This is a genomic window from Lysinibacillus sp. NPDC048646, assembly GCF_050272295.1.
In the GTDB taxonomy this organism is placed as follows: Bacteria; Bacillota; Bacilli; order Bacillales_A; family Planococcaceae; genus Lysinibacillus.
In genome coordinates this window covers 1-57,671 of record NZ_JBNNLZ010000017.1, presented here as the reverse complement: position 1 = coordinate 57,671, position 57,671 = coordinate 1, and the positions used below count along the sequence as shown (strand labels likewise).

The following is a 57,671-nucleotide window of genomic DNA, read 5'->3' as shown; positions in this document are numbered from 1 at the left end:
AATGCTTATTTTGAAGCATATTATTATCGGACTTGTACAAGGTTTTACAGAGCCCATTCCAGTATCATCGAGTGGTCATGTCATGATTGCTAGTGAAATTTTAGGTCTAGGTGATCAGGGTTTTACCTTCGCCATTTTAACGAACACAGCTTCATTGTTAGCCATTGTGTATATTTATCGGGCAGATATAGTACGACTGATTACGAATTTTTCTCTTTATATCAAAACGCGTGAAAGACGATATAAAGCGGATTTTCGATTTGCTTTATACATTGTTATAGGTTCCATACCAGCAGGTGTATTAGGCGTTTTACTAAGTGATGTTATTGCAGATAATATCAGCATGACGACAATCGCTCTGATGTTATTTGTAACCGGAATTGCACTTTGGTTAATTCGTAATATGCGCGGTACAAAGAAAGATGTTGATTTAAGCGCGAAAGATGCAATAATAGTAGGGCTTGGTCAAGCGGTAGCGTTAACGCCTGGCATTAGTCGCTCAGGTGCAACCATTATTTCAGCTATTGCAGTTGGCATGAGGCAGGACACAGCATTACGCTTCTCGTTCATGCTTTATATTCCAGTAAGTCTCGGTGGTGTTGTACTTGGGATTACAGATTTTTTAGATGAGCCAAATAAAGGTGCTCTAGCAGTTCCATATGCTGCCACATTTATTGCGACATTATTTATGACATATTTTGCAATGCGTTGGTTTATGGGTATTATGAAAAGTGGCAAACTAAGCTACTTTACATATTATTGTTTTATTGTCGGTACGTTATTGTTGATTTTTTATTAAAACATTCGCCACATGACGATACTACTTTCGTTATGTGGTCTTTTGTTTCCGTACGCCAGTATATTTTTGTAAAATGCTTTATTATTTGCTTTTAAGACTGGCCTTTTTTCATACGAAACTGCATTTTTACAGGTCAGGCACAATAAAAAATGTTATGATAGGTGTAGTTTTGTGAAAAACTCGATTTTAGTAAAGGAGCCGAATAAAATGTCATCAGCTTCTTATTTAACTGTAAAAGCATTAACAAAATATATTAAGCGAAAATTTGATGCTGACCCGCATTTACGTGAGGTTTATGTCAAGGGAGAGCTATCAAATGTCAAGGTACATCAATCAGGGCATATTTACTTTACGTTAAAGGATGACGGTGCACGTATTGCGGCAACGATGTTTAAAACAGCAGCATCAAAACTAGCATTCGAGCCAAAGGATGGCATGCAGGTATTTGTCCGAGGAGATGTAAACGTTTACGAAGGTTATGGTACATATCAATTATATGTGCAGGAAATGCAACCGGATGGAATAGGCAGCTTGTTCGTTGCCTTTAACCAACTGAAGGAGCAGTTACAAAAGGAAGGACTTTTTAAAACTGAATGGAAGCAGTCGATACCGAAGTTCCCAGTAAAAATTGGTATCTTAACGTCAACAACTGGAGCGGCGATTCGCGATATTTGCACAACGTTAAAACGTCGATATCCGCTTGCTGAAATTTTGATTTATCCGACACTTGTGCAGGGAGCGCAAGCAGCACCAAGTATCGTACAAAGTATTGAACGTGCGAATCGTGATGCTAGCTGTGATGTATTGTTAGTTGGTCGTGGTGGCGGGTCGATAGAGGATTTATGGGCATTTAATGAGGAAGTGGTTGCACGTGCCATCTTTGAAAGCCGTATACCTATTATAAGTGCAGTTGGTCATGAAACTGATACGACTATAGCTGACTATGTTGCAGATTTGCGGGCACCCACACCAACTGCAGCAGCTGAAATGGCCGTGCCAGATCAGCAGGAATTATTCCAGCGTGTACTTGCACAAAAGTCGCAACTTCATCAAATTGTGAGAGCGCAACTTATGGCAGAACGACAACGTCTAAATAAGCTACAACAGTCGTATCCGCTATCGATGCCAGATAGATTATATCGTCCATTTACCGAAAAACTAGCGCAGTTAGAGTTGGGGTTGCAAAAGGCAATGCAGGTTGACTTAATGAAAAAAGCCGCACAGCTGCAAAAACTGCACAGTGCTGTGGAACAACAATCACCCAAAAAAGCATTAGCATTCCATCAAAAAGAACTGGAAACACGCGTCCATCAGCTAACACGGTCAGCAACGCATTTTGTAACGAAGCAAAAGCAACAATTCGAGGCATCTGTTCGAACACTTGAAGCATTAAATCCACTTGCTATTTTAACGAGGGGCTTTACTGTTGCGTATAAAGATGACAAAATGTTGAAATCGTCCGCTAACTTAAAGCACAAAGATCGGCTAACACTTTCTTTCCATGATGGAAAAGTGATTACCGACGTGACAAGTGTCTTGCCAAATAATGAGGGGGAATAGACGTGGTGAAGAAACAACAAACATTCGCGGAAGCAATGACGACACTTGAGGAAATTGTCCGTCAGTTAGAGCAAGGGGATGTACCATTAGAAAATGCGATTGATTTATATAAGCAAGGCATGGAGCTATCACAATTTTGCCATGGTAAGCTTCAGCATGCAGAAGAACAGTTAATTTCGATTGTCCAAGAGACAGGTGAAACGACAGCATTTGATCCGCTAAAGGGAGAGAACTAATCCATGAATGAGCAATTAAAACATTTTATTGAAAGCAATACACCACAAGTAGAAGCTGAAATGTTCGCACTTGTTGAAAAAATTGAGGCACCGGCCGATTTAAAGGAATCGATGCACTATTCATTAAAAGCAGGAGGCAAGCGCATTCGTCCACTTTTCGTATTAGCAGTATTAGAGCTGTTTGCAAAAGATAAAAAGAACGGACTCACTGTAGGTGCAGTTATTGAAATGATTCATACGTATTCATTGATTCACGATGACCTACCAAGTATGGATAATGACGATTTCCGTCGTGGTAAGCCGACGAATCATAAGGTATATGGTGAGGCACTTGCAACACTTGCAGGGGATGCATTAAATACATTAGCTTTCGGTATTTTAGCGCGCATGAATGTATCTGCGGAAAAACGAATTGAACTCGTGAATCTGTTAAGTGTAGCAGCTGGCGCAGAAGGCATGGTTGGTGGTCAGGTACTGGACATGGAAGGTGAGGAACGTCAGTTAAACCTAACAGAGTTAGAGCATGTCCATGTCAATAAAACAGGTGCATTATTACGATTTAGCATTGAATCAGGAGCAGTATTAGCTGATGTATCCCAAGAAGACCGTAATACTTTAAAGGAATATGCGCATCATATCGGCCTTGCTTTCCAAATCCAAGACGATATTTTAGATATTGTGGGAACAACAGAGGAACTAGGCAAAACAGCAGGTAAAGATATAGCAAGTGATAAAAGCACATATCCGGCATTGTTAACGTTAGATGGAGCAAAAGAGAAACTTGCTGAGCATTATCAACTTGCTATTACAGCACTAGAGAAATTACAAGTAAATGGTAGCTTATTACACGAGTTTGCAACGTATATTGTTCATCGTAAAAACTAAGAGAAAAACAAGACGTTAAAGGGAAAGAATATGCTAGAATAGGTGGGTACGTTTGCCAATGTGTAAACAATAAAGTGTTCGTACTTTTAGCATAATGATAACACTGTTATAATGGTGGAAACACGATTGCGGTGAATAATTTATTGAAAAGGTGTGTGAGAAAGGTGGATTTAAACAAGATCTCTAGTCCATCCTTTTTAAAAAACTTAAATAAGAAGGAACTTGAACAGCTTGCAAAAGAAATTCGTACCTTCTTAATCGAAAAATGTTCTGTCACAGGTGGTCATATCGGGCCAAATCTAGGCGTTGTGGAGCTTACAATCATGCTTCATAAAATGTTTGACAGTCCAAAAGATAAGTTTTTATGGGATGTTGGCCACCAAGCTTACGTGCATAAAATTTTGACAGGTCGCGCTAGTCAATTTGATACATTACGTCAGTTCAAAGGGCTTTGTGGATTTCCAAAGCTTGTGGAGAGTGAACATGATGAATGGGAAACAGGTCATAGCTCGACTTCATTGTCAGCAGCCATGGGTATGGCAGCAGCACGTGATATAAAAAACGAAAGAAACTTTGTTGTGCCTATTATTGGGGACGGTGCCTTAACAGGCGGTATGGCGCTTGAGGCCTTAAATCATATCGGCCACGCGAAAACAAACATGATTGTCATTTTAAATGATAATGAAATGTCAATTGCACCAAACGTTGGTGCCTTGCATAATGTACTTGGTCGTCTGCGTACGGCTAAAGAATATTCAAAAGCCAAAGAAGAATTAGAATCATTAATCAATAAAATCCCTGTTCTGGGTGGTAAGCTAGCTTCAACAGCGGAACGTTTAAAAGATAGCTTGAAATATTTAGTTGTATCAGGTGTATTCTTTGAAGAATTAGGCTTTAAATATTTAGGACCCATTGATGGACATGATTTTGAGTCACTTGAAACGACTTTATCGTATGCTAAAAAGGTAAAAGGCCCTGTCCTTGTACATGTTATTACGAAAAAGGGCAAAGGCTACAAACCAGCTGAGGATGATACGATTGGTAATTGGCATGGGACAGGTCCGTATAAAATGGAGACTGGCGCATTTGTCAAATCAGAGACAAAAGGCCCTGCCTGGAGTAGTTTAATCGCTGAGACAGTTCGTAAAGTATCACATGAAGATGAGCGTATTGTAACGATCACTCCTGCAATGCCAGTTGGTTCAAAATTACAAGGTATTCAGCAAGATTTCCCTAAACGCTTCTTTGATGTAGGGATAGCTGAGCAACATGCTGCAACGATGGCGGCAGGTCTTGCGACACAAAAAATGAAGCCTTTTTTAGCTATTTACTCAACGTTTTTACAACGTGCTTACGATCAGGTCCTCCATGATATTGCACGCCCAAATTTAAATGTCTTTATCGGTATTGATCGAGCTGGCCTAGTTGGTGCAGATGGTGAAACACATCAAGGTGTATTTGATATAGCGTTCCTACGCCATATGCCAAATATGACCATTATGATGCCAAAGGATGAAAATGAAGGGCAGCATATGGTGAAAACGGCTATCGATTACGATGGTGGACCGATTGCGCTTCGCTATCCACGTGGAAATGGCTTAGGTGTGCCGATGGATGATGAACTAATGAGTTTACCAATTGGCAGCTGGGAAGTACTACGAGAAGGAAAGCATGCGGCTATTTTAACATTTGGCACGACGATTCCAATGGCGATGGAAGCGGCAAATAGTTTAGCGCAACAAGGTATAGAGGTAGAAGTGGTTAATGCACGATTTATTAAACCAATGGATGAAGATATGCTTCATCGTATATTAACGAATCACATGCCAGTGCTTACGATTGAAGAGGCGGTATTACAAGGTGGTTTTGGTAGTGGTGTTCTCGAATTTGCGCATGACCATGGCTATTTAAATGCACTTATCGATCGTATGGGTATTCCAGACCAATTTATCGAGCATGGAAATGTAGACCAATTGCTCGCGGAAATTCATATGACAGCAGAAGATACAGTAGCACGTATGCATGTGTTACTACAACAAAAACAGCAAGTAGGTTTGAATAAATAATGACAAAACAACCGAAAGAACGTGTAGACATTTTACTTGTAGAGCGTGGACTATGTGAAACACGAGAAAAGGCGAAACGCTCTATTATGGCGGGACTTGTCTTTTCTAATGAAATTCGCATTGATAAGGCAGGCGAAAAAATTGCGATTGATGCACCGCTACAAGTAAAAGGCTCTGATTTAAAATATGTCAGCCGTGGTGGCTTGAAACTAGAAAAAGCGCTTCAAATTTTTGATATGTCTGTAGAAGGTAAGCTGATGCTCGACATCGGCTCTTCTACAGGTGGCTTTACAGATTGTGCCTTGCAAAATGGCGCAAGACATTGTTATGCACTTGATGTTGGCTCGAATCAGCTGGCATGGAAAATTCGATCTGATGAACGTGTAACTGTTATGGAAAAAACAAATTTCCGCTATACGACGGCAGCTGATTTAACACAAGGATTGCCGGAATTTGCCACAATAGATGTCAGCTTTATTTCATTATCGTTAATTTTACCGGTTTTAAAAACGGTATTGATACCAGGTGGGGATGTAATGGCTCTCGTGAAGCCCCAGTTTGAAGCGGGAAAAGAAAATGTAGGCAAAAAAGGTATTGTTCGTGATAAAAAGGTACACCTTGAAGTCTTAGAAAAGACTGCTAAAATGGCAACTCAGGTTGGTTTTGTTGTCAAGAATGCATCTTTCTCCCCAATTACAGGTGGCGAAGGTAATATTGAATTTTTATTCCATTTAGTGAATCCAGTTGACGCAGAAGAAATTTCTGCATATACAGCTTTTAATACACTCGTTGAAGAAGCGCATAGTGCACTAAAATAACACGTGCTCGTTAGTAGAGCCGTGTTTTTTCTTGTGCTTTTATGTTTTAGATGGTAGTGTAAATATACAAATACTTAATTATTTATAAGAGGTGAAGGATATGAATAAAGGCCAAAGACATATACGAATTCGGGATATTATCGCCAATCATGAGATTGAAACACAAGATGATTTAGTCGATTTTTTAAAGGATGCAGGCTATAATGTGACACAAGCAACAGTATCACGAGATATAAAAGAACTACACCTTGTAAAGGTACCATTGCAAGATGGACGTTATAAATATAGCTTACCCGCAGACCAACGATTCAATCCTGTACAAAAATTACACCGTGCATTAGCAGATGCTTTTATTAGTATTGATGGCGCTTCTCATTTTTTAGTCATGAAGGCACTTCCTGGTAATGCCAATGCCATTGCGTCGCTTCTTGACTACTTAGATTGGCCAGAAATTTTAGGAACTATTTCTGGTGACGATACGATTTTAATCATTTGTCGTGACGAAAATGAGCGTGAAAATACAAAAAATCGCTTGTTAGAAATGCTATAAAGTGCAACTTTAATCGCTGGTACCTTGATTATTAGTTGAACGAATCGGGACTAATCGGTACTTGATTTTCCATTTTCTTCGTTTTGAAATGGAAGACTTAGTACTTGCACCAGGTTGAAACGGTTAAAAACTAACAGGGTGAATTTGATACAGAGGTGACATTTTGTGTTAAGAGAGCTTAGTATTCGAAATTTTGCCATCATTGAGGATCTAACAGTCAGTTTTTCAGATGGTTTAACGGTGTTAACAGGGGAAACAGGAGCAGGGAAATCGATTATTATTGATGCAGTGCATTTACTTGCCGGAGGTAGGGGAAATTCAGAATTCATTCGCCATGGTGCTAAAAAAGCAGAGTTAGGTGGATTATTCCAAATTTCTAGTTCTGTACACCCTGTATACAAAAAATTAGAAGAAGCAGGTATTGAAATAGAAGAAGATACCATCATATTGCGCCGTGATTTAAATGATACTGGAAAAAGTATCTGTCGAGTGAATGGCAAGCTTGTTCCATTATCCGTATTACGTGATGTAGGTGCGAGTCTTATTGACATTCATGGACAGCATGAAAACCAAGAATTAATGGATGAAAAACAACATATTCATTTACTCGATCAATTTGCGGAGGAACAGCTTACACCGATTCAAAATATGTACAGTGAGCAATATGATGAATATCGTGCCTTGAAAAAAGAATTGGCATCAATTTCTATTGATGAGCAGTTAATGGCACAACGTATTGATTTATACCAGTTTCAAATGAAAGAGCTAGAGGATGCAAATTTAAAGTTGGGTGAGGAAGACGAGCTTCTAGATGAGCGTCGCCGTCTGATGAATTTCAATAAAATTTTCGAACGATCTAGTGCGGCCTATGAAGCGATCCAAGGTGAAACCAAAGGCCTGGATTGGATTGGCAATGCCATGGGCGCATTAGAGGACGCTGCAACAATTGATGAACAATTCAAAGAGGCTTCTGATGCTGTTACAACAGCATTTTATGCTTTGCAGGATGCAGCCTATCAGGTGAAAAATGTACTAGATGAGCTAGAATTTGATCCAGCCCGATTAAACGAGGTTGAACAACGGCTTGCACATATACAAAACATGAAGCGCAAATATGGGGCAACTGTTAAAGATATTTTAACCTATTATGAAAAAATTAAAACAGAGTTAAACGAGTTATTAAATCGTGACGAAATTTTACAGGTGAAAGAACGGAAAGTTCATGAAATGGAAGAAGTTTTAAATGATTTTGCAGCCGAACTTTCAAATGTACGTAAAGTAGCTGCACATGAATTAAGTGAAGCGATTATGGCTGAGCTGCGTGAATTACATATGGAAAAAGCAAAGTTTATCGTGAATTTTGATACACTACCTTATTTTGATGCACAAGGTAAAGATCAAGTCATATTTTATATTTCAACAAATGTAGGCGAGCCACCGAAATCTTTACCGAAAATTGCCTCTGGTGGAGAATTATCACGAATGATGCTAGCGTTAAAAACCATTTTCTCTTCATCTAATGGTGTAACGTCCATTATTTTTGATGAGGTTGATACAGGTGTGAGCGGTCGAGTGGCACAAGCAATTGCTGAAAAAATTGCTGCTATTTCCATTAATTCACAAGTTTTATGTATTTCACATTTACCACAAGTGGCTGCAATGGCAGATCATCATTATTTTATAAAAAAAGAAGTCGAGCATGATCGTACATTTACGTCATTGGCAGAAATAGATACCCATGCTCGCATTGAAGAAGTGAGTCGCATGATGTCAGGTGCGGAAATTACAGACTTAACTTTACAGCATGCAACAGAGCTTTTAAATATGGCTGATGAGCGAAAAAAACAAATGCGCTAATATGATTTTAAAAATATCCAGAAACAATTTCAATTTGTTTCTGGGTTTTTTTCAATTTGCGCAAATATTTACCGCTTATAAGAATGACACAAAAACACATAGTAACAAGACTAAAATGAAAAGGAGGTGTCGTATGAATTGTCGTTGGCGTCAATTTGTCATTTTGCCTATGCTCATCGTGTTCTTATGTTTGCCTATTCAAGCTTTTGCGGCCAAAAAGCTTATTCCGATGGGCGAAGCAATTGGGATTCAGCTTCAGTTATCGCATGTATTTGTTGCTCATGATGTGTTGTTAGCTTCCAATCAGTGGATGAAAGGCGGTGCTGTCATTGAAAAAATAAATGATACCACTGTAAAAACACTTGATGATGCCAAACAAGCTATTGCGCAACAGGGACAACAGACATGGACGATGAAAAGTGAAGGAAAACAAGTAACTGTTAAATTAAAGGAACAGGAAGCAGAACATGTCATTTCTTTTCTGAAAGATGAAACAGATGGAGTAGGGACATTGACATACATTGATCCAGAGACACAAAATTACGGTGCATTAGGTCATCAAATTGTTGATTCAACCTTACAAGAAGCCCCTGTCTTTCGAGCCGGCTCCATTTTTTTAGCTTCCATCCAACAAATCCGTAAAAGCACACCTGGGCAACCAGGCTATAAAATTTCTTCCATTGAAAAACACCAAGAGCGACTAGGTAGCATTGATAAAAATACAGTTTATGGTATCTTTGGTCGTTGGGAAGACGGTTATCAACAAAGATTGCCAAAAGCAATTGAAATTATGCATGAAAAAGATATAAAAACGGGGAAAGCTGAAATCTATACGGCAATTGAGGGCAGCAAGGTGGAAACATTTACAATTGAAATCACAAAGGTTGAAAATGGACGTCTTGAATTTTTAATATCTGACCAAAAGCTCATTGAAAAAACAGGTGGCATTCTACAGGGAATGAGCGGCAGCCCAATTATTCAAGACGGTCGTTTTGTCGGTGCAGTAACGCATATGTTTGTGGAAGAGCCTAAAAAAGGGGCAGCAATTACAGTAGCAGAAATGTTGAAAAAATCCTCATGATTAAATAACGGGGCTGCCATTGGTAGCTCCGTTCTCTATAGTTTATGCAATATATTATCTCGTTCACCAAGAATTTCATACCAAATGAAGAAGGATTTATCGATACTTAAAAAAAAGGGTAGTTTTATATGGTATTTTTCACTAAAATAGACATAACGAACGCTTATTTTTCCCTGGGAAATATCGTAAATTGTCGATATAAAAAGAAAGTATCGGACTACATACTCATTTTTGGAAATAGAAAAGGTTTTTAACACAAAAATGTCGAAAATTCCACAGTGTGTCAAAAAGGCATAAGGGGTAAAAGGTTAAACGCTTTGATGATTCAAGGCGAAGTCCAGAAGGAGGAATTGAAATGACAAAAGTAAAAGTGGCGATAGCAGATGATAATCGTGAGTTATTAAAAACAATGGAGCACTATTTTCAAGGACATCCGGAGATTGAAATAATTGCAACTGCTTCAAACGGGAAAATTTGTCTTCAAATGCTTGAAGAGTTTACACCAGATATTTTATTATTAGATATTATCATGCCTCATCTTGATGGGTTAGCGGTATTAGAGGCAATGTATCAAAATGAACGTATGTCATCTATTCAAGTAATTATGTTAACTGCATTTGGACAAGAGGATGTTATGAAACAAGCAGTAGATTTAGGGGCCTCTTATTTTATGCTAAAGCCATTTGAGTTCGATCAGTTGGTTCAGAAGATCTTGCATTGTGCAGGTCAAAAGGCGACATTACCGAAAAAGACAAGTGTTTTACAACAAGCAGCTCCTCAGAAATTAAATCAACATCAATTAGATAGTACGATTACAGCCATCATTAAAGAAATCGGTGTTCCTGCCCATATTAAAGGTTACTCTTATTTACGAGAAGCGATTCAAATGGTGTATGAAGATATCGAGTTATTAGGTTCTGTGACGAAAATTCTTTATCCAGAAATCGCGAAAAAGTTCAATACAACACCATCACGTGTAGAACGTGCCATTCGTCATGCCATTGAAGTTGCCTGGAATCGTGGTAATTATGAATCCATTTCGTCAATGTTCGGTTATACGGTCCATCATTTAAAGTCGAAACCGACAAATAGTGAATTCATCGCCATGATTGCGGACAAGATTCGCATCGATATGATGGCAAGCTAAGGGCTGTACACAGCGATTGGCCAACGGATGGCTAGCGGAGAATAGCAGTGAACTTATTTTATGTATTATTTATATAACGGAATATTTAACGCCTTATTAAGCAGTTTATGCCGACTGTTTAGGAGGCGTATTTTTTATGTTTTAAACCCGTTTTTAGTAGAATAGAGCGTTATGTGCTCGATTGTTCAGCGAAAGGTCTATCGAAAAAAACACAAAGTTCATATGAACAGACATTAAAACTCTTTGCACGTTACTTAGTAAATTGGTTCAACATTGACGTTTTTTTAAGACGTAGCGACGGAGCATGATCGCTCTTATATCTGTTCGATAAGATTCAGGCTTTATTCAATTTTTAAATCTGTAATTTTCATAATCAGTACATAACTTTTTATACTAAATTTTCACTCTATTTAACACCATACATTAATGCTAAAATATAACATGGAACCTGTATAAACAGGCGTATTTTTTGTCGTTTAGTAGACAAGACCTATTACCTGATAGAAGTAATGGGGAGTAGGACATTCCTATTGGTTAATTTGAAAGAAAAGAAATGTAGATAGCCTGTTCTTTTTGGGGGGGATTTTATACAATTATGATAGGTTCAACTTTTTAAAGAGTAAAGTGTGCTTTTTTATAGTATAAATCGGCTATTGCTGAAAACAAAAGTGCTTGGATGGTCAGAGAGGATTACTGATAAAGTATGGGTATTTTCTTTGTGAGTAGTGACAATTGTCTCTAAACAAATGTAAATAGATTGTATATACTTACAGATAGAGGGAAGGAGGAGGTAGCGTGATTCTAGTTCGAAATGATAACTTCGAAATATCGGAAGAAAACGGAAAGGTATTTATGCTTACATACAGTGCCGGTTTTCCATTAAAAGAATTTGATAGCATCTTACGTAGTCAACCAAGACTAAAGCTGTCTAATTTTTCTATATTGAAAACTGTATTAGCGACAGAAAGCACAAGTCCAGTTGAAATTGGACGCTGGCTTCCAAATGTAGAAGCTGAAATTGCACGAGATAAAATGTCTGCCTCTATATTTATATATGAAACAACGGACTACATTCATAAGAATAAAGACAAACTAAATCAACAAATTCTCGATACACTAGCGAATGAAGGAATTACACATGGAATTTTAGATTTTGATATTACTAAGGTTGAGCCGGGGAAAGCATTTTTAATTGCTCAAGGAATGCCACCCGTTGCAGGATCGGATGCACAAATTACATATTTACCAAAACCAGAGAGAAAACCCGTTATTCTTGACGATGGGAAAGCCGATTACTATGATATGAACTTTATATCAGAAATCTCCGAAGGTTCTTGGCTAGGCGAGAAAATTCCTGCAACCTTAGGTAAGGCAGGCCAAAATGTATGTGGTCAAATGCTGGCAGCACCACCAGGTCGTGATTTCCCCATTCGCTATGACAAAAAGTCCGCGTATGAAGTGGAGGAAGATGGGAAAACTGTCATTCGTTCGAAAATAGCTGGCGTTTTGGACGATGTCAAAGGCATGATAGGTGTCAATCGACATTTACCGATACATGGAGATGTTGGTATTGAAACAGGGAATCTGGAATTTAATGGTTCGTTAAGCATTAAAGGGACAGTTACAAGCGGATATACAGTTATTGCGACAGGTGATATATCGATTGAAGGAGCAGAAGGCGTAAGTGGCGCAAAACTCATCAAATCCATTGAGGGTGATGTGTTTATTCGGGGCGGCATTTTTGGACTTGGCTCAACGCTTGTGGAAGCGGGCGGCAACATTTTCGTAAAACATGTAAATGAAGCCAATTTAGAAGCTGCTGATAGTATTCATATAGGCTTTTATTCGCTGGGCTCTCAACTTACTGCACATTCTATTTTTGTAGATGAACGAAAGGGTAAAATCATAGGTGGTCGAGCTGTTGCGAAAAGTGCTATTGTAACCGCTATTTCTGGAAATCGATTAGAACGTCGAACAGATTTAATCATTGAAAGTGTCAATAAACAGGAGAGCTATTCATTGATGCAAGAGAAGGCAACTCTACTCAAACAACTGCAATCTGAAATTTCTAGTTATGAAGCGAAGATTAAAAGCTTATTACCAATCCTCAATCAAATGACTACGCAACAAATTGCGACTTTTGAGCAGACCAAGCAGAGCTTATCAAAACTGAAGGCTGATGCAGTGTCGGTAGACCGTGAAATTAAGTTAATGATGGATGAAATGCGCCATGCTGGAAAAGAAGAAATTATCGTGACAAAGGAAGCATATCCAGGTACGTATATTCAAATTGGCAAAAAATCGTCATTATTAACGAAAATGACAAATGGTAAGTTTATACTTGAATTTGGTGAATTAAATGTATAACGAATTATACGTCCCTGTTTTTGCACATCGGGGAGCTTCGGCGTATGCACTTGAGAATAGTTTCAAAGCTTTTGAAAAAGCGCTTGAGCTTGGAGCTGATGGTATTGAGATAGACATTCAACTGTCAAAAGAGGGGATTCCGGTCGTGTATCATGATCCACAATTATCAAGACTCGTTGGCATCAAAAAGCGTGTGAATGAATGTACGATAGACGAACTACAGCGTTTTAAACTTGGAAAGCCGTGGAGACGACTATTTTCATCGTATAAAATTCCAGTATTTGATGCAGTTTTAGCGTGGGCAAATACGCACCAATTCCCACTTAATATCGAATTAAAATCCACCATCCTTGACAATAGAGGTGCCCTTGTCCAAATGCTTCAAGGACTAATAATACCTAAAGGCAGCCATTTTTCATCGTTTCACTATGAGCTTTTAGAAATTGTGAAACAGCATATGCCACAATATGAGACAGCACTTATTACAACCAAAAAATTGAAATGGGATTTGTTAGATGCTTACCAAGCAATTGATAGCGTCCATATGCATAAAAAATATTATAAGCCCCGCTACTTAGAGGCATGTGTAGCAAGCGCTAAAGTATGTCGCTTTTATGCTATTGATGGAAATGAAAAATTTTTGACGAATCCGCATCCATCTGTAATCGGTTGGATTACAGATTTTCCTGATAAGGTAATCTCAATGCAGCAACGTCAATAAAAATAGCTATCCAATAAGTCAACATGACTTATTTGGATAGCTATTTTTATTTTTTTTGGAAGCGCGGAGCCACTTTTCCTTTTTTTCGATCGCGGTGAAGTAAAAAGCCTGCGAAAAAGCCAAAGCCGACAACAAAGAAAATGATGCCAACAACAAATTGTAGCCATAAAAATGGGAAAGGTGAGATGAGCTTACCGAATAATGTATCACGCATAAATTTAATGCCACCCGCAGCCATCAGACCTGGAATAAGCATTACAATGAATGCAGCAAAACGAGCCATGCATATCCCTCCTCATACCTAGTTTAATTGTACCTGTGGATGATGGAATGTCAAGAAAGCCTATGTACCAGTCATAGTTTGCGAGCACGGGAATGCATGTATAGAAAATTAGTAATAGGAACTGAATTTTTAGAAAATTCTTTCTTAATCGAGAAAGTGTAATAATAGTTGCGAAATTGTGAAATTGTCAGTATTGTAAAATTAAATGGAACAATATTATCCATTACAAAATAGTTTTATCACTATTTATAACTTGATTGGAATGGGCATTTGGGGATGCACTTTTCAAAGCAAAGGGGCGAGTATTCATGGAAATCTTCAAGTATATGGAAAAGTATGATTATGAACAATTGGTATTTTGCCAAGATGAAGCATCAGGGTTAAAAGCGATTATCGCTATCCATGACACAACACTTGGACCAGCACTAGGCGGAGCACGTATGTGGACTTACGCAACAGAAGAAAATGCGATTGAAGATGCATTGCGCTTGGCACGCGGAATGACATATAAAAACGCAGCTGCTGGTCTAAACCTTGGCGGTGGAAAAACGGTCATTATCGGTGATCCATTTACAGATAAAAATGAAGAAATGTTTCGTGCATTAGGACGATTCATTCAAGGACTTAACGGTCGCTATATTACGGCAGAAGATGTTGGTACTACAGTAACAGATATGGATTTAATTCATGAGGAGACAAATTATGTAACAGGGATTTCTCCAGCATTTGGATCATCAGGAAATCCATCGCCAGTAACTGCTTATGGTGTGTATCGTGGCATGAAGGCAGCTGCAAATGAAGCCTTTGGTTCGGAAATGCTAGATGGTCGTACAATTGCTGTACAGGGGCTAGGGAATGTAGCATACAAGCTTTGCGAGTATTTACATAATGAAGGAGCAAAACTTGTTGTAACAGATATTAACCAAGCAGCCATCGACCGTGTTGTGAATGACTTTGGTGCAACAGCAGTAGCGCCAGAGGAAATCTACGCACAAGACGTTGATATTTTCTCACCATGTGCACTTGGCGCAATTTTAAATGATGATACGATTCCACAGTTAAAAGCGAAGGTTATTGCTGGCTCTGCAAACAACCAGTTACAAGACTCTCGCCACGGAGATTACTTACATGAACTAGGTATTGTGTATGCACCTGATTATGTTATTAACGCAGGTGGAGTAATCAACGTTGCTGATGAATTATACGGTTATAATCGTGAACGTGCGATGAAGCGTGTAGATGGTATTTATGACAGCATTGAAAGAATCTTTGCCATTTCCAAACGTGATGGTGTACCAACATATGTTGCAGCCAATCGCTTAGCAGAAGAACGTATTGCGCGTGTAGCTAAGTCTCGTAGCCAATTTTTAAAAAATGAAAAAAATATATTGCACGGTCGTTAATAATCGTCTAATAGCTAAGAGAAGTCGCTTTGTCGACTTCTTCTATTATATAAAGAATAAAAAATATCAGCTTTAAATGATGTCTGGGCTAAAGAGCCATCCTTTCTCAAGTGAAGTGAATACTTACTATCACGTTGGTTTCTCTGACTAGGACGATTGTACAAAACCTTGTTGTACGTTTTCTAATTGAGTAATTTTCACAACTAGGTCAGCACTTGTCTTGGGTAGGGGATGCATTAGCACTTTCTCATAAGGAGGAATAACGAATGGCTCAAAATTATGATGTTGTCATTTTAGGCGGAGGTACAGGTGGCTATGTTGCTGCAATTCGTGCGGCACAACTAGGCTTGAAAACAGCCATTGTTGAACGAGAGCGACTTGGAGGCACATGCTTGCATAAAGGCTGTATTCCTAGTAAAGCGTTACTTCGCAGTGCTGAAGTATACCGTATGGCCAATAAAACAGCAAGTGAATTTGGTGTAGGCATTGAAGGCGTTACATTGCAATTTGATAAGGTGCAAGCAAGAAAGCAAGCCATCGTTGAGCAATTAAGTCAAGGTGTGAATACACTGATGAAAAAAGGGAAAATCGATGTGTATGAGGGAACAGGACGAATTTTAGGACCGTCCATTTTCTCGCCAATGCCAGGTACCATTTCGGTAGAGATGAACAATGGCGAAGAAAATGAAATGCTTGTGCCGGCAAATGTTGTGATCGCAACCGGGTCTAAACCTAGAGGTATGGCTGGCCTAACTGTTGATGGAAATCATGTCCTGAACTCGGATCATGCGTTGCAAATGGAGCAATTACCAAAGTCATTATTAATTGTTGGTGGCGGTGTTATTGGTATAGAGTGGGCATCGATGCTTTGTGATTTTGGTGTTTATGTAACGGTTATTGAATATGGGTCATCGATTTTACCTGCGGAAGACGCAGATATCGTCAAAGAAGTAACGAAGCAACTTGAAAAAAGAGGCGTCCGCATAGTGACGAATGCTAGGCTAGATCCAGCAACCTTTAAAATTGAAAATGATAACGTTTTCATTTCGGCAAACCTGAATGACAAAGAAGAGTTATTTGAGGCAGATAAATTATTGCTTTGCGTAGGTCGTGAAGCAAATACACAAGGTATTGGTATAGAGAATACAGAAATTGAAATTGAAAATGGTTTTATCCTAGTACGAGATACTTACCAAACTAAAGAATCACATATGTATGCGATAGGGGATGTTATCGGCGGCTTGCAATTGGCGCATGTGGCTTCCCATGAAGGATTATCTGCTATTGAACACATTGCAACAGGGATAACAGAAGCACTTGATGATCTTAAGGTACCAAAATGTGTCTATTCTTATCCAGAAGTTGCAAGTATTGGCTTAACAGAAAGTGCTGCCCGCGAGCAGGGTTATGCGTTAAAGGTCGGTAAGTTTCCATTTAAGGCAATCGGAAAGGCACTTGTTAATGGCGAAACAGATGGCTTTGTAAAAATTGTGGCTGATGAACAGTCAAATGATATTTTGGGTATTCATATGGTAGGACCGCACGTGACAGATTTAATCGGAGAGGCATCTCTTGCTAAATTACTCGACGCGACGCCGTGGGAAATTAGTCAAGCTATACATCCACATCCATCACTGAATGAGGTGTTGGTGGAGTCTGCATTAGCAGTCGATGATCGTGCAATTCACTTTTAAAAGTTTAGACTAAAGCGCAATTTATGTGGGGGTTTAAAGCGCTATAGCATTTTTTTACACGAGAGGGGTGTTCGTATGCAAGATGTTCAAATAAAACATGAAGATTTAGGTTTATCAAATGAAGATGTACTTGCAATGTTCGAAACAATGTTAATGGCTAGAAGACTAGATGAACGTATGTGGTTGTTAAATCGTTCTGGTAAAATTCCGTTTGTTATCTCTTGTCAGGGACAGGAGGCAGCACAAGTAGGGGCAGCCTTTGCCCTAGATAAGGATAAAGATTATATTGCACCATATTATCGAGATATGGGCGTTGTGTTACATTTCGGCATGACACCAAAAGAGTTAATGTTGTCCGCCTTTGCTAAGGCAGAGGATCCAAACTCAGGTGGTCGCCAAATGCCTGGACATTTTGGGCAGAAGAAAAATCGTATATTGACGGGGTCCTCACCTGTTACAACGCAAGTCCCGCATGCAGTGGGCGTTACGCTTGCAGGACGTTTACAAAATGAGGATTTCATTTCCTTTGTTACCTTAGGTGAAGGATCGTCTAACCAAGGGGATTTCCATGAAGGTGCCAACTTCGCAGGTGTGCATAAGCTTCCGGTTATTATTATGGTAGAAAATAATCAATACGCACTCTCTGTACCGGTAGAGCGTCAGTTAGGCTGTGCAAAAGTATCTGATCGCGGCATTGGCTATGGTATGCCAGGTGTGACTGTCGACGGTAAATGTCCATTGCAAGTATACAAAGTTATTAAAGAGGCTGCCGATCGTGCACGTAGCGGTGGCGGTCCAAGTTTAATTGAAACAGTGACTTTCCGTTTAACCGCACATTCTTCAGATGATGATGATCGTCAATATCGAACGGCTGAAGATATTGCAGAAGGAAAGGCTAAGGACCCTATTGTATTATTTGAAAAGTACTTACAAGATGTGGGTGTTATGACAGAAACGCTTCGTACTGAAATAGAGGAGCGTATCATGGCAGAGGTGAATGAAGCGACGGATTATGCCGAAGCTGCACCATATGCTAAGCCAGAAGAGGCCTTGAAATACGTATATGCACCAGTGGACGGAGGTGACGTGTAATGGCAGTAATGTCTTATATTGATGCGATTACATTAGCAATGAAGGAAGAGATGGAACGTGATGAGCGTGTTTTCATTTTAGGAGAGGACGTTGGTCGTAAAGGCGGCGTTTTCAAAGCAACAACTGGTCTTTACGAGCAATTTGGTGAGTATCGAGTACTTGATACACCGCTCGCAGAAAGTGCGATTGCAGGAGTTGGGATTGGCGCAGCGATGTATGGCATGCGCCCCATTGCAGAAATGCAATTTGCCGACTTTATCATGCCTGCTGTTAACCAAATTGTGTCGGAGGCAGCGAAAATTCGTTATCGCTCGAACAATGACTGGACTTGTCCAATTGTAGTACGTGCACCATTTGGTGGTGGAATACATGGAGCGCTCTATCATTCGCAATCAGTAGAATCACTTTTTGCAGGCACTCCAGGTTTGAAGATTGTCATTCCATCAACACCTTATGATGCCAAGGGCTTATTAAAAGCAGCCATTCGTGACGAAGATCCTGTATTATTTTTCGAACATAAGCGTGCGTATCGACTAATTAAAGGTGAAGTTCCATTAGATGACTATACTCTCCCAATAGGTAAAGCAGATGTTAAGCGCGAAGGTGACGATGTTACGGTTATTACGTATGGGCTAGCTGTTCATTTTGCGTTACAAGCGGCAGAAAGATTAGCAGCAGATGGTATTTCTGCGCATATTCTTGATTTACGTACGGTATATCCACTAGATAAAGAAGCTATCATTGAAGCAGCTAGTAAAACAGGTAAAGTATTACTAGTCACTGAGGATAATAAAGAGGGTAGTATTATGAGTGAGGTTGCAGCGATTATAGCAGAGCATTGCTTATTTGATCTTGATGCGCCAATCCAAAGGTTAGCAGGTCCGGATGTACCTGCGATGCCATATGCACCTACGATGGAAAAGTTTTTCATGATTAATCCTGAAAAAGTAGAAAAAGCGATGCGAGAGCTAGCTGCATTTTAACTATATTCAGTAGAGTAGTCTTACACCTCAATAGATGATGAGATGAATAAACACTATTCAGTGTGCGTAAGGGGCGTTTACTGAAAAGGTGTAAGCCTTTGGCGGATGTTATGAATTTTGAATTGTATTCTGTACAATTTTAAATTTGGACTAGAAAGACACCGAGGCGTAATTGATGGGAGGAATAGATGATGGCGATTCAAAATATTACAATGCCACAGCTTGGTGAAAGTGTGACAGAGGGCACGATTGAAAAATGGCTCGTCCAACCAGGCGATAAGGTAAAAAAATATGATCCATTAGCAGAAGTTGCATCCGATAAAGTAAATGCAGAAATCCCATCTTCCTTTGAAGGGGTTATAACGGAGCTGCTTGCAGAAGAAGGGAAAACTTTACCTGTTGGGGCGGTTGTTTGTTCGATTGAAATAGCGGGTGACAGTGAGTTACCTCCGCCACCGCCTGCGAAAAAATCAGCAGTAAGCACTGCGATTTTAAATGCAGGTGTACAAAAAAAACAAGAGTCGCCTAAGGCAACTACAGCGACTATAACTGCCGAAAAACCAATACGACAAGATAAAGTTCGCTATTCACCAGCCGTACTCAGACTTGCACAGGAGCATGATATTGCACTGGAGCACGTGACAGGAACTGGTGAGGGAGGACGTATTACAAGAAAAGATCTTCAACAATTGATTGATGCTGGAAATGTGCCAACGAAAGAGGCAACGCCTTCTGAGCCAGCACCGGCTGCTACTGTTGCTCAGCCATCTTCATCAGCACTACAGGAAAAACCAGCCGTAGCACAGGCTATTCAAGCCGGGGATATTGAAATCCCAGTAACGAAGGTGCGCCGTGCCATCGCAAATAATATGGTACGTAGTGCGCAAGAAGTGCCACATGCATGGATGATGATGGAAGTTGATGTCACAGATTTAGTCACTTACCGAGATAGCATTAAGACAGAATTTAAGCAAAAAGAAGGCTTTAATATTACGTACTTTGCTTTCTTTGTCAAAGCTGTTGCACAGGCTTTAAAGGAATTCCCAATGATGAATTCCATGTGGGCAGATGACAAAATTATTCAAAAACATGATATTAATATTTCCATAGCAGTTGCAACAGATGATGCATTATTTGTCCCTGTTATAAAACACGCAGACGAAAAATCAATTAAAGGGATTGCGAGAGATATTCATGAACTTGCTTCGAAAGTTCGTACAGGAAAACTAGCAATGGACGATATAAAAGGCGGCACATTTACAGTTAATAATACAGGTGCTTTCGGTTCTGTACAGTCAATGGGTATTATTAATTATCCGCAGGCAGCAATCCTACAAGTGGAAAGTATTGTTAAAAAACCGGTCTTCTTACCGGGTGGTATGTTTGCAGCACGTGATATTGTGAATTTATGTTTATCTTTAGATCATCGTGTTTTAGATGGATTAGTTTGTGGTAAATTCCTAAATAGAGTAAAGGAAATACTCGAAAATACAAATTTATCCTCAACGTCAGTCTACTGACGACTTGTCGGAAACCTGTTGTATAACGGTTTCCGATTTTTTTTTGCTTTTCGAGTCGCAATTTGTCATGTAGAATAACAAATAGAAACTACTAAGGGGGGAAGCTGATTAAGCGTCCGCATGTCAAACAACATGAAAAATATAGAATTTGAAAAGCCGTCCTATTCAGAATGGCAAGATGCAGCAATCAAAGCTTTAAAAGGGAAACCATTCGAGTCTCTTTTAACGAAAACAAGTGAAGGTATTACATTAGAACCGCTTTACACACAAGAAAGTTTAGTAGCAAAACTTGGTGATGAACTTGATAAACAAGTTGCTACAATCCGTTCCCTACAAAATAGTCAAGTATTCCGTGTGGCACAGCAAGTTTATGCAGATACAAGCGAAGCATTCTTTACACAACTTGATGATAGCTTAGCTCGTGGTAATGAAATCGTAACAGTTGATAGTCGTGTTAACTTTGAATGGACAGAAGAAGTAGTGGCACAATTAGCGACTTATTTCTCAGAATATTCATTTAAAATTACTTTAAAAAAGGCAAATGACCCATTATTAGCAGTATTCGACAAAATAGCAGCTGACAAACGTGAAACAGTGACAGGTTTCGTTGTATCTCAAAATCCAATCACGCTTGCGGACTTCCCTAATGTACGCACTTATGTGGCTGACACAGTTGTTTATCACAATGAAGGTGCGAATGCCGTGCAAGAATTGGCGTATGCGCTTGCAACTGCGGCAAAATATGCAGATCAAGAAGAAAGCTTTGAAACATTCTCAAATAAATTTTACGTTTCATTTGCAGTGGATACACAATTCTTTACTGAAATCGCTAAACTTCGTGCTTTTAAAGTACTTTGGAAAGCGTTCACATCTGCTTATGGCATAATAGAAAATGTAAAAATTCCAACTGTAGTAGAAACTTCACTTCGTAGTTTCTCTCAACTAGACGTTTATGTAAACTTACTTCGTGCTGCAAATGAAGCGCTTTCTGGATTAATTGGCGGTGCGGATGTCTTTACAGTTCACCCTCACGATGCGTTAACGAAACCGACAGAACAATCTGTTCGTATTGCTCGCAACGTATCATTAGTATTAAAAGAAGAAACAAATGTCTTGAAAATAACTGATCCAGCGGGTGGTTCATACTTCATTGAATCATTAACAGCAGACTTCGTGAAAGAAGCATGGGCATTATTCCTCGAAATCGAAGCAGCTGGCGGCATTGATGCATACACAGCATCCGGTAAATTAGCGGCAGAGCTAGATGCATCTTATCAAGCACGTGTGAAAGCAGCACAAACGCGTAAGCAATCATTAATAGGTACGAATATTTATGCAAATCCAGCTGACGTACTTGAAAATGAAACAAACCCACTATTTGCAGAAATTAAGCGTATTGCTGTACCTTTCGAGCAATTACGTGCTGAAATGACTGCGGCTAATGCAAAAACAGGAATTTTAGCTTTAGGCTCACTGAAGAGTTCGAAACCGCGTGCTGATTTTGTTTCTGGTTTCTTAAATACAGTAGGTCTAGTACCGGAAAAAAGCGAACCTGTTGCCACAGCTGAGGAAGCTTTAGCTTGGTTAACTGCAACAGAGGCTAAATACATTGTCATTGCAGCAAATGATGACAATACAAAAGAATTAGTTCCAGCAATTTTGGCAGGTAAGCCAGCAGATGTGATTGTAGACGTTGCAGGTAAATTTAAAGACGAAGAAGAAGCTTGGTTAGCAAATGGTTTAAATGGCTTTATTTTCGCAGGACAAAACATCATTGAAAAATTAAATTCAGTGTTCGCTAGCATGAAGGAGGTCCAACGATGAGCAAGCCAAATTTTAGTGCAGTTGAAATCGAAAAAGTATTAACAGTTGAAGCACCAGGAGCGTCAGAAGAAAAATTCATGACGAACGAGGGTATTGAAATTAAAGATATTTACACAAAAGAAGATATCAAAGATGCCAAACACTTAAATGACGTTGCAGGTATTGCACCAAATACACGTGGACCATACCCTACCATGTATGTAGCTCGTCCTTGGACAGTACGTCAATATGCTGGTTTCTCTACTGCCGAGGAATCAAATGCTTTTTACAAACGAAACCTAGCTATGGGCCAAAAAGGTCTTTCAGTTGCCTTTGACTTAGCAACACACCGTGGCTATGATTCTGACCATCCGCGTGTAACAGGGGATGTTGGTAAAGCAGGGGTAGCGATTGACTCTGTGGAAGATATGAAAATCTTATTCGACCAAATTCCTTTAGATCAAATGTCGGTTTCAATGACAATGAATGGTGCTGTTTTACCAGTACTTGCATTCTATATCGTTGCGGCTGAAGAGCAAGGCGTTACACCAGATCAACTAGCTGGAACAATCCAAAACGACATTTTAAAAGAATACATGGTACGTAACACATATATTTACCCACCAGCAATGTCAATGAAAATTATTGCCGACATTTTCGAATATACAGCGAAATTCATGCCGAAATTTAACTCGATTTCTATTTCGGGTTACCATATTCAAGAAGCCGGTGCAACGAATGACATCGAGCTTGCCTATACACTAGCAGATGGTCTGGAGTACGTTCGTACAGGTTTAAAAGCAGGAATTGATATCGATGCCTTTGCGCCACGATTATCATTCTTCTGGGCGATTGGTATGAACTATTATATGGAAGTTGCGAAAATGCGTGCTGCTCGCCGTATTTGGGCGCAAATGATGTCAACGTTCAATCCGAAAAATCCAAAAACATTAGCGTTACGTACACACTCACAAACATCTGGGTGGTCTTTAACAGAGCAAGATCCATTCAATAATGTGACACGTACTTTAATTGAAGCAAATGCATCTTCAATGGGGCATACACAATCACTTCATACAAATGCTCTTGATGAAGCCATTGCTTTACCAACAGATTTCTCGGCGCGTATTGCACGTAATACACAGTTATTCTTACAAGAAGAAACTGCCATGACGAAAGTAATCGATCCATGGGGTGGTTCATATTACGTTGAGAAATTAACAGATGAAATTACACAATCTGCTTGGGCGTTAATCGAAGAGATTGAAGAGCTTGGTGGCATGGCGAAAGCAATTGAAACTGGCCTTCCGAAAATGAAAGTGGAAGAAGCTGCGGCAAAACGCCAAGCGAAAATCGACTCTAAATCAGAAACAATCGTGGGTGTAAATAAATATCGTCTAGACAAAGAAGAACCTATCGATATTCTTGACATCGACAATACACTTGTTCGTCAAAAGCAAATTGAGCAATTAGATGCTATGAAGGCATCTCGTGATGAAGCTGAAGTACAAAAACATTTAGCGCGTCTAACAAAAGCAGCGCAAGATGGCGAAGAAAACTTACTAGCAGTAGCAGTTGATGCAGCCCGTGCACGTGCATCTCTAGGTGAAATTTCAGATGCGATTGAAGTGGTATCTGGTCGTCATAAGGCGATTATTCGCTCTATCTCTGGTGTATATTCTGCAAACTTCTCTGACGAAGAGCAAATTACAGAAGTGAAAAATATGACAGACGAGTTCCTTGAAAATGAAGGACGTCGCCCACGTATTTTAGTTGCGAAAATGGGGCAAGATGGCCATGACCGTGGTGCCAAAGTTATTGCAACAGGCTATGCTGATCTAGGGTTTGATGTAGATATTTCACCGCTATTCATGACGCCAGAGGAAACAGCGCAAATGGCAGTTGAAAATGACGTACATTGTATCGGCGTATCGTCTTTAGCAGCAGGTCATAAAACATTAGTACCTGCACTGGTTTCTGAACTGACAAAGTTAGGTCGTGAAGACATTATCATTATCGTTGGAGGCGTTATTCCAGCACAAGATTATGAATTCCTTTATGAAGCTGGCGCAGTTGCAATCTTTGGACCAGGAACAGTTATTCCTGTATCTGCTATCAAAATTATCGAAGAAATCTACAAACGTTTAGGTTATGAGGAAGTGTCTAACTAATGGACAAAAACAAAGGGACGCAGGAAAGTGCACTATTTGTCATGGGTGGCGTAGAGGCATCTCACGACGGTATGCAATACGGTGTACCGAAAAAATTCCGAAAGAAAAGAGCAGACAAAATTGACATACAGGAGCTTGCGCGTGAAGTACGTGCAGGCTCTCGTACGCAATTGTCAAAAGCGATTACGCTCATTGAGAGTTCGAATATAGCCCATAAAGTGCAGGCGCAGGAGTTATTACAAGAGCTTCTTGCGCATACAGGAAATAGTGTCCGAATAGGTATTACGGGCGTACCTGGTGCAGGGAAAAGTTCGTTCATTGAAGCTTTCGGAACGATGCTTTGTGAGATGGGGAAAAAGGTAGCGGTCCTCGCAATCGACCCGAGTTCTTCATTATCAGGCGGCAGTATTTTAGGCGATAAAACGCGTATGGAAGAGCTTGTGAAAAAGCCAAATGCGTTCGTTCGTCCATCACCGTCTGCGGGTACCCTTGGGGGTGTTCATAAAAAGACGCGTGAGACGATGCTTGTGTGCGAGGCGGCAGGCTATGATGTGATTTTAATTGAGACGGTTGGTGTGGGACAAAGTGAAACGTATGTCCGTGGTATGGTTGACTTCTTCTTGCTGTTAGTGTTGACAGGTGCAGGAGATGAGCTGCAAGGCATGAAAAAGGGCATTATGGAATTAGCTGATGCTATTGTCGTGCATAAGGCTGATGGCGATAATGTACGTCTTGCGAAAAAGACTGTCTCCGAGTACAAACAAATTTTGCATTTCCTGCAGCCTGCAACACCAGGTTGGATGTCTACAGCGATGCCAGTTAGTTCGTGGGAAAAACGAGGGCTCGACAAAGTCTGGGAAACCATTGGCGAATTTAGAGAGACTGTTGAAGCGAATAATTACTGGTCTATCCGACGCCAAAATCAGACAAAAGAATGGTTCCAATCAATGATTACAGATCATTTAATTGATACATTTTATGGTGATCCTGATCGTAAAGCCCAGGTACAACTTTTTGAGCGGCAAATTCTAAATGGACAACTGACGGTAACACAAGGTGTAGATCGTTTGTTTAGCGATAAGTAGTCACAGAAATAATATACGCTTTTATATGAGCATGTAGGTGCACAAAATCGCCACTTACTGCTATGATAGGAGATGTATTAGCGTTGAATATCTAAAGTAAAGCTTTAGATGGCGCGAACTTGAAAGGAGCTATCGCTTTATGAATATGGATTACGATTTATTTATGCAAGAAATTTTAAAAACAGCACGTGCTGAAATTGAGGCAGCAGGTTATGAGCAATTACGCACACCAGAAGCTGTTGAAGAGGCGTTTGCTCGCCCGGGTATAACATTAGTTATGGTGAACTCAGTTTGTGGATGTGCTGGAGGCATTGCACGTCCAGCAGCAACACAATGTGTGCATTACGATAAACGTCCAGACCACCTTGTAACTGTATTTGCAGGTCAAGATAAAGAAGCGACAGCGGCAGCGCGTTATCACTTTGGTGAAGACCACTTACCATCCTCTCCATCATTTGTTCTGCTAAAAGATGGACAAGTAGTAGCAGAAGTTGGGCGCTATGAAATTGAAGGTCATGACCCAATGTCAGTTGTGACAAACTTGCAAGCAAACTTTGAGGAATACTGCGAGGAATTATAAGATTCATATGACTATGACTAGGGTGTCTCGTGCACTTTAGTCATACTCCTTTTTGAATTTTTGTAATATTGGCTTATTTTTGACTCACCACCATAACGTGGGGTTGATTTCCGTTCCGACTGGGCACTTTCCTGGGAGCGTCTGATGAGCCGCTTGGGGCAACAGATGTTTTATGTAGCGAAAGCGAAGCGTCAGCTACAGGATGTTGGTCACGAAGGCGTAATCACAGGATGTGATACTTTTTAGCCTTCGTTCCTCTAATGGGCTCGCTCCAGGGTCTCATCTGTGATGCTGATCCCCAAGGAGTCGCCCAGCCTCCACTCCAATCAACTTATATAAAGTGAAACTTCAATCAGTGGCTGTTTTCTTCATCCCCCACAATAGATAGAGGAACACAAGCTAAAACCTTCACATCCTGTGAAAAAGCTTGTGTGACCAACATCCTGTTGCCCCGAACCAATCGGGCTTATCCGGTGCTTGAACCCTAGTGGATGAGCAGTCAAGCTAAGAGCTCGCACGGAGCGAAGAAGAAAAGCTCCACATCCTTGTGACAACACTTGCCTGAACAACATTGTGTTGTCCTGGTAACACTTGGGGGGCCCGTTAGGGAAGTGGGTGTAACCAGCACGGAAATTAACTATATAGATTTCACAGGGTCTAATGAATAAAAATTCGCTAATAACCTTGCAGGATGGGAGGCAGTCGACTTGAAAAAATTTTCAATCGGCTATCGTACATTAAAAACAGCAATCGGTGCAGCCATTGCCATTGCCATTGCTCAGTATTTCGAATTAGCTTCTTATGCGTCAGCTGGAATTCTAACGATATTATGTGTGCAACCGACGAAGAAAAAATCTCTTCACGCTGCCTATACACGCTTTGTCGCGAGCATTATCGCCATGCTCTATGCATTTTTGAGCTTTGAACTATTTACGTATCATCCGCTTACATTAGCAGGCATGCTTGTATTGTTTATCCCAACCATTGTGTCATTAAAGGTAGCAGATGGCTTTGTTTCGAGTGCGGTTATTATTATGCATATCTACGCAGCTGAGGGCTTTTCATTATCGCTTGTTTATAATGAGTTGGCTTTAATGGCGATTGGTTATGGAACAGGCATTGCGATTAATATGTATATGCCAGATATTCAAAAAGAATTAAATTATTACCGAGTGAAAATCGAGGAGCTTTACAGCAAGATTTTTTTAGAAATTGCTGAGTATTTAAGAGAAGGCGATACATTTTGGGACGGCCAGGAATTAATTCAAGCGATCAAAGCATTAAATAGTGCTAAATCATTAGCGTTTAAAGATGTTGAAAACCATTTTACGAGACGAGAAAATGACTATTATGTGTATTTTGATATGCGCGAACAACAGCTAGAGATAATTGAACGAGTACTTCCAAAAGTGACGGCACTTCCTGTTATAGTACAAGAGGCTTCGCTCGTAGCAGACTTTTTGCAGGACTTGGGAGAGCATGTTCATTCAGGGAATACGGCAGGTCAATTTAGGGAGAAATTAGAGTATGTGAAACGGGATTTTTCTCAATTACCATTGCCCATAAATCATGAGGCATTTTTAGCCCAGGCGGCTCTTTATCAATTTATCGAAGAAATGGACCGTTATTTAGAAATAAAGCAGTCATTTAAAGGACTGAAGGTAAAGAAAGAGCGCCCACAGTAGCGTGGACGCTAAGCATTCCTTTAGACTAGCACTGATAAACCGAATGCAAGAGATGAAATTAACATGATAATTATCATTGTATAAACAACGAATTTTTGAAATTTTTTATTACTCATATGCTCGTTCGCTCCTTCTTTTCTTATAAATAGTTTAGCAAATCTGAAAAATTTCTCAAGTAGTAGAGTTTTGACAAAAAAATCTGTAAAATAGATTATGTACCATAACAGAAGGAGATGTCACCATGGAGAAAGTAGACCATATTGGGATTGCGGTGCGCGATCTTGATGAACGCATTACATATTATACAGAAACTTTAGGATTAAAGTTACTGAAAGTGGAAGAGGTTGAATCTCAACAGGTTCGCGTTGCATTCATCGACGCTGGCAACGTGAAAATTGAGTTATTAGAACCAATGAGTGAGAAAAGCGCCATTCACGGATTCATCGAAAAACGTGGAGAAGGTATTCATCATGTTGCATTCGGTGTAACAGGGATTCGTGAGCGTATGGCAGAACTTCGTGAAAAAGGCGTACGTCTTTTATCTGATGAGCCAGGCCCAGGTGCTGGTGGTGCAGAGGTTGCTTTCATGCATCCTAAATCATCTTTCGGTGTGTTGTATGAATTATGCGATAAAAGTGGAAAAGGGGATAAGTGATCAGTATGGATATGTTCGACAAAATTAATGACTTGTATGATCGTAAGACGGTAATTGAACTTGGTGGTGGCTATGAGCGCATCGAGAAGCAACATGAAAAAGGAAAATTAACGGCTCGTGAACGTATTGAATTATTACTAGACGAAGGTACATTTTTCGAGATTAACCCATTCATTACACATCGTACTGTAGACTTCGGCATGGATAAAATGGAAGGCCCTGGTGACGGTGTAGTAACTGGTTTCGGTAAAATTAACGGACGTCCAGTATACTTATTCTCTCAAGATTTCACAGTATTCGGTGGAGCTCTTGGTGAAATGCACGCGAAAAAGATGGCGACAGTAATGGATCTTGCTGCGAAAAACGGTACACCATTCATTGGTATTAACGATTCAGGCGGCGCTCGTATTCAAGAGGGTGTACTTTCACTTGATGGCTACGGTCATATTTTCTACCGTAATGCAATCTATTCTGGTGTAATTCCACAAATCTCAGTAATTATGGGTCCATGTGCGGGTGGTGCTGTGTATTCTCCAGCAATCACAGACTTTATCCTTATGGTAGATAAAACATCTCAAATGTTCATTACTGGACCAAAAGTAATCGAAACAGTAACAGGTGAAAAAATCTCTGCTGAAGACCTTGGTGGTTCTAAAGTTAACAATGCAATTAGTGGTAATGCTCATTTCCGTGCACCTTCAGAAGAAGCAGCTGTTGACCAAATTAAACAATTATTAAGCTATTTACCGCAAAACAATAAAGAGAAAGCACCTCGTCAAGCGAAGCCAGAGGGTGACGACTACCGACCAGAAATCGTAGATACTGTGCCGATTGAAACAACTCGTCCATACGATGTACGTAAAGTAGTTGAACAAGTAGTAGACGAAGGTTCATTCATGGAAGTTCACTCTGAATTTGCGAAAAACGTAGTAGTTGGTTTTGCTCGTATCGCTGGTGAATCAGTGGGTCTTGTATGTAACCAACCTAAAGTTTTAGCTGGTGGTCTGGATATCGACTCTTCAGATAAAGCAGCTCGTTTCATCCGTACTTGTGACGCGTACAATGTACCAATCATCACATTTGAAGACGTTTCTGGTTTCTTCCCAGGCGTTAAACAAGAACATGGTGGTATCATCCGTCATGGTGCGAAAATCCTTTATGCATACTCAGAAGCAACTGTACCAAAAATTACAGTAATCCTTCGTAAAGCATACGGTGGTGCGTACGTTGCTCTTAACTCTAAATCGATCGGTGCTGACCTAGTATTTTCTTGGCCAAATGCTGAAATCGCAGTTATGGGTGCAGCAGGTGCAGCAAACATCATCTTCGCACGTGAAATTGCAAAATCTGATGATCCTGAAGCAACACGTGCAGCAAAAATCGAAGAATACAAAGAAAAATTTGCAAACCCTTACGTGGCAGCATCTCGCGGTATGGTAGACGATGTTATCGATCCTCGTGATACACGTATTAAGCTAATCCAAGGTTTAGATATGTTATCAAATAAACACGAAACACGTCCAGAGAAAAAACACGGAAACATTCCGCTATAAGTATGGACAAGCCCGGTAGCCAGTTGGTTACTGGGTTTTTTCTGTGCAAGACAAGAAAAAAATCGCATAAAATGACAGATTATTGAAACGTTTTTCTCGTTCATCCGTACAACTATAAAAGGGGAGTTGAGATGAATGGAATGGCAACAATTACAAAAAGAACAAGAAATGATTCATGCGCAGTTAAGAAATGCTAGCAGATTAAGAGAACAAAAGCTTTTAATTGAGGGGCAAATTGATCATGCGCAACAAGAAATTTACAATCATTCAACAGCACTCGATCATATTCGTAGTAGGCTCGACAAATTGGAAGGTTTTTCGTTTATGAATATGCTCCGTACATGGACTGGACAACAAGAGGAGCTACGTACAGAGAAAATTGATAAAGCCGCAATCCTAGAGCTAAAAATAAAAGAAGCAAAAAATATCCAACAAGACTTGACGGAGGATCTAGGTCAGGTACATGCAAAATTAACTCAAATCAATGAACACCAACTACAAGAAGCCCTTTCACAATTAAATGCAAAGAAGAAAGGCTATCTCCAATTACATGCTCCTGAAAAAGCGCAAAGATTAGAACAATTAGCAAATGAAGAAATGCTAACAAAGCAACTCATGATAGAAATAAAAGAAGCCGAAGAAGCAGGAGATGTCGCTCTTACTAAACTTGGCCAAGCAGCAGCTTCATTGCACTCAGCAAGCGGTTATTCGACATGGGATACGTTTTTTGGTGGCGGTCTGATTGCTACTCATTTAAAACATGATGCACTCGATAAAACTGAAAGCTATCTTCATAATGCACAAATTGCATTACAACGTTTTCAAAATGAACTATTAGACGTACAAGATATGTCTAATAAATCTCTACACGTTGAGACGGATGGTTTTGTGAAATTTGCGGATTATTTCTTCGACGATATTTTTTCAGCATGGTCTGTGCATTCAAAAATATCAACAGCAAGAGAGCAGGTATCGCGTGTACAGGACGATGTACATAATACGGTTTGGCGATTGCAGGATAAACATAATAAGGCACTTGAATACTTAGCGTCATTACAAGAAGAAAAGGTAACTATGTTACAATTATAAAGGTACCTGTGGAAAGGGAATCACACCTCTTTTCATAGGCAATTCTTTTGTTATTCCCCATAATAGGGATGATATCTCATGTGAATTATTTCAACTATACAGTGATTGTGCTAAAATAATACATATACTATGACGTGGAAAAACACGTAAACTAAGGGAGTCTTACAACATGACAAGTCGTTTAGTAGAAGAGTTTTTTGAACTCGTACAAATCGATTCAGAAACAAAACATGAACAGGTGATTGCACCGATTTTAATCGATAAGTTAACTGCACTTGGATTTACAGTAGAGCAAGATGATGCACATACACGTAATGGACACGGTGCAGGGAATTTAATCGCTACTTTGAAAGGTACGCTTGATGTAGAGCCAATCTATTTCACTTCTCATATGGATACAGTCGTGCCGGGGAAAGGCATTAAGCCATCGATTCGTGAAGACGGCTATATCGTTTCTGACGGCACAACAATTTTAGGTGCGGATGATAAAGCTGGTCTTGCGGCATTATTTGAAATGGTAAGGCGCTTAAAAGAGCAAAATATTGAACATGGTGATATTGAATTTATCATTACAGCAGGCGAAGAGAGCGGCCTAGCGGGAGCAAAAGAACTAGATCCTTCGAAAATTAAAGCAAAGTATGGCTTTGCAGTGGACAGTGATGGCAAGGTTGGTGGCATCGTAACAGCAGCTCCATTCCAAGCAAAAGTTTTCGCAAAGATTATTGGTAAAACAGCTCATGCAGGTGTTGCGCCAGAAAAAGGGATATCAGCAATTACGGTTGCTTCAAAATGTATAGCACAAATGAAGCTAGGTCGTTTAGACGAAGAAACAACTGCAAATATTGGTCGTTTTGAAGGTGGTCAGGCAACTAATATTGTCTGTGATGAAGTGGCGATTTTAGCAGAAGCACGTTCTATTAATCAATCAAAATTAGATGCTCAATCTAAGCACATGAAGGATACTTTTGAGCAAGTTGCAGCTGCGATGGGTGCGCGTGCGGAAGTAGAAGTGAAGCTGATGTATCCTGGCTTCCGTGTGACAGAAACTGATAAAGTAGTGCAAGTAGCAATGGCTGCAGCGCGAAACATTGATCGTACACCACAGCTTGGTATTTCTGGTGGTGGCTCGGATGCCAATGTCATTGCAGGATTTGGTATTCCTACGGTGAATTTATCTGTTGGTTATGAAGATATCCATACGACAAATGAAAAAATCCCCGTAGAAGAATTAGAAAAATTAGCAGATTTACTTGTCGAAGTAGTCAAAGAGACAGCGAAAAAATAACACAGAATCGAAGGAAGTGACCGCATGGAAAGTGTAAAGGCAGTGGTTTTTGCTTGTGGAACTGAGGAGTATGCAGTTCCAGTTGAACAAGCGATATCGATTGAAAAATTAGAGCATGTTACGCCGATTCCTCATTTACCCGATTATTTACTAGGCTTTACAAGAATCCGTGGAGAACTTGTACCTGTGCTAGATTTCGAGCGTATATTATACAATCGTTCTTCGAATTCACAATCGGCACGTGTCATCGTATTAAATACGGATGTTGTGAATTATGGCTTACTCGTAACGGAGGCTCGTGAAATTCTTGATTTTGATGAGTCGGTATTAAAGCAGATGGGGCTTGTTAATTATTCAAAAACACGTTACTTTACAGCTGTGGCTAATCTTGAAAATCGTATGATTACATACGTTGACCCTAAAATACTTGTTAATTCATTGGACGGTATCCGCGAAATTATTAATTATTTGCACAAAATGCTTAAAAATGAAGAAGAAAACGTAGAGGCTTGAGCCCCTACGTTTTTTCAATTATTTCTTTTATTCTAGACTAGAGGAAAATAAATCATTCTACCTGTGTGAACGAAATTTTTGTTTTTACTGTATATATATAATTATTCATTTGGAAAGGCTGATGCGATGCCGATGAAAGAAAAAACAACATGGCTATGGGATACAGCGATGCTTATCGAAGATGAGGCGAGCGTACTGAACTTTTTAGAAGGAAAACACATTTCCCAAGTATATTTACAAATTAATTATGATATTACACATAGTTCTTATAAAAGTTTTATTGACAAAGCAACAGCAAAAGGCATCAAAGTGTACGCATTGGATGGTGCTTCAAGCTGGGTTTCAGCTGAAGGTTACATAGAGTTGGATCAGTTCATGGATTGGTTAAAATCCTATAATAGTAAGGCCACAATATCAGAGCGATTTGTAGGTATTCATCTGGATGTAGAGCCTTATTTAAATAAAGGATGGAAGAGAAATCAAGCAAAAACAATCCAAACTTATCAAGCAATACTCATCAAAGCAAAAGAGGAGGCACATCAATTACAAGTTCCTCTTGAGGTAGATATGCCATTTTGGTTTGATGAAATCACCTACAGCAATCAATATGGGACAGGAACTCTAGCTGAATGGGTTATTGACGAAGTAGAAAGTGTTACGATTATGGCATATCGTGATACCGCTGAAGAGATTATCAATATTATTGAAAATGAGATAGCATATGGAAACAAAGTAAATAAATCAATAGTTGTAGGCGTTGAAACAGGTTCTTCTAGTGAAGGGCAAAATATTACCTTCTATGAAGAAGGAGAAGACTTTATGAATGAGCAATTAGAGCTTGTTCAACATCATTATGCGAATTCAGTAAGTTACAAGGGTGTTGCCATTCATCATATGGGTAGCTGGATGACAATGTTACCTTAAAGAAAAACACAGTACTTCCTCAGCGTGTAGGAGGGTCTTGTATTTTCGAGTTTAAAGCATTTGTATATAGTTAATTTCCCCTCCAGCTGAATTGTAGCTGGAGGGGCTTTTTTTTTTTGTTAAGAAAGTCTACCGCTATAATCTTCAAACTTAAATTCACGAATGACTTTAATGCCTTCTTCATCATTATAAGAAACGATAGAAGGAAGGTTTACACCATTAAACATATGGGTTTTCACCATAGAGTAATGTGCCATATCTGTGAAAACAAGACGATCGCCAGGTTGTAATGGTTTTTCAAATGAATAATCACCAATAACATCACCTGCAAGGCATGTAAGCCCACCTAAGCGATATGTGTAAGCAAGTTCATTTGGTTGACCTGCACCGATAATAACGGGGCGGTAAGGCATTTCTAGAACGTCTGGCATATGGCATGTTGCAGATGTATCTAAAATTGCTAGCTCCATACCGTTTTTCTGTACATCAAGAACGGTTGCCACTAGGTAGCCTGTATTTAATGCTACTGCTTCACCAGGTTCTAAATAGACAAGGAGGTCATACTTGTCTTGGATGTAATTAATAATGTTTACAAGTTTTTCTACATCATAATCTTCGCGTGTAATATGGTGACCACCACCGAAGTTTAACCATTTCATTTGGTGTAAAACATCGCCAAATTTTTCTTCGACCACTTTGATAATACGTTCTAACGTGTCAGAGTTTTGCTCACACATCGCATGGAAGTGTAAGCCATCGATACCGTCAAGTTGTGATTTTTCGAAATTAGCTAATGTTGTACCAAGGCGTGAGTTTGTATAACAAGGATCATAAAGTGCCGTTTCAATTTCAGAGTACTCAGGGTTAACACGAATACCACATTCAATAGTTTTACCAGCCGCTTTTACCTTGTCTTTGTACTGTGCCCATTGGTTAAATGAGTTAAAAACCATGTGATCGACATAGCCAAGCAGCTCGTCTATTTCATGCTCTACATAAGCAGGTGCATAAACGTGAACTTCCTTGCCCATTTTTTCATAACCAAGACGCGCTTCAAATAAGGAGCTTGATGTAATCCCTGCTAGGTATTCACCAACTAAAGGGAATGTCGAATGCATCGAGAATCCTTTAAGGGCAAGCAAAATACGACAGCCTGTACGATCTTGAATCGATTTTAAAAGCGCTAGATTTTTTGTTAATAATCGTTCATCCACAATGTAAGAAGGGGAAGGAACCTTTGTGAAATCAATTGGTTTCATCGGCTTAGTTCCTTTGAGTCTACTTCTAGGTCAAGTAATTCTGGAGTATGGCTTTCTTGCCATGGTAGACCCCATTGGTTCAATGCGTCCATGAATGGATCTGGATCGAACTCTTCAACGTTCCAAACACCAGGTTTTTGCCATTTGCCATTCATCACAAGCATGGCGCCAATCATTGCTGGTACACCTGTTGTATATGAAATTGCTTGTGAACCTACCTCGTTGTAACATTCTTCATGATCACAGATGTTGTACACGTAGTAAGTTTTCTCTTTGCCATCTTTTAATCCGCGGATGATACAGCCGATATTTGTTTTTCCTTTTGTGCGTGGTCCAAGAGATGCTGGATCCGGTAATATTGCTTTAAGGAAGTGAATTGGCTGAATCATTTGTCCTTCGAATTCGATTGGTTCAATAGACGTCATGCCAACATTCTCTAATACTTTTAAGTGTGTTAAGTATTTCTCAGAGAAAGTCATCCAGAAGCGGATTTGTTTTAAGCCTTTAATGTTTTTAGCAATTGATTCTAATTCTTCATGGTATAGCAGGTAAATATCTTTTGGACCGATTTCTGGTAAGTTATACACTTCTTTTTTCTCAAGTGGTGCTGTTTCAATCCACTTGCCTTCTTTCCAGTAACGGCCATTTGCTGTGATTTCACGGATATTGATTTCTGGATTGAAGTTCGTTGCGAAATGATAACCATGATCACCAGCATTGGCATCCACAATATCAATGTAATGAATTTCATCGAATTCATGCTTTTGTGCATGTGCTGTGAAAACGCCCGTTACACCTGGATCAAAGCCACTACCTAGTAGTGCTGTTAAGCCAGCTTTCTCGAATTTCTCTTTATAAGCCCATTGCCATTTATATTCAAATTTTGCCGTTTCAGGTGGCTCGTAGTTTGCAGTATCCACATAGTGCACACCTGTCGCTAAGCAAGCATCCATAATCGTTAGGTCTTGATAAGGTAGTGCAACATTTATAACAACGTCTGGTCTAAAGGCTTTAATAAGTTCAATAACCTCATCCGAATTATCTGCGTCTACCTGTGCAGTGTGAATCTTTGTTTTTCCGCCGTCTAGTTTTTCTTTTAGAGCGTCACATTTTGAAACAGTTCTACTTGCGATACAGATTTCCTCAAATACGTCCGAATTTTGAACACACTTGTGTACCACAACACTGGCAACTCCGCCAGCTCCTATAATCAATGCTTTACCCAATTGTCTACCCCCAAGTTCATATAAAGTATTGTCAAACAAGCTGATTATACAGAAAATTGATTTACTACTCAATCATTGTTTTTAATTTTCTACAAAAAATTTTATTTTTCTACAATCATCAGTCATTTTCAACGGTAAATTTCAACGGTAAATACCCTGAAAATAGAAGGGGATTGTCTATTTTCTTGCTAGAGTTTTTCTAAAGTGGGATTGGGAGACTTTTTTGTAGCTATCCTAATATAGATGGTGGCGATGTGAAGGTCATTTCTAATGAGAAATAGGGAGAAAACTATACTCTCTTAACTATTATAAAAAGCAATAAAGATTGTAGCATTGCACTCACTACAACCTTTAGTCATGTACATTATTTGAAAAAACGGTTTGATACATGTGGCTTGTCATCCCCCCATAAATAAAAAATAAAAATGAGTAGCGTGCTTAAAAATCCCATCACGAGGCCATAGGTACTAAGGGCGACCTGAATTTGGCTTTGTATGGCATAAACGAAAATGGCGCCTAGTGTTAACAGATTTCCCATAATAAGTGTCAATAAATGAAAATGTCTATTCATAGAAGCCTCCCTTAAATGTAATAATCATGCCTCTCAGATAAGAAATACATTTCAATTATCTCATAATTCAGAAAGATATCCAAGACCTATACTAAAGTTTAAGAATAAAAGATGCTTTTTAAATACATCTTATTATAGTATGATGGTTGAGATAGATGGATTTTCATAGATTTTTACAAGAAAGGGGAGAGTATGAATCGTGAATTTACGAAATTCATTAACTTTTCAGCTGGGAACGATTATTGCTGGCATCTTAGTGGTGATGCTAGGTATTACTTCGGTTGCTACATACATAACGGCTTATAACAAGCTATATGATGCTGCTGGCGTTGAGGCATATGGTTGTGCCAATATTACAACAGGATTGATAGGTCCAGCAGATATCGAAAAAGCGCTTAATGGGGATCAACAAGCAATGGAAAGCATCGGGAATGATTTAAATTGGACTACCAATCATAAAGATATATTCCAAACGCAGTACATTTTAACGTTAGATGGCACATTACTTGCCCTTGATGAGCATTTAGCGGAAAAGGGATTTGCGCCCGGAGATGATTTTTATATTGACGAAGACGCTATTTCGATGTTACTGGATATGAAGCATCCAACTTATTCTGAACCGTATACATTTGGTGGGATGAACCGACTTTCAGGTTATGCACCCATTTTTAAGGATCATGATTCCAGTAAAGAAATTATAGCCATTAGTGTTATTGATTTCGATGCCAATATCGTGAAAGAACGAACGTGGGCTGTTGTGCGAAATGGTATTTTAATAAGCATCATTCCCATGCTCTTAGCTTCGATTATTACAGGCTTTTTAATTCGTCGAAAAGTAAGACCGATTAGCCTTCTGATTGAACAAGCGAAACAAATTGCGGATGGCAATTTGGCAGTTCAGGGAACGGATGTAAAAAGTCATGATGAGGTAGGCGATTTAGCCAAGACTTTAAATCGTATGACGAAGAGTTTACAACAAATGATTATAACAATGCGTTCCACATCTGATTCGTTGACAGCCAATGCGGTTGAAACTTCTAATACACTTAACGAAATGACCAATACAGTCCAAATCGTTGCGACGAATATTGGTGAGGTTACCACGGCGGTGACGGAAGGTATGCATCATGCTGAAAATGCTACAGGAGCACTTACGTCATTGGCAGAGGATTTACAAAATATGAAAGTGAAGGCTGATAATAGCGTTGAAATTTCACATGACACCATGAAAATTGCAACCGAGGGCGAGCAGCGTGCGAAGGACATAAATAACGATATGGCGTTAATACGTAAAGGTTCTGATGAAGTCAGTCATACGGTTCAAAATTTAGTGGTATCGGCAACGAAAATCCAAGATATTACGAATTCCATTGCTGGCATCGCTGCACAAACAAATCTTTTAGCGCTAAATGCATCCATCGAAGCAGCAAGGGCTGGAGAGCATGGCAAAGGCTTTGCAGTTGTTGCAGAGGAAGTACGTAAACTTGCTGAACAATCAAATCAAGAAGTATTAGAAGTTGAAAAGCTTGTACAAGACATTATGGTACGTATTCAGCATGTGATTACTTCCACAAACGACAATACGCAGTATATCGAAAAAGGTACTGATACCGTACGTTTAACAGCACAGTCCTTAAGCGACATTTCATCTGCAGTGGCAGAAACGGTAGAGGAAATAACAGGTATTTCTAAATTAATGACTTTAGAAACAGAGAAATCCGATCATGTCGTACAAATGATTCAGCAATTAACAGAGGCTATTCGTGAAATCGAAGAGACGATGAATAATATTACTGCAGCTGCACAACAAACGACGGCAAGTATTGATGAGGTAGCAAATGGCTCAAATGCAACAAGTCAAATGGCAAAAGAACTTCATAAATATGTAGAAACCTTTAAATTGAAAGAGTAGTAAATGTCATAAAGATCATTGTTTCGCTACGGTTTTTTACGAAATTAGCTATTTTCCCTGTTAAAGATGGTAAACTACCTTTAAGACTTTTTCTTTTGGTGAAGGTGAGGATTATAATAGTGATAAAACAATTTGATGAGCAAGTTCAACAAATAAATGAGTTATTTGTAAATGGTAGAGTCAAAGAAAGCTATACTTTAGCGAAAGCGTTAATAGTGAATGAATTGTTTGTAGCAGACGCTTCATTTTCAACTGTTCAGCAACATGTCGCACTTTTAGAGGCCAATGGCTACGCCAATATGCCAGCCCCTGCAGGTGATAAGGTGAAGCAAAGCGTCGAACGTACGGATGGATCGTATCCTGAAGGTGATGTACTTGCAGGCTATTTAGGCAGTCAGAATGAGGAACAATTCGGTAAAGTGATCGATGAATTGCTGGCAGGACCGATCGAGGCACAGGCGAACGCTTACTATACAATGGCTGAGTATTTTGTCCTTGCAAAGGAATATGATAAAACAATGGCGCAATATGCAGAGGCTGTTAAATTACAGCCCAATACAGCACTTTATTGGGGTGCCTTTGCGCAGTTTATAAATCGAATTGAAGCGAGTCCGTATTTAGCACTGCGACTTATTGAAGAAGCGATTCACTTAGATAGCATGAACGCTCGTTGGTACTATATTCAGGGCAATATTTTATTACAGCTTGTAGCATCCTCAAAAAATTTAAGCTATTTGCCTGCTTTAGAGGAAGCTTGGGACAAAGCGAAGAAACGCTGCAATACCAAGCAGGTTGCGTTAAAAATCGACATTGCAAAATCTGAAGATCTCCTAGTACAGTGGAAAAAGCAAATGTTATAAGAAGGGGGCATCTCTCATAATTAGAGATGCCTTGTCTTGCAATCAATAGCATTCAATACAAACAATTTTTCATAAGAAACCTCCATTATGTTCTTTTAAAATAGAATATTAAGAACAAATTACTCAGTTACACTGACCTCGCCAAGCCAAGAACTTATACCTTGTTTAACATTAATAATTTGAAAACCTGCCTCTGCTAATTCTTCGCTGGCAGTTTGTGAGCGATTACCACTTCGACAAATAATAATATAGGACTCACTCTGCTCGAGCGGACCATACTCACCTTGTAAGATGCTTGATAGTGGTAAGTTAAGAGCATTGGGAATGTGCCCTTCATTAAATTCTTCGATTTCACGGACATCCACAACTTGCCAATCTTCTGCGACCTTCATTTCAATAGTTGAGATATCGATTGTTTCATATTTTTCTTTATTGGTTGCGCAGCTAGAAAGTAACAATAAAGTAATGAATAAAATGAGTATTCTTTGCATGAGTGCTTCTCCTATACATTTTTTTGTATACCAAATAGGGTATGTTTTTTAAGGAATGTTTAATGGTAATTGAGCTCATCATAATGAATAATTATAAAAAATTCAAGATATTACCGTATTTTTATGCTAGAATTATAGTATAAACGGACGTATGAAACTTATTTTATTGCATGAAAGAAGTGTTTCTTTGAGTTTGTATGTAGCGTATGTCATGGTAGGGCTAGCAATTGCCATGCCAGTAGGTGCCATTACGGTGGAAATGACAAAGCAAGGATTAAAAAATGGTTTTGTGCACGGCTGGGCTGTAGGGCTTGGTGGCATGACAATCGACATTGCATTGATTTTTGCTTTGTATATGGGGCTTGCTTCTATTTTAGCAATGCCGATGATTCAATTGCCAATGTGGATTATTGGGGCAGGGTTCTTATTGTTATTAGGGCTTGATTCTATTAAGAATGCCGACCAAGATATTACATTGGCTGGTGAAAAGGTGACGAAGTCTTTTTTAAAATCCTATCGAAATGGATTACTTGTAGCGATATCACCAGGAAATCTAGTGTTTTGGGTGAATGTTTTTGGTGTCGTACTAGCCAAATCATATGACCAAGCGGAGTCGGCAAACTTTTTAGTAATTGCTGCAGGTGTACTAAGTGGTATTTTACTACATGATATCGGTCTGATGACGATTGTCTCTGTAACGCGTAGGGCGATGAGTCGTAAAATGATTAAATCGCTTACCATGATATCCGGCGTATTATTAATTGGATTTGCAGGTTACTTTATTTATGAATTTATTCAGGGAATAAAGATTTATATGTAAAAAAGTGCGACGTTAATGTCGCACTTTTTTTATTTATGCTATAACTTTTGTTTGCTCTTCGATACAGGCTAAAATTTCTTCGGCCACTTGGTGAGCCAATGTGAGCTCAGATGTGAAGCCTACACATGAGCAGTTCATTTCACCTAGAATGTAGCAGTCTTCACCCGCTCCGTTTGTATCTAGCATGAAATCGGCTGTCCAAATGAGAGGCAGATCATAATTGCCCAATAAGCTTGTGACAAGTGGTAATTGTATTAAAAAGTTTTGGACAAGTTCTGCCCAATCCTCAGGTGCATCATAGCGATATTGGGCACCTGAAAATAGTGTCGCACTAAAGGCGTCCTCAGAATCTGCTGGTTTTTTATGTACTACGTGAACTGGTTTATCGCGCAACATAAATAAGCGAATTTCACCTTCTGTAATACGAGGGAGGAAACGCATATCAATTAACATACCATTTGTACCAGTAATGTACTGTTCACAAAAAGTCATGAATTCACTGAGTTTCCGATATTCTACGTGATTATCTTTGGCTTCTGTACATTTAATCTCTGCATCAAGTGGCACTTCTGTTACCCCTTTAGCAAGTGGATTGACTAACTGCACACGCCAAATGCCTTCGCCTGTTGAACCGCGATTTTGTTTTAACACACGCTCGGTAATGGCAAGAGAAGTAGGGAACTGTGCTTTAAATGCTTCAATCGTATAATAAGCGAAAGTATCATCTGGGACTAGATTAGTGGATGTTAATTTTGATAAAACATCTTTAGAGCCATAGCCAATCATTGCATCAGGATGAGGCATACCAATAACACCTTCTGCACATAACGCACGTAGCATCTCAAAATATTCTGACTCATGCTGTAAGTTTCCGGGATTAATGCGTGATACATAGGCGATTCCTTGCTCTTTTACATAATTAAAAATTTCATCCTTTTTTGTTACATCAAAGAAAACCACTTCAGCATCTTGACCTCGTTGTTTTAGCGCATTAACCATTGGCATTGTGTCTTTTCGGTAGCCATCTGGTTCTTTATCATTACCGCCTTGCACTTCGAAGAAAATTACTTTTTTATCCATATACTTAGCTCCTTCATATGATGATAATTTCAGTATAATGGACAAACAAGGAGAAAAGATATATGAATTATGTAAATTTTATGTATAAATTCTTAGTTTAATATTTCTATTATAGGGATTTATGACCATTATTTATCAGAATTATTTGAATTTAATACAACCTTACTATTTATTTGTAATTTGTTACACGTTCATGCGTTTTTTCTGAAAAACAGTGAGGTATAAAATCATACATAGAATGAGTAAAGTCCCGATAACTTGGTAGCTACCAAAGGAAATTTGTAGCCAAAGTACGCTTGTGATGACAGCAGTTAATGGTTCGAGGCTACCAAGTAAACTTGTTTCCTTAGGCGATAAATACTGCAGGCTCTCAATATAAAACCAAAATGCTAGCATTGTCCCGAAAATAACGATAAAGAAAAAATAAGCTGTAGTTGAAATAGTCCAATTTGAAATATCTATGTGCCATGGTCTATAGAATAAACTCATCACTAAACCACCAATCAGCATTGACCAGCCTACAACAAGTAATGAATGAAACTGTTGTAAAAGCGGCACAGCATATAATGTATAAAAGGCGGCCGAAAGACCAGATAATACACCCCAAAATACCGCCATTGCTGGAACTGAAAGTGTAGAGAGAGAGCCATTCGTTAGCAATAAAAATGTGCCGATAAGCGTGAGTGACACAGCTATACCATCCTGTTTTGTCAATTGACTGTGTTTCGAGATCAAATAATATGCCATGATAAAAAGAGGCGCTAAGTATTGCAACAATGTGGCTACTGCAGAGTTACCTATAGCAATAGACATCATATAAGTATATTGCACAGCCAGCATGCCGAGTAAGCTAAATAAAATTTGTCTAAAAGCATTATACTTTGTTCCCCAAATCACAAAAATGGATTCTTTACGATGTGTAATTTTATAAACGATAAGTAGTAACAAGCCTGCTAAAAGAAGACGACTGGATACGAGCCAACCAACCTCAATATTTCCCTGCTGAAATAGCTTTTGAGCGACGGTACCCCCAATCCCCCAAAAACTTGCGCCAAGAATGACAAGGATAAAACCCATTGTACGATTTTTCGATACGTGTTGATTCATACTGCTACATCTCCTAAACTATTAATATAAAGCAATTATAAAGTGTGTTTAAGACAAAAAATATCGAATTATAGGGCTGGAAATATCAATATATTGAGGTGGACTAGGTGGCGTTATTACACATTAAAGTAGCAAAGGATTTACAAGAATTAAGATTGCACGGCACGAAGGCGTTTCCTGTAGCATTGTATGAAACTGTACTACGATTAGATCGTATGGATTTTTTACCGTTACATTGGCATAAAGAGATTCAATTTGTCTATGTGAAAAAAGGACGTGTGCAGTATCGGGTAGGGGCTGAGCTATTTGTGCTTGAACAGGGAAATGGTGTATTTGTCAATGCATTTTGTTTACATGAAGCGAAACCTTTTGAGATAGAGCAAGCGAAGATTTACTGTGTCAATGTTGATCCTAAACTGTTAGGGGGGCACGAGGGGAGTATTATTGCTGCAAAATATGTTCTCCCGTATGTGACGGTCAATCGGCTACCATATGTAAAGCTTTCTGGGGATTTGGCACAATCGGTTGAAAGTGTAGCAATTTTATTGAAAGGGCGTGAACTATTTTTTGAGATGAAGGTATGGAGAGAACTGTTGCTAATTTGGGAAACAATTTTGACACAGTCTTTGCTAACAGAGGAAATAATGACGCCATCGGTAATTGTGCAGCATGAGCGTGCTAAGGAGATGCTTGATTATTTACATATCCATTATCAGGAGAAAATCACCCTTGAAAATTTAGCCGCGCACGTTTTTTTAAGTCGAGCAGAATGCAGTCGCTTTTTTAAGAAAATAGTGGGAATAACGCCGTTCACATACATTTTGCATTACCGACTTCGTAAAAGTATGGAGCTGTTACGCGATAGCGAGCAAACAGTAACCACTATTGCATCCAGCACAGGGTTTAGTACGGTTAGTTATTATATTGAACGATTTAAGGAATATACTGGATATAGTCCTCATGTTTATCGTAAAAAGTTTTTTACGAAAGATGGAAATATAACTAATTAATGAAAGTTTCATCACAAATATAGTAAAAGAATAAATGTTTCACTTGTTAGATATTGATAAATAATACCATTCATTGTAAGTTTTTTTATAGAGCTCAATTTACTAATATTTCATTTAAAGTAAAGAGTTGAAAGGAGTAATGTGAAATGATTGCTTTAAACAAGAGGCAAAATAGATGGCTAGTATTTTTATTAGTGGTGTTAGCAAGTAATTACACGCTTTATAACACAGGGATTGGTCTGTCGATTTTACCCGCTGAATCCAAAGGAGTTGTCATCGGATCACTCATTGATTTTCTCATTGTTATGCCGGTTTTATTTATGCTCTATAAACGTAAATTTTCTGTAAAGCAAGCGATTCTTTTAGCAGCTACTGGTTGCATTGCAGCACGCTTCATCATTCCGCTTGAGCATTTACAGCCATTTGTAGCGGTAACTTGGATCGGATTTGCGATTGAAGGTACAATCATTCTTTTAGAAATCTCACTGATTGCTTCACTCATATGTTATATGCCAAAAATATTAGCGGATGTAAGAGGAAGTGCATTACCTGATTTGTTTTCTTTCCCTAAAGCTGTTGAGAGACATACAGCAAAACAACCAATTATTCAAATGCTTTGTACAGATTTTCTAATGCTTTACTACGGTTTTGCAAGTTGGAAGAGGAAAGAACGAACAGGATTAACCTTGCATAAAAACTCTAGTTATATCGCTTTTCAAATTATGCTTATCCATGGAATTGTTATTGAAACAATTGGAATTCACTGGTGGCTTCATGAGAAGTCTATGATACTGTCTATATTATTGCTCATTTTGAATGTCTACTCTGTTGTATTTTTTATGGCTGATATGCAGGCAGTTCGTTTAAATTCTGTCTATGCAACGCATGATAAGCTTTATTTGTCCTTAGGTTTAATGAAACGTACGGAACTTCATTTTGGTAATATTGAAGAACTTGTTGAAGATATAGAACTTTTGGAAGGAAAATTGACCAAAGATACAATTGATTTTATTGCACGTGATTTTGGTGAGGCCTATCCACAATTTATTTTGAAGATGAAAGAACCAATTGACGTGACATTTATGCTTGGTATTAAAAAGAAGTATACAAAAGTGGCTATTAAAGCCGATCAAGTACAAGAGTTTAGAGAAATGCTTGTACAAGGAATGGAAAGTAATCAAGTGAAAATGTAATCGGTTGAGTCGGTATTTAAAATATTCATTAGTCCAAGATAATTATACAAACGGGTGTCCCAATCTAAGCAGGCACCTGTTTGTTTTTAAATTCTATTAAAATAGGAAGTCTATATATCCATTAACTATTTTTTACTAGGAAAAATCACATAAGAAATACTGATAATAGCATCAATCGTTAAAACGATTCCCCAGACTTTCATTACTTGAAATAAGGGAGATGTATCCGTGTTCGAACCAATAAACAGCGTCATGGCATATAATAATCCAGCGCCAATAATATAGGCTACAATATGGCGACCAAGCATGTTCATTTCATGCTTGCCTTTCGCCATACCTGTTAATGTTTCTTTTTCAATAGAGGCTTTTAAAATCCACTGCTGGAATTTTACATCCGCCCAAGAGATCATAGTTTTGCCATATGCAATGGAAACGCCTATATAAATGGCAGCGATACCGTGAGCTGTTGATGCTGGTGTACCCGCTTTTAAGTCCATTGCTGTAAGAAGCACAAGGAGTAAGTCAATAACAGGTGTAAGCGCAAAAAAGAAAATACTAAGTTTAGGCATTTTAAAGACATATCTACAAATCAGTCCTACTATTATGACAATCCAAAAGGCGATTTCCGCCGTAATAATCCAAGCAATCATAAATTCTCTCCTTTTTTTACTACACTTGTATTCATTAAAATACCATATAGTAGCAAAAACCACCTAATGATACATTCGCCTCCATTGCAGTAGGAAAAATTACCCGAAGTAGAGTTGGTGTGAAAGACAAATCCATTATTTAAACGCTGTGATCGATGGGCTTTGGACCGGTGGAGCAGGGGCGACTATTAAGACAATAGCCCATCTAGTATTAATCTAGATGGGCTATTGCATTTAGTATGTCTTCACTTACTGCCTCCCAAAATTGCTGTTGTACCGAGTCACAATAAGCATAGAGTTCTTTTTTTTGCACATGGTCATAGATCTCAGCAATCGTTTCTTTGTAAAAAAGAAGTCGATGATTTAAGGATTCTCGCTCATCTTCGATACAAAAATACTTATACATATCTGCAAGGCGCGCGAGCTTTGTACACTTTTGTTTTGTCGCCTCATACTGTGTTTGATGAAAACGTCCAATTGCACTGTGCATGGAGCTTTTCACGCGATGTTCGGCCTGTAATATTCGAAATTCCTCCTGGCGAATGGCCACACGGTACCAAAATTCATAACGCAAGGGTAAATCCTTGAGTTCGTAAGTAAGCAATGATTTAAGAATAAAACCAACATGCTCATATGTATCGAGGACCTTTTCAGATTCTTTAAATATGCCAAACATACAGCCACCTCCATGTATTTAAATACTACAGATGAAGTTCAAAATCCTTTCTATAGCAAATTAAAATGTTCTCAAACTAGGGAAATTGGGTACCGTTTAGACTTTAGTAGCGTGTTTCGCTGTTTATTGAGCTTCGCCTTTAGAGATAGGATGCCAAGAATCGCTGATAGATATTGTAATTGCGCTGATAGGATGACAAATATCCCTGATAGAACTCAAAAAATATGTTGATTGGCATCCACCTGCATAGGAACTTTCTTGTGTTTTTTAGGATAATAAAAAAAGATTACGATGAGTTATCGCAAAATTCTCTTTATTTTGTAAAGAAATGCAGTGTTTTTGTAGAAAAAGTGAAAGAGCATTTACAAAGTGAAAATAAATGTGTTAACTTAATTTGTGTAGTTGGTTAACTCAAAAGAGGGGGAGGTTAACGATGCAACATTTTTGGGTTGTTGGAACAGATACGGAAGTTGGTAAAACGTGTATTACCACATTATTGATGCGCCAATTACAGAAGCAGGGTCTTCGTGTCACACCGTACAAACCTGTACAAACTGGTGAAGTGTATCAGGATTGTAAATCCTATTACCACGATACAGCAATGTATGAAAAGTATTCGTTGCAAATGCTTGAACCAAAGAATTTGAATGGGTTTTCGTTTAAAGAGGCGGCATCACCTCATTTTGCGGCTCAACTGGAGGGGCAGCAAATAAATACCCATTACTTATTAAAGCAAATGCAGATGCTACAGCAATCAAATGATGTCGTTATTTGTGAAGGTGCCGGAGGTCTTTTTGTCCCACTAGACACAATCGGAGAAACGACACTCCTTGATGTCATTGTCCAAAGTAAACTACCGGTTGTGGTCGTGACACGGACAACACTCGGAACGATAAATCATACGCTTTTGACATTAGAGTCTTTACGGACACGTGCTATTGAAGTACTGGGTATCGTATTTAATGGTGATACAGGTAGTCAAATGGAGCAAAGTAATGTAGAAACGATATTGCAACATCATGCTTTACCATATGCAATCATTCCAAAGCTCCAGAATATTTCGGAGATTGTGGAATATGCCATCACAGACACATCATTGTTCGAAAGGCTGACCAGACATGAGACAAGCATTAACTGAATTACAGACAAGAGATTTGCAACATGTCTGGCACCCATGTTCGCAAATGAAGGATTATGAGCAGTTTCCACCAATTGTTATTAAAAAAGGACAAGGTGTTTGGCTTTACGATGAAAAAGATCAGCGTTATTTAGATGCAGTGTCTTCTTGGTGGGTTAATTTATTTGGGCATGCTAACCCGCGCATTAGTCAAGCTTTAAGCGAGCAAGCATTTACTTTAGAGCATGCGATTTTTGCGAATTTCTCCCATGAGCCGGCTATTAAGGTCGCAGAAAAATTAGTAGCTTTAACGCCAGAAGGTTTAAATAAAGTATTTTTTGCAGATAACGGCTCAGCAGCCATTGAAGTTGCATTAAAAATGAGTTTTCAATATCATATGCAAACTGGAAAAACATCTAAAAAACGATTTCTAGCATTAACGGATGCTTATCATGGTGAAACACTAGGTGCTTTATCAGTCGGTGGCGTAGATCTATATAACGAGCTGTATCAGCCACTTTTACTGGATACAGTGCGTGCACAGGGGCCCGATTGTTACCGTTGTCCTTTTCATGATCGTCCGGATTCATGCCAAGCCCAGTGTATTAGCTTTGTCGAAGATGCACTCGCAATGCACCATGCAGAAATTACAGCTGTCATTATTGAACCGCTTATTCAGGCGGCGGCAGGCATGAAAATGTATCCACCTATATATTTGAAGCAATTACGAGCGTTATGTACACAGTATAATGTGCATCTCATTGCCGATGAAATTGCTGTTGGTTTTGGCCGTACTGGAACGATGTTTGCCTGCGAACAAGCCGCTATTACCCCAGATTTTATGTGCTTATCGAAGGGGCTTACTGGTGGTTATTTGCCACTTTCTGTTGTTCTAACTTCGGATGAGGTCTATAACGCTTTTTATGATGATTACGGGACGATGAAAGGATTTTTACACTCACATAGCTATACCGGTAATACACTGGCTTGCCGCGTTGCATTAGAAGTATTGACAATGTTTGAGGAGGAACAGTATATCGACATTGTGCAAGAAAAAGGTGAACGCATGTATAAGCTAGCCATGGAAGCATTTAATCATCTTCCATATGTTGGGGAATATCGGCAAGTAGGGTTCGTGGGGGCAATTGAACTTGTTGCGAATGCTGTGACGAAGGAATCGCTGCCAAGTGAAGAACGGATCGGTTATCAAATTTATAAAAGAGCTTTAACAAAAGGATTACTTATTCGTCCTCTTGGCAATGTTTTGTATTTTATGCCTCCATATATCATAACCGATGACGAAATGCATTTCATGATTGAAACAGCAAAAGATACAATCGTGCAATTTTTTGCGGAACGGGAGGGATAAGGTATGCTACAACGACAATCAACTCTGTCACTCGTTATGATTGCGATGTTTGCTGCTATAACAGCCATAGGCGCATTTATTAAAGTGCCGCTACCAGTAGTGCCGTTTACATTACAAATAGTATTTGTCTTTTTGGCAGGATGTTTGCTCGGAAGTCGTCATGGATTTCAAAGTCAACTCGTCTACATTGGTATTGGATTGGTTGGTTTACCTGTTTTTACACAAGGAGGAGGCATCACATATGTATTGCAGCCCACTTTTGGTTATCTAATCGGCTTTGCCCTTGCTGCCTTTGTCATTGGTTTAATGTTAGAAAGAGTAGAGGTACCGACGAAAAAGCATTTTATCGCCGCTAATATCGTAGGGCTCATCATTATTTATGCGGTGGCAGTACCGTATTTATATGTATCATTGAACTTCTGGCTACACATGAAAACGAGCTGGACTCATATTTTCTTAGTTGGTTTTTTGAATAGCATTGTAGCAGACTTTTGCCTAGCAATTGCTTCTGCACTTTTAGCGGAACGACTTTATAAAGTATTTCAATCAGCAAGGTCAATCCATTATGCCTCAGCGTAATGGTTCCTGGTTCTTTGTTGACGGTGCGGTATAAGTATGGCGCTAATGTTGTCAATTAGCTTTCGAGCAGGCAAATTCTTCACCATAGCGTATAGGGACTTGTTCGCTAACTCATTTTTTTCGTCACAAAATCTCTGCTGAATAATGCTAAAAATAGAACAATTTGAAAAGGAGAATGTATAGTGGAATGGTTACAGCTAGCAGGAGAAGTCATTGCAGGAAAGATTATTAGCAAGGAGGAGGCATTGGCCATTTTAAATAGTGACGATGACGAACTATTAAAGCTAATGGACGGAGCCTTTGCTATTCGTAAACATTATTATGGTAAAAAAGTAAAATTAAATATGATTATGAATGCAAAAAGTGGTTATTGCCCAGAGGATTGTGGTTATTGCTCACAGTCATCCAAATCAACTGCACCGATTGATAAATATCCCTTCATTACAAAAGAGGAAATTTTAGCAGGTGCGAAACGAGCATTTGAAAATAAAATTGGTACATATTGCATCGTCGCAAGTGGACGAGGACCAACGCGAAAGGATGTCAATGTAGTCAGTGAAGCGGTTGAAGAAATTAAAGAAAAATACGGCTTAAAAGTTTGTGCCTGTCTTGGCTTATTGAAAGAAGAACAGGCGCAACAGTTAAAAGAAGCGGGGGTTGATCGTTACAATCATAACTTAAATACATCAGAGCGCCACCACTCTTACATCACAACTTCCCATACGTATGAGGATCGTGTCAATACAGTTGAAATTGCTAAGAAACATGGGATTTCTCCTTGCTCAGGTGCGATTATTGGCATGAAGGAAACGAAAGATGATGTGGTGGATATCGCACGTGCCCTCCATCAATTAGATGCGGATTCGATACCTGTCAATTTTTTAAATGCCATCGATGGTACAAAGCTGGAGGGCACAAAGGAATTAAATCCTCGCTATTGTTTAAAAGTATTAGCAGTATTCCGCTATATAAATCCAACAAAAGAAATTCGTATATCTGGTGGTCGTGAGGTTAATCTTGGGTCACTTCAGCCACTAGGAATGTATGCTGCAAATAGCATTTTTGTTGGCGATTACCTAACTACGGAAGGGCAAGAAGCGAATCGTGATTATCGCATGCTCGAAGATTTAGGTTTTGAAATTGAGTTAACACAAAAGCAAGAAGAAGTACTGTGCTGATCAAATCTATAATCCTTATTGAATAAATTTCTACTATTACAACTACTTAATTATCATCAAAAATTGAAAGACCGTATGTACTTCGTGGAAAAGGCGTGCATACGGTTTTGTATTATGTGGCGGTTAAATACGCGAAAGTGACGGATAAGAAAAAGGAACAAGCGAGTGGCTTTTGCTGGCTGGATTGTTCTTACACGCTGGTTGCATAATCTATGCCTAAAAAAATTGGGTTTTCACAAATTGTTCAATGAAAGCGTTTTGAATATGAACAGTTTGTGAAGGGCTTCACATACCTATTTCTTTTTTAAAAAATCGGCGTAGAATAGGAATTAAGCAAGAAGTTGTTATAAGGTAGTTCGATGAAAATTTCACATTTTTAGATGGTTGTTATATGACAAAACAAATTTGAAGGGAGATTTTACAATGTGGGTTATTACAGTTTTTGAGAAAAAGGATGTTCGTATTTTTGAATACACAGATAAAGTTGAGGCGACAAAAGCTTTAGCTAAATTTAAGAAAAATGCGGTTTTAACATATACAAAATAATTCATCATTGGATGTTCTGTCGATTGGGAATGTCCTGTGACTTAAGGTAAACATAATATGCTAAACAACACTATATTCTGCTAGATTTCCGCGGTAAACAGCAAACGCCTTCAGAGCCTGAGCATCTGGAGAAGTTTCCTGTTCACGCTCTCGTCGGAAAACTGGCAGATTTTTTTCTGTCGACCAAAAACTATAGGTGCTCCGGTTTTACACCCGTTATATCCCCTTGTTTTTTTTCTTCTTCCTAGGTCATAAGAATTGAAAAGGCACTGTACATTAATAAGACGGCCATGACGATATTAAACTGTCGTCTATATTGCAATAGCAGCTTTTGAAATGCAGAACCAAATAGACCCCAGCTATATGTACTCATCATACCGACCATTCCTAAAAATAATGAAAAAAGAAAATAGCTTAAGTAAGAAGAATGATATGGAAGGATGAAGGTTGCTACTACAGTAATAGCAAATAAAATGCCTTTCGGATTAACAAACTGTAACAACATACCTATTAGCAATAAATTGTTCGTACTTACAGTGTTTTCGCTGTCGCTGTCTTTGCTAGTAAGGATTTTATAGGCTAGATATAGCATATAACCTACCCCCACAATTGTTAAAGGACGTTCAATAATAGGCATAACCTTTGTTAGGGCAATATTAAAAAGACTACATAGTAAGGTAATGACGAAAAATCCTATGCCCACACCTAGACAAAATAGCATGCTTTTCTTTAATCCATGTTTATTTGCCAAAGCCATTGCCATGATATTGTTGGGACCTGGCGTAAAACTCGTTATAACAACAAATAACAAAAATGAAAATACAGGCATATTTGACCCTCCTATTATTTTGTATGTTATAATGACCGAAAAGGACGATATAACGATAGTCTTTTTATTATACACATCGACCGTTATATTGTACAAATTACAGGAGTGAGTTTATGGAAGAAATTCATCTTATTCTTGCAAGAAATCTAAAAGCGATTAGAGAGAAAGAGAAATTAAGTTTAGAAAAAGTTTCTCAATTAAGTGGCGTAAGTAAAACGATGATAGGTCAAATCGAAAGAGGGGAGTCAAGCCCAACTCTTACAACGATATGGAAAATAGCGAACGGACTAAAGATCTCTTTTACGGCCCTTATAAATAGTACACAGCCTGATGCGAAAGTTATAATAAGAGATGATATTCAAGTATTGTCTGAGGACAATGGAAAATATAGAGTCTATCCTTATTTTCCTTTCCAAGAAGATAACCGCTTTGAAATTTACACTATCGAAATTGAAAAGAACGGGAAATTAAGTGCAGATGCCCATCGAAAGGGTACTGAGGAATTCATCACGGTTTTTGATGGTGAAGTAACAATTTGTGTCAATGAAAGCGAGTATAAATTAAAAAGTGGAGATTCCATTAGATTTAAAGCAGATCGACCTCACACATATTGTAATCCTGGGGAATCATTGACTCGATTAAGCATGACAATTCATTATCCTAGTTAACTTGCTGTTCTTTAATTAATGGTGGTTTAGGATAAAAATAATCTATTTAAGGAAGCCTTTTTCTATTAAAAAGATTCATGCAATTGAAAAAACCGTATGAGTGTCATAGAGAGCGCTCATACGGTTTTTTAATTGCATGCTTATAAAATACTACCTAATCGTTTAATACCTTCACGGATGACTTCAGGTGTTGCGTTCGTATAGTTAAGACGCATTGTGTTCACATCGGTTTTAGAAGTGTAGAATGGGTCACCAGGAACGAAGGCAACCTTTTGCTCCATCGCTTTATGGAACAAGTCTAAAGATGAAGCACCATTATTCATAGTAGCCCAAATAAACATCCCGCCATCTGGTCGTGTGTAATCAACGTGTGCTGGGAAGAATTCCTGTATAGCTTCTAGCATAGCATCTGATTGATTTTTATATAATGAAATAATTTTTTTTACGTGCTCTGTATAGTCATTGTTTGCTAAGTAATCATAAATGACATATTGCGAAAAAATATTAGTGTGAAGGTCGGATGCTTGTTTCGCTGTTTCGATATGTTGCATTAATTCTTTGTTCTTTGTAATGATGAAGCCAAGACGCATACCTGGTGTGACCGTTTTAGAGAAAGAACCTAATAGAATACTATTTTCTAATTTACCAGCGCCAATGTAAGGAAGCGGCTCACCTTGGAAGCGTAATTCACCATATGGATCATCCTCGATTAATGCTACATCATATTTTGCAATAATCTCATAAATTTGTTCACGTTTTTCCTTAGAATACGTAAGTCCAGTTGGATTTTGGAAGTTTGGTACTGTATAGACGAATTTTACATTTGGTTGCTGTAAAGCATTCTCTAATTCTTCTAAGTTAAGCCCATCATTTTCAAGCGTTACACCATAGAAAGTTGGTTCACTTAATGTGAATGCTTGTATAGCGCCTAAGTAGCCAGGTTCCTCAATAACAATACCGTCACCTTTGTTAATGAGTACTTTCCCAATGAGTTCAAGCGCTTGCTGTGAACCTGTTGTTATAAATACATCATCAGCGCTGATATCTAAATCATGTAGACGTTTGTATTTGGCAGCAATATATTCGCGGAGTGGCGCATAGCCTTGTGTAGACGAATATTGGAATAGTTTGCTACCATTATCTCTAATTGCATGGTCAACGGATGCCTGTAAAGCATCGATTGGGAAAGAGATCGGGTTTGGAAGTCCGCCTGCAAAGGAAATGACATCTACTGCATCGGTTACTTTCAAAATGTTTCGGATGAATGAGGATGGTGTTTTTAAGATTCTTTCTGAATATTGCATAATTTATCGGTCCTTTTTTCTGATTTTTTAAAAATTATATCATTGTAATCATTTGCATACAATATTATCATTGTATGCAAGACAATTATAATATTGTATGCAAATGCACGAAGAGAAAGAAGGGGCTTGAAAAATGCCAGTTAATTCATTTGAAGAATATCCAATGAGCTGGAAGCCAGATATCAGCAATATTTCAGCGCCATTATATATAGCAATAGCCGAGCAGCTTGAACAAGATATTAAAGATGGGAAATTATCACCAGGGACGAAACTACCTCCACAAAGAGAGTTAGCCGATTTTTTAGATGTTAACTTAAGCACGATTACGCGAGCGTTTAAACTTTGTGGGCAGAAGGGGCTTATTTATGCTTCGATTGGGAGTGGCACGTTCGTCTCCTCGGATGCAGCCACGAATAAAATTTTATTACCGACAAGTAATTCCACGCATATTATTGAAATGGGTTCCGTGTTGCCAGAAAATCATGCGAACGAAGAAATTACACGTTACATGAAAAAGATGCTGAATGATCCTAATTTCAGTAAGTTATTTCAGTACGGACGACCAGAGGGAAATGCATGGCAAACTGAGGCAGCAACGAAACTGCTTGAAAAGGTCGGCTATCAAACCGATCAACCTGTATTGCTTGCAGCAGGAGGTCAAAATGCGATCGTTGGTACATTAGCGGCATTATTTCAGCCTGGGGACCGAATTGGCACAGATCCTATTACATATGCGGGTATTAAAACAGCGGCCAATATGCTTGGTATCCAACTTGTAGCCATTCAACAAAGAAATGGTGAGATGACAAGGGAGGGGCTATTATATGCTTGCAAGAACGAGCATATTAAGGGTCTTTATGTGATACCAGATTTTCATAATCCAACAACGCATACGATGTCTATGGAAACAAGGGAAATGATTGCGGAAGTAGCAAGGCAAACGGGTTTAATCGTAATTGAGGATGCAATCTATAGCTTGCTGAAGGACCAACCCCTTGCACCGATCGCCTCCTATGCACCTAATAAGGTGATTTATATTGCCAGTGTATCAAAGGCCATTTCGCCAGGGTTAAGACTATCCTTTATTGTCCCACCTACAAGCCTTCGGAAGAAAATTATGGAGACGCTTTATAATATTAATATTTCCGTATCTCCTGTAATGGTGGAACTAACGGCACGGCTGATTCAAGATGGCGTTGCACACACGATATTAGAGAAACACCGTGTGTATGCGAAGCAACAAAATGCGCTTGTGGATCAGTATTTACAGGGTTACACAGTTTTAGGGGATGGGGAATGTATTTTTAGATGGCTTATGCTCCCACATAAATTTACAGGTGTGCAGTTTGAGTTGCTCGCATCGCAGGCCGGCGTACAAGTATATGCGGCAGAACGCTTTGCTGTAGGGAACGCGAAACCGGTAAATGCGGTTCGTTTGGCAATAACGGCGCCAGAAAATAGTGCACAGCTTGAGCAAGCCCTATCAATATTAAAGGACTTACTCGAAAGTGATGGTGACTATGCATTTGTCGATTAACTAACAATCTCCATTGCAACAGTGTTTGATTAAACGATTATGATTATTTAAATGAAACTTAACTAATGAGCTTTTACATTAATTCAAGACTGGGAGTGAACAATGTTAGCTAACTTAGATGACTACTTAAGAGATGTAATGGTGTATATCCCTGAAGGAGCGACTTGCTTACGCGATTTTCGGAACGAGGAAAAATGGATTAGTTCTAACTATAAATTTGGATTGCCAGGTATTAGAAAGAATTTAAAGGAATTTATTTGGCATGTTGATATAGAGCCGTTTTATCTTGCCAAATATACGGTGACAGAAGAACTTTATGACATTATTCTGGGACAGAAAACGGCAATAACGAATGTGACTCGCAAACCGATAGTTAATGTTTCGTGGATAGATGCAGTGAATTTTTGTAATTTACTATCTGATGCATTGGGTTATGACAAGTTTTATGATGTGGATCATAAAAGTAAAGACGATGTAGTTTGCAATTATGGTACTAATGGTTTTCGTTTACCAACAGATGCTGAATGGCAATATGCATGTCAGGCAAATTCAAAAGGATATCGCTATGGTGGAATAGATGAAATTGCTTGGTATAAAAATAATTCTGAAGAACGAGTACACGAAGTTGGTGCGAAAATGCCTAATGATTGGGGCTTACACGACATGATTGGGAATGTTTAGGAGTGGTGCTGGGACCTATATGACACTGAGACCTTTGGTTCTTACAGAATAATTCGTGGAGGCAGTTGGGCAGAAGAACAACGGGGGTGTGGCGCAACTTGTCGACGCAAGAGTATGCCTGATTTTTATATAGATGATATCGGGTTTAGAATTGCTAGATCCATTGTTTGATGATAATTACAGTGGAGGACTCCCCCTATAGAGATACATCAATATAAAGTTAGGTAGTATTTAACAATAAACGACTTGGTTTTCTCTGCCACAGACTTCCCGCCGTCTTAGCGTTCTTAGTGAATCTGTATCGAGAATTTACAAGCAGGCAGCAACCCATTACGCGTTCTCTATTCGTCTCAGTCAAGGATCTTCAGCAAGTAATGGAAGTGGGTGTAGTCGAAGGATTTGCCACACAACTTTATCGCCTCGATGACCTTCTGCAAGATATACAATACATTAAATAACAAGTTAGAGGGAGTTGTTAAAGACAACTCCTTTCAGACTGTAGACAAACTGATCTGACCCAAAAAAGTTAGACAAATAATTTAAGCAGCTTCTAAGATCTGAGTCCGGTATTGTACCGGACTCAGATCTTTTAATTTTGCCTTC

At 39.0% G+C, this 57,671-nt stretch carries 52 protein-coding genes and 1 pseudogene (1 of these 53 running past the window's edge); 41 read left to right on the top strand and 12 right to left on the bottom strand.

The annotated features are described in order from the left end of the window. The 12 genes from ACQKII_RS16970 to ACQKII_RS16915 form a co-directional block, all read left to right on the top strand. Window positions 1–799, top strand: the 3' portion of a protein-coding gene (locus ACQKII_RS16970) for an undecaprenyl-diphosphate phosphatase (RefSeq protein WP_427461207.1). 17 nt of this gene lie to the left of the window's left edge; the window shows 799 of its 816 coding nt (coding positions 18–816); its start codon lies off the left edge, out of view; the stop codon is at window positions 797–799. 207 nt (window positions 800–1,006) lie between these two features. Then, entirely contained in the window at window positions 1,007–2,359 is a 1,353-nt protein-coding gene (xseA, locus tag ACQKII_RS16965; protein ID WP_427461281.1) for an exodeoxyribonuclease VII large subunit, read from the top strand. 2 nt (window positions 2,360–2,361) lie between these two features. Next, window positions 2,362–2,595: an exodeoxyribonuclease VII small subunit gene (gene xseB, locus ACQKII_RS16960; RefSeq protein ID WP_427461205.1), complete on the top strand. Its 234-nt coding sequence runs from the start codon at window positions 2,362–2,364 to the stop codon at window positions 2,593–2,595. Between the two features lie 3 nt (window positions 2,596–2,598). Further along, window positions 2,599–3,480, top strand: a complete 882-nt coding sequence (locus ACQKII_RS16955; RefSeq protein WP_427461203.1) for a polyprenyl synthetase family protein — start codon at window positions 2,599–2,601, stop codon at window positions 3,478–3,480. A 164-nt stretch (window positions 3,481–3,644) separates the two neighbouring features. Then, window positions 3,645–5,546, top strand: a complete 1,902-nt coding sequence (dxs, locus tag ACQKII_RS16950; protein WP_427461201.1) for a 1-deoxy-D-xylulose-5-phosphate synthase — start codon at window positions 3,645–3,647, stop codon at window positions 5,544–5,546. Next, window positions 5,546–6,364 (top strand): TlyA family RNA methyltransferase, encoded by an 819-nt coding sequence (locus ACQKII_RS16945; RefSeq protein WP_427461199.1) that lies wholly within the window; start codon window positions 5,546–5,548, stop codon window positions 6,362–6,364. Before dxs ends, ACQKII_RS16945 begins: the two co-directional genes overlap by 1 nt. A gap of 100 nt (window positions 6,365–6,464) precedes the next feature. Further along, entirely contained in the window at window positions 6,465–6,914 is a 450-nt protein-coding gene (gene ahrC, locus ACQKII_RS16940; protein WP_427461197.1) for a transcriptional regulator AhrC/ArgR, read from the top strand. 165 nt (window positions 6,915–7,079) lie between these two features. Continuing rightward, a complete protein-coding gene (recN, locus tag ACQKII_RS16935) occupies window positions 7,080–8,771 on the top strand; it encodes a DNA repair protein RecN (RefSeq protein ID WP_427461195.1) in 1,692 nt (563 codons plus the stop codon). 133 nt (window positions 8,772–8,904) lie between these two features. Further along, window positions 8,905–9,852 carry a SpoIVB peptidase S55 domain-containing protein gene (locus ACQKII_RS16930; protein ID WP_427461193.1) on the top strand — a complete coding sequence of 316 codons (948 nt, stop codon included), beginning with the start codon at window positions 8,905–8,907 and terminating at the stop codon, window positions 9,850–9,852. A 355-nt stretch (window positions 9,853–10,207) separates the two neighbouring features. After that, complete coding sequence (gene spo0A / locus ACQKII_RS16925) at window positions 10,208–10,999, top strand: sporulation transcription factor Spo0A (RefSeq protein WP_143995245.1); 792 nt, start codon at window positions 10,208–10,210, stop codon at window positions 10,997–10,999. 795 nt (window positions 11,000–11,794) lie between these two features. Continuing rightward, on the top strand, window positions 11,795–13,366 hold the full coding sequence (locus ACQKII_RS16920) for a DUF342 domain-containing protein (RefSeq protein WP_427461191.1): 1,572 nt from the start codon (window positions 11,795–11,797) through the stop codon (window positions 13,364–13,366). Further along, a complete protein-coding gene (locus ACQKII_RS16915) occupies window positions 13,359–14,087 on the top strand; it encodes a glycerophosphodiester phosphodiesterase (RefSeq protein WP_427461189.1) in 729 nt (242 codons plus the stop codon). The genes ACQKII_RS16920 and ACQKII_RS16915 overlap by 8 nt, the downstream gene beginning before the upstream one ends. 46 nt (window positions 14,088–14,133) lie before the next feature. Here ACQKII_RS16915 and ACQKII_RS16910 read toward each other — a convergent pair whose 3' ends face one another. Beyond that, on the bottom strand, window positions 14,134–14,370 hold the full coding sequence (locus ACQKII_RS16910) for a DUF2627 family protein (RefSeq protein ID WP_010859733.1): 237 nt from the start codon (window positions 14,368–14,370) through the stop codon (window positions 14,134–14,136). Between the two features lie 308 nt (window positions 14,371–14,678). Between ACQKII_RS16910 and ACQKII_RS16905 the strand changes: the two genes are divergently transcribed. From ACQKII_RS16905 to ACQKII_RS16860, 10 genes are all read left to right on the top strand, one after another. Continuing rightward, complete coding sequence (locus tag ACQKII_RS16905; RefSeq protein WP_427461187.1) at window positions 14,679–15,773, top strand: Leu/Phe/Val dehydrogenase; 1,095 nt, start codon at window positions 14,679–14,681, stop codon at window positions 15,771–15,773. 266 nt (window positions 15,774–16,039) lie between these two features. Further along, the gene (gene lpdA / locus ACQKII_RS16900) at window positions 16,040–17,467 is read left to right on the top strand and encodes a dihydrolipoyl dehydrogenase (protein ID WP_427461185.1); all 1,428 of its coding nucleotides are present in this window, start codon (window positions 16,040–16,042) and stop codon (window positions 17,465–17,467) included. A gap of 75 nt (window positions 17,468–17,542) precedes the next feature. Further along, on the top strand, window positions 17,543–18,559 hold the full coding sequence (locus ACQKII_RS16895; RefSeq protein WP_427461183.1) for a thiamine pyrophosphate-dependent dehydrogenase E1 component subunit alpha: 1,017 nt from the start codon (window positions 17,543–17,545) through the stop codon (window positions 18,557–18,559). Then, window positions 18,559–19,542, top strand: coding sequence for an alpha-ketoacid dehydrogenase subunit beta (locus tag ACQKII_RS16890; protein ID WP_427461181.1), 984 nt, complete (start codon window positions 18,559–18,561; stop codon window positions 19,540–19,542). Before ACQKII_RS16895 ends, ACQKII_RS16890 begins: the two co-directional genes overlap by 1 nt. 191 nt (window positions 19,543–19,733) lie before the next feature. Then, window positions 19,734–21,062, top strand: coding sequence for a dihydrolipoamide acetyltransferase family protein (locus ACQKII_RS16885; RefSeq protein ID WP_427461279.1), 1,329 nt, complete (start codon window positions 19,734–19,736; stop codon window positions 21,060–21,062). A gap of 132 nt (window positions 21,063–21,194) precedes the next feature. Further along, entirely contained in the window at window positions 21,195–22,886 is a 1,692-nt protein-coding gene (locus ACQKII_RS16880; protein ID WP_427461179.1) for a methylmalonyl-CoA mutase family protein, read from the top strand. Continuing rightward, on the top strand, window positions 22,883–25,036 hold the full coding sequence (gene scpA, locus ACQKII_RS16875; RefSeq protein WP_427461177.1) for a methylmalonyl-CoA mutase: 2,154 nt from the start codon (window positions 22,883–22,885) through the stop codon (window positions 25,034–25,036). Before ACQKII_RS16880 ends, scpA begins: the two co-directional genes overlap by 4 nt. After that, window positions 25,036–26,121, top strand: coding sequence for a methylmalonyl Co-A mutase-associated GTPase MeaB (gene meaB, locus ACQKII_RS16870; RefSeq protein WP_427461175.1), 1,086 nt, complete (start codon window positions 25,036–25,038; stop codon window positions 26,119–26,121). The genes scpA and meaB overlap by 1 nt, the downstream gene beginning before the upstream one ends. Window positions 26,122–26,260: 139 nt before the next feature. Beyond that, window positions 26,261–26,701 (top strand): BrxA/BrxB family bacilliredoxin, encoded by a 441-nt coding sequence (locus ACQKII_RS16865; protein ID WP_427461173.1) that lies wholly within the window; start codon window positions 26,261–26,263, stop codon window positions 26,699–26,701. Window positions 26,702–27,408: 707 nt separating this feature from the next. Continuing rightward, window positions 27,409–28,386, top strand: coding sequence for an aromatic acid exporter family protein (locus ACQKII_RS16860; RefSeq protein WP_427461171.1), 978 nt, complete (start codon window positions 27,409–27,411; stop codon window positions 28,384–28,386). A 20-nt stretch (window positions 28,387–28,406) separates the two neighbouring features. On the opposite strand, the gene prli42 is transcribed toward ACQKII_RS16860, so the two are convergent. Next, window positions 28,407–28,502 (bottom strand): stressosome-associated protein Prli42, encoded by a 96-nt coding sequence (gene prli42 / locus ACQKII_RS16855; protein WP_427461169.1) that lies wholly within the window; start codon window positions 28,500–28,502, stop codon window positions 28,407–28,409. A 125-nt stretch (window positions 28,503–28,627) separates the two neighbouring features. On the opposite strand from prli42, the gene mce reads away from it, so the two are divergent. The 6 genes from mce to ACQKII_RS16825 all read left to right on the top strand — a co-directional run bounded on the left by mce (window position 28,628) and on the right by ACQKII_RS16825 (window position 34,405). Next, window positions 28,628–29,041: a methylmalonyl-CoA epimerase gene (gene mce / locus ACQKII_RS16850; RefSeq protein WP_107949440.1), complete on the top strand. Its 414-nt coding sequence runs from the start codon at window positions 28,628–28,630 to the stop codon at window positions 29,039–29,041. A 5-nt stretch (window positions 29,042–29,046) separates the two neighbouring features. Further along, window positions 29,047–30,594 carry an acyl-CoA carboxylase subunit beta gene (locus ACQKII_RS16845; protein ID WP_427461167.1) on the top strand — a complete coding sequence of 516 codons (1,548 nt, stop codon included), beginning with the start codon at window positions 29,047–29,049 and terminating at the stop codon, window positions 30,592–30,594. A 135-nt stretch (window positions 30,595–30,729) separates the two neighbouring features. Beyond that, entirely contained in the window at window positions 30,730–31,683 is a 954-nt protein-coding gene (locus ACQKII_RS16840) for a hypothetical protein (RefSeq protein ID WP_427461165.1), read from the top strand. Window positions 31,684–31,852: 169 nt separating this feature from the next. Then, window positions 31,853–32,968, top strand: coding sequence for a M20/M25/M40 family metallo-hydrolase (locus tag ACQKII_RS16835; RefSeq protein WP_427461163.1), 1,116 nt, complete (start codon window positions 31,853–31,855; stop codon window positions 32,966–32,968). Between the two features lie 24 nt (window positions 32,969–32,992). Beyond that, entirely contained in the window at window positions 32,993–33,481 is a 489-nt protein-coding gene (locus ACQKII_RS16830) for a chemotaxis protein CheW (protein WP_427461161.1), read from the top strand. Between the two features lie 126 nt (window positions 33,482–33,607). Next, the gene (locus ACQKII_RS16825) at window positions 33,608–34,405 is read left to right on the top strand and encodes an amidase (protein ID WP_427461159.1); all 798 of its coding nucleotides are present in this window, start codon (window positions 33,608–33,610) and stop codon (window positions 34,403–34,405) included. 119 nt (window positions 34,406–34,524) lie between these two features. Here the strand turns inward: ACQKII_RS16825 and nspC are convergent, their stop codons facing one another. The 3 genes from nspC to ACQKII_RS16810 all read right to left on the bottom strand — a co-directional run bounded on the left by nspC (window position 34,525) and on the right by ACQKII_RS16810 (window position 37,461). Then, window positions 34,525–35,664 (bottom strand): carboxynorspermidine decarboxylase, encoded by a 1,140-nt coding sequence (gene nspC / locus ACQKII_RS16820; RefSeq protein WP_427461157.1) that lies wholly within the window; start codon window positions 35,662–35,664, stop codon window positions 34,525–34,527. Continuing rightward, window positions 35,661–36,890, bottom strand: a complete 1,230-nt coding sequence (locus tag ACQKII_RS16815; RefSeq protein ID WP_427461155.1) for a saccharopine dehydrogenase family protein — start codon at window positions 36,888–36,890, stop codon at window positions 35,661–35,663. Before ACQKII_RS16815 ends, nspC begins: the two co-directional genes overlap by 4 nt. 364 nt (window positions 36,891–37,254) lie before the next feature. Next, window positions 37,255–37,461, bottom strand: a complete 207-nt coding sequence (locus tag ACQKII_RS16810; protein ID WP_427461153.1) for a hypothetical protein — start codon at window positions 37,459–37,461, stop codon at window positions 37,255–37,257. A 199-nt stretch (window positions 37,462–37,660) separates the two neighbouring features. On the opposite strand from ACQKII_RS16810, the gene ACQKII_RS16805 reads away from it, so the two are divergent. Both ACQKII_RS16805 and ACQKII_RS16800 read left to right on the top strand, forming a co-directional pair. Further along, entirely contained in the window at window positions 37,661–39,373 is a 1,713-nt protein-coding gene (locus tag ACQKII_RS16805; RefSeq protein WP_427461151.1) for a methyl-accepting chemotaxis protein, read from the top strand. 119 nt (window positions 39,374–39,492) lie between these two features. Next, window positions 39,493–40,233, top strand: coding sequence for a tetratricopeptide repeat protein (locus tag ACQKII_RS16800; protein WP_427461149.1), 741 nt, complete (start codon window positions 39,493–39,495; stop codon window positions 40,231–40,233). Between the two features lie 119 nt (window positions 40,234–40,352). On the opposite strand, the gene ACQKII_RS16795 is transcribed toward ACQKII_RS16800, so the two are convergent. Beyond that, window positions 40,353–40,724 carry a rhodanese-like domain-containing protein gene (locus ACQKII_RS16795; RefSeq protein ID WP_427461147.1) on the bottom strand — a complete coding sequence of 124 codons (372 nt, stop codon included), beginning with the start codon at window positions 40,722–40,724 and terminating at the stop codon, window positions 40,353–40,355. Between the two features lie 187 nt (window positions 40,725–40,911). On the opposite strand from ACQKII_RS16795, the gene ACQKII_RS16790 reads away from it, so the two are divergent. Further along, the gene (locus tag ACQKII_RS16790; RefSeq protein WP_427461145.1) at window positions 40,912–41,544 is read left to right on the top strand and encodes a LysE family transporter; all 633 of its coding nucleotides are present in this window, start codon (window positions 40,912–40,914) and stop codon (window positions 41,542–41,544) included. Between the two features lie 33 nt (window positions 41,545–41,577). Here the strand turns inward: ACQKII_RS16790 and ACQKII_RS16785 are convergent, their stop codons facing one another. Next, entirely contained in the window at window positions 41,578–42,624 is a 1,047-nt protein-coding gene (locus tag ACQKII_RS16785; RefSeq protein WP_427461143.1) for a Cj0069 family protein, read from the bottom strand. Window positions 42,625–42,807: 183 nt separating this feature from the next. After that, entirely contained in the window at window positions 42,808–43,731 is a 924-nt protein-coding gene (locus ACQKII_RS16780) for an EamA family transporter (protein ID WP_427461141.1), read from the bottom strand. 107 nt (window positions 43,732–43,838) lie between these two features. Here ACQKII_RS16780 and ACQKII_RS16775 point away from each other — a divergent pair, with 107 nt between their 5' ends. Together ACQKII_RS16775 and ACQKII_RS16770 are read left to right on the top strand one after the other, a co-directional pair. Then, a complete protein-coding gene (locus tag ACQKII_RS16775; RefSeq protein WP_427461139.1) occupies window positions 43,839–44,741 on the top strand; it encodes an AraC family transcriptional regulator in 903 nt (300 codons plus the stop codon). A 146-nt stretch (window positions 44,742–44,887) separates the two neighbouring features. Next, window positions 44,888–45,934: a beta-carotene 15,15'-monooxygenase gene (locus ACQKII_RS16770; protein ID WP_427461137.1), complete on the top strand. Its 1,047-nt coding sequence runs from the start codon at window positions 44,888–44,890 to the stop codon at window positions 45,932–45,934. Window positions 45,935–46,059: 125 nt separating this feature from the next. Here the strand turns inward: ACQKII_RS16770 and ACQKII_RS16765 are convergent, their stop codons facing one another. Together ACQKII_RS16765 and ACQKII_RS16760 are read right to left on the bottom strand one after the other, a co-directional pair. Further along, window positions 46,060–46,584, bottom strand: a complete 525-nt coding sequence (locus tag ACQKII_RS16765; protein WP_427461135.1) for a hypothetical protein — start codon at window positions 46,582–46,584, stop codon at window positions 46,060–46,062. Window positions 46,585–46,795: 211 nt separating this feature from the next. After that, window positions 46,796–47,260: a hypothetical protein gene (locus ACQKII_RS16760; protein ID WP_427461133.1), complete on the bottom strand. Its 465-nt coding sequence runs from the start codon at window positions 47,258–47,260 to the stop codon at window positions 46,796–46,798. 433 nt (window positions 47,261–47,693) lie between these two features. Between ACQKII_RS16760 and bioD the strand changes: the two genes are divergently transcribed. The 5 genes from bioD (at window position 47,694) to ACQKII_RS16735 (ending at window position 52,049) form a co-directional block, all read left to right on the top strand. Next, window positions 47,694–48,398 carry a dethiobiotin synthase gene (gene bioD, locus ACQKII_RS16755; RefSeq protein WP_427461131.1) on the top strand — a complete coding sequence of 235 codons (705 nt, stop codon included), beginning with the start codon at window positions 47,694–47,696 and terminating at the stop codon, window positions 48,396–48,398. Then, window positions 48,379–49,746, top strand: a complete 1,368-nt coding sequence (bioA, locus tag ACQKII_RS16750; protein WP_427461129.1) for an adenosylmethionine--8-amino-7-oxononanoate transaminase — start codon at window positions 48,379–48,381, stop codon at window positions 49,744–49,746. The genes bioD and bioA overlap by 20 nt, the downstream gene beginning before the upstream one ends. 3 nt (window positions 49,747–49,749) lie before the next feature. Further along, window positions 49,750–50,325, top strand: coding sequence for a biotin transporter BioY (locus ACQKII_RS16745; protein WP_427461127.1), 576 nt, complete (start codon window positions 49,750–49,752; stop codon window positions 50,323–50,325). A gap of 182 nt (window positions 50,326–50,507) precedes the next feature. Next, complete coding sequence (gene bioB / locus ACQKII_RS16740) at window positions 50,508–51,503, top strand: biotin synthase BioB (protein WP_427461125.1); 996 nt, start codon at window positions 50,508–50,510, stop codon at window positions 51,501–51,503. A gap of 423 nt (window positions 51,504–51,926) precedes the next feature. Beyond that, window positions 51,927–52,049 (top strand): hypothetical protein, encoded by a 123-nt coding sequence (locus ACQKII_RS16735; protein ID WP_369436162.1) that lies wholly within the window; start codon window positions 51,927–51,929, stop codon window positions 52,047–52,049. 244 nt (window positions 52,050–52,293) lie between these two features. Here ACQKII_RS16735 and ACQKII_RS16730 read toward each other — a convergent pair whose 3' ends face one another. Beyond that, window positions 52,294–52,878 carry a LysE family transporter gene (locus ACQKII_RS16730; protein WP_427461123.1) on the bottom strand — a complete coding sequence of 195 codons (585 nt, stop codon included), beginning with the start codon at window positions 52,876–52,878 and terminating at the stop codon, window positions 52,294–52,296. A gap of 113 nt (window positions 52,879–52,991) precedes the next feature. On the opposite strand from ACQKII_RS16730, the gene ACQKII_RS16725 reads away from it, so the two are divergent. Continuing rightward, entirely contained in the window at window positions 52,992–53,546 is a 555-nt protein-coding gene (locus ACQKII_RS16725; RefSeq protein ID WP_427461121.1) for a helix-turn-helix domain-containing protein, read from the top strand. Window positions 53,547–53,686: 140 nt separating this feature from the next. Here the strand turns inward: ACQKII_RS16725 and ACQKII_RS16720 are convergent, their stop codons facing one another. Continuing rightward, entirely contained in the window at window positions 53,687–54,850 is a 1,164-nt protein-coding gene (locus ACQKII_RS16720; RefSeq protein ID WP_427461119.1) for a PLP-dependent aminotransferase family protein, read from the bottom strand. A 133-nt stretch (window positions 54,851–54,983) separates the two neighbouring features. Here ACQKII_RS16720 and ACQKII_RS16715 point away from each other — a divergent pair, with 133 nt between their 5' ends. Both ACQKII_RS16715 and ACQKII_RS16710 read left to right on the top strand, forming a co-directional pair. Then, entirely contained in the window at window positions 54,984–56,387 is a 1,404-nt protein-coding gene (locus tag ACQKII_RS16715) for a PLP-dependent aminotransferase family protein (RefSeq protein ID WP_427461117.1), read from the top strand. Window positions 56,388–56,489: 102 nt separating this feature from the next. Next, window positions 56,490–57,239 (top strand): annotated as a pseudogene (locus ACQKII_RS16710) (formylglycine-generating enzyme family protein). Window positions 57,240–57,671: the final 432 nt, after the last annotated feature.

What these genes read in the sequence shown, in the direction of transcription:
- xseA (WP_427461281.1), top strand. Translation starts at nt 1,007, where the DNA reads ATGTCATCAGCTTCTTATTTAACTGTAAAAGCATTAACAAAATATATT.
- ACQKII_RS16955 (WP_427461203.1), top strand. Translation starts at nt 2,599, where the DNA reads ATGAATGAGCAATTAAAACATTTTATTGAAAGCAATACACCACAAGTA.
- ACQKII_RS16945 (WP_427461199.1), top strand. Translation starts at nt 5,546, where the DNA reads ATGACAAAACAACCGAAAGAACGTGTAGACATTTTACTTGTAGAGCGT.
- ahrC (WP_427461197.1), top strand. Translation starts at nt 6,465, where the DNA reads ATGAATAAAGGCCAAAGACATATACGAATTCGGGATATTATCGCCAAT.
- ACQKII_RS16930 (WP_427461193.1), top strand. Translation starts at nt 8,905, where the DNA reads ATGAATTGTCGTTGGCGTCAATTTGTCATTTTGCCTATGCTCATCGTG.
- spo0A (WP_143995245.1), top strand. Translation starts at nt 10,208, where the DNA reads ATGACAAAAGTAAAAGTGGCGATAGCAGATGATAATCGTGAGTTATTA.
- ACQKII_RS16915 (WP_427461189.1), top strand. Translation starts at nt 13,359, where the DNA reads ATGTATAACGAATTATACGTCCCTGTTTTTGCACATCGGGGAGCTTCG.
- ACQKII_RS16910 (WP_010859733.1), bottom strand. Translation starts at nt 14,370, where the DNA reads ATGGCTCGTTTTGCTGCATTCATTGTAATGCTTATTCCAGGTCTGATG.
- ACQKII_RS16905 (WP_427461187.1), top strand. Translation starts at nt 14,679, where the DNA reads ATGGAAATCTTCAAGTATATGGAAAAGTATGATTATGAACAATTGGTA.
- lpdA (WP_427461185.1), top strand. Translation starts at nt 16,040, where the DNA reads ATGGCTCAAAATTATGATGTTGTCATTTTAGGCGGAGGTACAGGTGGC.
- ACQKII_RS16895 (WP_427461183.1), top strand. Translation starts at nt 17,543, where the DNA reads ATGCAAGATGTTCAAATAAAACATGAAGATTTAGGTTTATCAAATGAA.
- ACQKII_RS16890 (WP_427461181.1), top strand. Translation starts at nt 18,559, where the DNA reads ATGGCAGTAATGTCTTATATTGATGCGATTACATTAGCAATGAAGGAA.
- ACQKII_RS16885 (WP_427461279.1), top strand. Translation starts at nt 19,734, where the DNA reads ATGGCGATTCAAAATATTACAATGCCACAGCTTGGTGAAAGTGTGACA.
- ACQKII_RS16880 (WP_427461179.1), top strand. Translation starts at nt 21,195, where the DNA reads ATGAAAAATATAGAATTTGAAAAGCCGTCCTATTCAGAATGGCAAGAT.
- scpA (WP_427461177.1), top strand. Translation starts at nt 22,883, where the DNA reads ATGAGCAAGCCAAATTTTAGTGCAGTTGAAATCGAAAAAGTATTAACA.
- meaB (WP_427461175.1), top strand. Translation starts at nt 25,036, where the DNA reads ATGGACAAAAACAAAGGGACGCAGGAAAGTGCACTATTTGTCATGGGT.
- ACQKII_RS16865 (WP_427461173.1), top strand. Translation starts at nt 26,261, where the DNA reads ATGAATATGGATTACGATTTATTTATGCAAGAAATTTTAAAAACAGCA.
- prli42 (WP_427461169.1), bottom strand. Translation starts at nt 28,502, where the DNA reads ATGAGTAATAAAAAATTTCAAAAATTCGTTGTTTATACAATGATAATT.
- mce (WP_107949440.1), top strand. Translation starts at nt 28,628, where the DNA reads ATGGAGAAAGTAGACCATATTGGGATTGCGGTGCGCGATCTTGATGAA.
- ACQKII_RS16845 (WP_427461167.1), top strand. Translation starts at nt 29,047, where the DNA reads ATGGATATGTTCGACAAAATTAATGACTTGTATGATCGTAAGACGGTA.
- ACQKII_RS16840 (WP_427461165.1), top strand. Translation starts at nt 30,730, where the DNA reads ATGGAATGGCAACAATTACAAAAAGAACAAGAAATGATTCATGCGCAG.
- ACQKII_RS16835 (WP_427461163.1), top strand. Translation starts at nt 31,853, where the DNA reads ATGACAAGTCGTTTAGTAGAAGAGTTTTTTGAACTCGTACAAATCGAT.
- ACQKII_RS16830 (WP_427461161.1), top strand. Translation starts at nt 32,993, where the DNA reads ATGGAAAGTGTAAAGGCAGTGGTTTTTGCTTGTGGAACTGAGGAGTAT.
- ACQKII_RS16825 (WP_427461159.1), top strand. Translation starts at nt 33,608, where the DNA reads ATGCCGATGAAAGAAAAAACAACATGGCTATGGGATACAGCGATGCTT.
- nspC (WP_427461157.1), bottom strand. Translation starts at nt 35,664, where the DNA reads ATGAAACCAATTGATTTCACAAAGGTTCCTTCCCCTTCTTACATTGTG.
- ACQKII_RS16810 (WP_427461153.1), bottom strand. Translation starts at nt 37,461, where the DNA reads ATGAATAGACATTTTCATTTATTGACACTTATTATGGGAAATCTGTTA.
- ACQKII_RS16795 (WP_427461147.1), bottom strand. Translation starts at nt 40,724, where the DNA reads ATGCAAAGAATACTCATTTTATTCATTACTTTATTGTTACTTTCTAGC.
- ACQKII_RS16785 (WP_427461143.1), bottom strand. Translation starts at nt 42,624, where the DNA reads ATGGATAAAAAAGTAATTTTCTTCGAAGTGCAAGGCGGTAATGATAAA.
- ACQKII_RS16780 (WP_427461141.1), bottom strand. Translation starts at nt 43,731, where the DNA reads ATGAATCAACACGTATCGAAAAATCGTACAATGGGTTTTATCCTTGTC.
- ACQKII_RS16770 (WP_427461137.1), top strand. Translation starts at nt 44,888, where the DNA reads ATGATTGCTTTAAACAAGAGGCAAAATAGATGGCTAGTATTTTTATTA.
- ACQKII_RS16765 (WP_427461135.1), bottom strand. Translation starts at nt 46,584, where the DNA reads ATGATTGCTTGGATTATTACGGCGGAAATCGCCTTTTGGATTGTCATA.
- ACQKII_RS16760 (WP_427461133.1), bottom strand. Translation starts at nt 47,260, where the DNA reads ATGTTTGGCATATTTAAAGAATCTGAAAAGGTCCTCGATACATATGAG.
- bioD (WP_427461131.1), top strand. Translation starts at nt 47,694, where the DNA reads ATGCAACATTTTTGGGTTGTTGGAACAGATACGGAAGTTGGTAAAACG.
- bioA (WP_427461129.1), top strand. Translation starts at nt 48,379, where the DNA reads ATGAGACAAGCATTAACTGAATTACAGACAAGAGATTTGCAACATGTC.
- ACQKII_RS16745 (WP_427461127.1), top strand. Translation starts at nt 49,750, where the DNA reads ATGCTACAACGACAATCAACTCTGTCACTCGTTATGATTGCGATGTTT.
- ACQKII_RS16735 (WP_369436162.1), top strand. Translation starts at nt 51,927, where the DNA reads ATGTGGGTTATTACAGTTTTTGAGAAAAAGGATGTTCGTATTTTTGAA.
- ACQKII_RS16730 (WP_427461123.1), bottom strand. Translation starts at nt 52,878, where the DNA reads ATGCCTGTATTTTCATTTTTGTTATTTGTTGTTATAACGAGTTTTACG.
- ACQKII_RS16725 (WP_427461121.1), top strand. Translation starts at nt 52,992, where the DNA reads ATGGAAGAAATTCATCTTATTCTTGCAAGAAATCTAAAAGCGATTAGA.
- ACQKII_RS16720 (WP_427461119.1), bottom strand. Translation starts at nt 54,850, where the DNA reads ATGCAATATTCAGAAAGAATCTTAAAAACACCATCCTCATTCATCCGA.
- ACQKII_RS16715 (WP_427461117.1), top strand. Translation starts at nt 54,984, where the DNA reads ATGCCAGTTAATTCATTTGAAGAATATCCAATGAGCTGGAAGCCAGAT.